Origin of the sequence: Bacillus sp. JJ864 (assembly GCF_036963045.1) — a bacterium.
GTDB lineage: Bacteria > Bacillota > Bacilli > Bacillales > Bacillaceae_G > Bacillus_A > Bacillus_A pseudomycoides_C.
Map to the genome: position 1 here is coordinate 1 of NZ_JBALLY010000019.1, position 51,628 is coordinate 51,628.

Consider the following 51,628-nt stretch of genomic DNA (forward strand, 5'->3'; position numbering starts at 1 on the left):
CTTTAAAATAATAAATTTTACAACATATTTTCATATGCAATATTTCATAAAATCCCAAGATGTTATATTGTTATAATAAGAAGAGGAATCCATTCCATACGCAGTAATTAAGATGGGATTTTATTGCAAAAAAGTGAAAAATTATTATTTTTCTCTTTTTTGTTTTTAAAACATAACTATATAATTAAATATTAGGATAAAAGGAAGGTCGGGGTGTAAATGTTATTTGTGAAAAACGGTAAAATTAGCACAAAATTAAATGTATTAATGATTACAGCTAGTATTGCATGCATTCTCTTATCAATTATAGGAGTTGTCGGATTAAAAAAGACAGGTGAGGCTTCTACAAGTATGTATGACGAAAGGTTACTTCCGATTTACTGGATAGAATCTGTAGAATCTAACTTTTACTATATGAATTACAATTTTATGGAACTGATGAACACAACTGATGAAAAAAAAGATAAAGAATTAGCAGATCATATAGATCAAGTACGTAAACAAAATGATGAATTATTTAAAAAATTCGAGTCTAAAATTAGCGCCAAAGAAGAAAAACAATTATATGAGGATTTTCAAAAAGATTATCAAGAGTTAAGGAAACGATTCCGTGAAGGACAAAATTTAGCAATGCAAAATAAAAACGAAGAGGCTTATGCTTATTATTTAAAAGAAGTTGAGCCTATTATGCAAAACTCAATTAAAGGCATTAAAGAACTCATTAAATATAATGGTGAAAATGCGGAACAATTACAGAAAAGTAATGCCAGCAGTGCACAGACTACAATGCTGATGTTTATTATTATTTCAGTGGTATCGGTTGCGGTTATTATATTCATTGGATATATCATTAAAATAGCTATTCAACGTCCAATTGCTTTATTACAACATGATATGAAAGAAGTAGCAGACGGGAATTTAGTAGTACGTACTTCTTATCAAGCGAATGATGAATTAGGAAAAATTGTTACCTCTTTTAATCATATGTTAGACAATCTACAACAACTAGTTGAGAAAATAAAGGTAACAACACAAGAAGTTACTTCCTCTACTGATAGTATGCTGCAAAATACAAAACAGGCATCTCAAATCTCTAACGAAGTGGTTCAAACGATTCATGAAGTGAACAAACAAATAGAAGGGCAAGTTACGAGTATGCAAGAAAGTTCAATAGCAATGAATGACGTAGCCAGTGGAGTTCAAACTGTAGCTGAATCGGCTTCTACTGTTGCGGAAATATCTGTTGTTACAACAGATCGTATAAATAATGGAAGTAAAGTAATCCAGCAATCTATTACGCAAATGAATAACGTCCACAAAGTTGTTGAAGAAACATCTGCAGTGATAGAGCGTCTTGTTACGCGCACGCAAGACATAGATAAAGCTTTAAATGCCATTACGAATATTGCGGAACAAACAAACCTTCTTGCTTTAAATGCTGCAATTGAAGCCGCACGTGCAGGGGACAATGGAAAAGGGTTTGCAGTTGTTGCGGCTGAGGTGCGAGACTTAGCCGAACAGTCAAAGCAATCTGCAAATGAAATTAATGACTTAATTAAATCTATCCAACAAGATACAAAAGATACCGTTCAAATTATGAAAAAAGGACAAGAAGAAGCGGCGCAAGGAAAAAATACTGCTAATGAAGCAGACCGAGCATTTTCAACAATTATGACAGATATTCATAAGATAACAAGTCAAATCCAAGAAGTATCAGCTACAACTGAAGAAATGTCTGCTGGGACGGAAGAAATTAACGCTTCATTATCAGTAGTATCAGAAACTTCTACAGGAGTAGCAAAGGATACGAAGCAAACTGTACAAGCAATTCAAACACAAGCATCATCAATTAAAGAAATAACAAATCAATCTATGCAAATAAGGAAAAAAATTGAAGAATTAGAAGGGGTAATTTCACAATTTAAAATTTAAGGATAAAATTTATTTATGAAACCTTACAGAACTGTAATTTTTATGTAAGGTTAGTAGATAGTTGCTTTATTATTTCAATGCAATAATGAGTGTATAAGAAATAAGAATAAATTGATAGAAAGAGAGTGCTAGCAATGATCGTAACAACAACTTCTGTTATTCAAGGAAAAGAAATTATTGAGTATATTGATATCGTAAACGGTGAAGCAATTATGGGTGCAAATATCGTACGTGATGTATTTGCTTCTGTTCGTGACGGAATGTTAATGGTTGCTGTAAGTGGCACAGCTGTACGTGTGTAAATATATATTACTAAAAATCAAATAAAGGATAGTACTAAAAACTTGGAACATATACGTTCATTAGTTAGTGGGATCCCAGAGTGAGGTAGAAAAGATTGAAAAAGCGAAATATTTTTATTGGAGCTGCAATGAGCGGTATGCTTTTATTATCAGCATGCGGTTCGTCAGAGAACATTGCAACATCAAAAGTAGGAAATGTAACAGAAAATGATTTGAATAAACAATTAAAAGAGAAATATGGAAAGGCAACTTTACAGCAAATGATGCTGAACAAAGCTTTACTTGATACATATAAAGTTTCTGATGATGAAGCAAAGAAACAAGTAGAAAAGATTAAAGAGCAGATGGGAGATAAATTTAAATCTGCTTTAGAACAATCAGGTATTAAAGATGAAGATGCATTAAAGGAAAATGTGAAAGCTCAAATTGCTCTTGAAAAAGGTATTAAAGCAACTGTTACGGAAAAAGATATTAAAGAAAGCTATAAACCTAAACTGAAAGCAAGTCATATTTTAGTTAAGGATGAAAAAACAGCAAAAGAAGTAAAAGAAAAACTAAATAATGGAGAAGATTTTGCAGCATTAGCAAAACAATATTCAGTAGATCCAGGCTCGAAAGAAAAAGGCGGCGAATTACCGGAGTTTGGTCCAGGGCAAATGGATCCTAAATTCGAAGAAGCGGCTTATAAATTAGAAGTAGGGCAAGTAAGTGATCCTGTACAATCATCTTTTGGATATCACATTATTAAAGTAACAGAGAAAAAAGAATTAAAGTCTTTTGAAGAAGAGAAAGAGAACATTCGTAAAGAATTAGAAACACAACGATTACAAGATCGAAGTGGAAAATGGAAACAAAAAGTGATTAATGATGTATTGAAAAAAGCAGATATAAAAGTAACAGATAAAGAGTTAAAAGATACATTTAAGGAACTTAAATAGGTTTAGGAAAGTGAGTCCGATGCCAAAAGGCATCGGACTCACTTTTTTTACAATAAGGAGTAAAGGAAATCGATTTTTATGTGTTTTTTTCAATTTGTACCTATATAGTAAACTTAAATACTAAATTGATGGCCATGACTTCAAAAATTCTTTTTTTGTACATATTTTTTTTAGAAATTAGCTAGTAAAATTTGTATATAGATTATTCTTTTTCACAATGTGTACAGCAATGAGTAATCCTGAAACTCTCATTTTTTTGATGTATATGTAAATCTTTTAAAGAATGTATTCCTTATTAAAGCTACTGAAAGGCTTTTGTAACATTTATGAAAGAGGTATGAAAGATATTTAAAATAGTCTAAACTTACTAACATGAAGTTTAGATTAGCCAGTAGTAAAAAGTGCACACAGAGAATGAGGAACAGTATTTGGAATTTATATAAGATTAGTAGGGAGGGATCAAAAAGAATGAAACGTGTTTATAGGGTAAAACGTATAGTAATTATAATTGTAGCAATTACAGCTAGTTATTTTATGTTTCAATCTATTACGTCACCAGCAAGGGCTGTAGCGAAGCAAGAAAATACAGTACAGCTAGTAAGTGACCAACCCAAAGTTGAAATGAAGAAAGCCGCTCCAAGTCGATTTAATGGTAAGGAGAGAAAAGTCGCGTATCTTACTTTTGATGATGGACCAGGAAAATATACGGCTGAGCTCTTACAAATGTTGAAACAAAATAATGTGAAAGCGACGTTTTTTTTAATTGGTAAAAATGTAAAACAGTTTCCTGAGTTAGTAAAGCGTGAAAACGCAGAAGGGCATTATGTGGGCATGCATAGTATGACACATGATTTTAAAAAATTATACACAAATGGTGGGTATGTAAATGAAATGAACCAAGATCAAGGGCTAATAGCAAATATTATTGGACAATCTCCAAAGTTAACACGTCCACCATATGGATCAAGACCAGGATTAAACGAAGCACTTCGAAATAAAGTGGTTGAAGGTGGTTTTAAAGTATGGGATTGGACAATCGACTCTTTAGACTGGAAATATAGCAAAATACCAGTTGATGCAGCCGTAACAAAAATTGTTGAAAATGTACTTAAGAGTGCAACGAAGCCACAAGAAGTTATTTTAATGCATGATATTCACCCACAATCTCTTGCTGCTGTACCGGCCATTATAAAAGGATTAAAAGAAAAAGGGTATGAATTTGAAGCATATCATGAAGAAAATCATTTCCCAGTTAATTTCTGGCACGATAAGCGTATTTGATGGAGGAATTAATATTGATAGGAAGTTAAAAGATAAAGAAACAAAATTAAAAGATATTGGTAAAAAAGTTAAAGCTATTAATAGATTGAATAAAGAAACACAAAAAGAAAAAGAGAAGTTTAATCAATATACAAAAGAGTACAATGAAGGGAAATTAGCGTTCTATAAAAAAGCGAAGATTAAAATTAAAGAAGAAAAGCAAGGAAAATAAGGATAAAAGTCTTCGTTTTTATAGCGATACGTAGTGTGATAGTAATTCATTGTAATTTAGAACAGTATATTAGTGGAGAATGTGTTATAAAAATCGATCAATATATCTGTTTATCATTTTATATAAATATAATTTAAAAAATGACATAAATATGGGTCATCTTTCTATGCCTATCACATGGAAAGGTGACCCATTTTATGTCTATTGAAATATTAACTTGACGCCCCTCTATAACAATATTTTTCTACTGTTTACAAGTATTCTTTTCTTAGTTTTTAACTTTTACAATATCAATATAGTATTTTCTTCACAAGGTATGTTGCGGTTTCCAATTATATACTATATAATTCTAATTAAGAAAACGTTTTCATTTAAAGGGGGAGAATTTCGTGTCGACTATCGAGGACGTAGCGAAATTAGCGGGGTTATCAAGAACAACGGTTTCTCGGGTGATTAATAACCATCCGTATGTATCGGACGAAAAGAAAAAGAGAGTACAATTAGCAATGAAACATCTTGGATTTGTTCCGAATTCTGCGGCGAGAAGACTACGTAAGCAAAAGACGGAAACAATTGCAGTGTTGGTTCCACGTGTGACAAATCCTTTTTTCAGTAAATTTATTGAGGCGATTGAAATGGTAGCTTCAGATCATAAATATAAACTGATTATTTGTCAAACAAGATATTTACCAGAGAAAGAGATGGAGTATTTACAGCTATTATCTACGAAACAAGTAGATGGGATTATTTTATGTTCACTTGAAAATGCTTGGGAGGATGTTGAGCCTTATTTACAGCATGGACCGATTGTTTTATGCAATGAATATATTGAAGAAGCAAACATTCCAACTGTAAACTTTGATCATGCACAAGGAGCATACATAGCTGCGAAACATGTACTAGATCAAGGGTACCGTCATCTTGTATTCTGCCGTGGCAGAGAGACAAAGGTAATTAACCAACAGAGAAAGATGGGCTTTTTGCGTGCTGTAACAGAAGCAAGCAAACAAGTAGAGTCAATTGACTTCATTGAAAGCGCTTACTCTATTGAAGATGGAAAAAATATATTTTATGAGTTTTTACAAGACAAAAAAAATCCTACCGCTATTTTGGCAGGGGGAGATGAAGTCGCAGCAGGAATTATCGCAGAAGCGAGTAAACAAGGCTGGAGCATTCCTGATGATTTAGCTGTAGTTGGTTTTAATAATCAGTTCCTATCACAAATTACAGACTCAGGTATTACAACGATTGATCAGCCAATTGATGATATGGCACGAAAAGTTGTAGAACTGATGATGGATAAAATTCATACGAAAAATTATCGAAATAAAGAAGTGTACGAGTTTGAACTGGAGCTCTTGGTGAAAGGTTCAACGGTGAAAAGTACAATGATGCTAGCCTAGTAGATGATATCTGCTAGGTTTTTTATGTTTACAATCTATTAATCTTCGTGCGTACAATCTTCACATTTATTGTGGTACGCTTCGTGCTGCTCATCAATCTCTCTTCCACAATTGGAACAAGTTTTTGCCGGTAAATTTCTAAAAAACTCCATTGGTTGATCTATCATGTAAATCCCTCCATTTCCAATTCTTACTAACATTGTATTAGTACAAATGATGAAAGTCAACAACTGTTTTATAACAAATTTCAAAATAATGAAAATGTGTAGAAAATCCATTATAGTTAAGACTGTAGAGTAGAAAGTAAAACAGAAAGGATGAACGTATATGAAAATGACGGTTGTCGGCTTTTGGGGCGGTTTTCCAGAGGTGGGAGAAGCAACGTCTGGATATTTATTTGAGCATGATGGCTTTCGTTTACTAGTCGACTGTGGCAGCGGTGTATTAGCACAGCTTCAAACATACATAACACCTTCTGATATAGATGCTGTCCTGTTGTCTCATTATCATCACGATCATGTTGCTGATATTGGGGTGCTTCAGTATGCACGATTAATTACAAGCATGACGGGAGGCGCATTACCAGAACTGCCGATTTATGGCCATACCTTCGACGCAAAAGGTTTTGCATCGTTAACACATATACCGTATACAAAAGGGGTTCCTTACAACCCAGCGGACACATTACAAATTGGTCCATTCTCCATTTCCTTCTTACAAACAGTGCATCCTGCTATATGTTTTGCAATGCGTATTACAGCAGGTGAGAAAACTGTTGTATATACAGCAGATTCTAGTTACATGCCAAAGTTTGTTTCATTTGCACAAAATGCAGATGTATTTATTTGTGAATGTAATATGTATTCGCATCAAGATGGCTCAAAAGCTGGGCATATGAATAGTACAGAAGCAGGAGAAATTGCAAAACAGGCAAATGTAGGAGAACTACTTTTAACTCATTTGCCACATACAGGGGAGCTATCAGATTTAGTAACGGAAGCAAAACAAATTTTTAACGGCCGCATTGTACTGGCGCATAGCGGTTACGTTTGGGAATCTTGAGGTGAAACGATGTTATTTATCGATAATAAAGGAATTACAGATCCAACGATTAACTTAGCGATTGAAGAATATTGTGTAAAAAACTTAGACATTAATGAAACGTATTTACTGTTTTACATCAATGAACCATCTATTATTATCGGGAAGAATCAAAACACAGTGGAAGAAATTAATGCTGATTACGTACGTGAAAAGGGAATCCGCATTGTAAGACGCCTTTCTGGTGGCGGCGCTGTATATCATGATTTAGGAAACTTAAACTTTAGCTTTATCACGAAGGATGATGGAGATAGTTTTCATAACTTTAAGAAGTTTACAGAGCCGGTGACAGTAGCACTTGGGAAATTGGGGATTAATGCCGAGCTAAGCGGCCGTAATGATATTTTAGCGGAAGGAAGAAAAATTTCCGGTAACGCTCAATTCCTGACAAAAGGACGTATGTTTAGTCACGGTACGTTATTATTTGATTCCGAAATCGACCATGTTGTGTCGGCTTTAAATGTAAAACTAGATAAAATTCAATCAAAAGGAATTAAATCGATTCGCAGCCGCGTTGCAAATATTGCGGAATTTTTAAGTGAGAAAATTACAATTGCTGAATTTAAACAGCTCCTTTTAGAAAATATTTTTGAAGGAGAAAGTGAAATTCCAACATACGAATTAACGGAAGAAGATTGGAAAGAAATCCATAAAATCTCAGAAGAACGTTATCGAAATTGGGATTGGAACTACGGAAAATCTCCAAAATTTAACTTACAGCATTCGCACCGTTTCCCAGTTGGACAGGTAGATGTTCGGTTAGAAGTACAGAAAGGCGTAGTCTCAGAATGCAAGATTTACGGGGACTTTTTCGGTGTTGAAGATGTACGTGACATCGAAGAGCGCTTAAGTGGTAAGGTATTTGATAAAGAAGCATTTGCGGCGGCGCTAGCTGATGTAGAAGTGCCACGTTATTTTGGCAATATAACAAAAGAAGATTTCTTATCTTTATTCTTTTAACTGTATGAAAAACAACCATATCTTACGTGTGGTTGTTTTTTTATATATGTTTTATGAAATGTACCTTGCACCAATAATTTTCTTTTAATATAATGTATTTAGAATTTTATAAATTTTATAAAAGGTGGGGGTATTGTGAATCTCGTTCAAAGATTAGCCGAAACGGTGAAAAAGAAGGGGGACAAGCCGGCTTATATATTTCAGGATCAGTCGGTATCTTATGACCAATTTAACGAAATGGTCATAAAGTTTTCTAGTAGTTTAGCAAAAATGGGCATTGGAAAAGGGGACAATGTTGCATTAATTGTTGGGAATTCGCCGCACTTTTTGATCGGTTTATACGGAGCGATGCGTGCCGGGGCAACGGTAGTTCCAGTCAATCCGATTTATACACCAGATGAACTATATTACATTTTACAAAATGGAGACGTTAAAGCAATCATCACACTAGACATCCTTCTACCAGTTATGCAATCTCTTACATCTAGACTTCCTTCTATTGAAAATATCATCATTTGTGAAACCACAGCAGATTCAACTCATGAAGAAACCGAAAAAATGAAAACGTTTACGAGTTTAATAGTAAGCGGAGACCTTACTTTCCAAGGTCCAGATTTACAAGAAGAAGACGTGGCCGTAATTTTATACACATCAGGCACGACAGGAAAGCCCAAGGGTGCGATGTTAACGCACAAAAATTTATATAGTAATGCAAGCGATGTTGCTTCGTATTTACAATACTCAGAGCATGACCGTGTCGTTGCGGCGCTGCCGATGTTCCATGTCTTTTGTTTAACGGTTGCTGTCAATGCGCCAATTGTAAACGGCGCTACGATTTTAATGTTGCCGAAGTTTAGCCCAAAAGAAGTATTCCGCATTTGCCGTACATACGAAGCTACCATATTTGCCGGCGTGCCAACGATGTACAATTATTTATATTTACATGAAGATGCCAGTCCAGAGGATGTTCATACACTTCGTTTTTGTATTTCTGGCGGTGCGTCTATGCCTGTTGCCCTACTTAAAAACTTTGAAAAACGATTCCAGGTTATCGTCTCAGAAGGATATGGTTTATCAGAGGCATCACCTGTGACATGTTTTAATCCACTTGATCGCCCGCGCAAACCAGGATCAATTGGAACAAACATTTTGAATGTAGAAAACAAAGTAGTCGATGAGATGGGCGATGAAGTACAAGTTGGAGAAGTAGGAGAATTAATCGTTCGCGGCCCAAATGTAATGAAAGGCTATTACAAAGCGCCAGAAGATACAGCCGCACTCCTTCGAGACGGTTGGCTTTACACAGGCGACTTAGCAAAAATGGATGAAGAAGGCTATTTTTATATTGTAGACCGGAAAAAAGATATCGTCCTTGTTGGCGGTTATAACGTCTACCCGCGCGAAGTAGAAGAAGTGTTATACATGCACGAAGCGATCGCGGAAGTCGTTGTAATCGGTGTTCCAGATGAAAATTTAGGAGAAGCGGTAAAAGCGTACGTCGTACCGAAAACGACAAGTGTGACAGTAGAAGAACTGATGGCATATTGCGCGCTTCACCTTGCAAAATATAAAATACCAAGCAGCATTGAGTTTTTAGAAGAACTTCCGAAAAATACGACAGGAAAGATTTTAAGAAGAGCGTTAAAAGAGAAAGCGATGCAAGTATAAGGGGAATAAAAAACAGCAGTTCGTTGTATGAGAACTGCTGTTTTTCATTTGTATGTATTTCTTTTTATAGAAAAAATGATTTGTTACCTCATCATCCTATACGCGCTGAATTGGTGAAATGGGAACGACAGCTACCGGGGGCTAAACAAAGACGATCCTATGAAACGATCCAACAGTGGTTTACACGTATTGGTTGTTCAGATGAAATAGTAGGATTATATGAAAAAATCCGTTATGGTGATTTTGCTTTTACTTCAGATGAAAAGCAATTTGTACATGATTGGGTTAAAAAACATATATAGTCCTAATGGTTCACAAATAATACAGTTGTTCTAATTTCCTTTTTATGCGAATGGAGCAGAATAGTTAAAGAAGGGATTTTGGTTTCCATGATGAAATTAATATATGTAATGAGATAGATGCTTAGGAGGAAACGGACTTATTATGATTAAAATTGTTGGACAAAAAATTGTATTGAAAGAAGCAACTTATCAAGATCTTGATGAATTATACTACTGGAAATATGAAGACAAGGAACAAGAAGCGAAGAAATGGAATGGTCCATATATACCTGAACCTAAAATAACAAAAGAAGAATTTCTAAAAAGTTGGGAGAAAGACTCTCAAATTATTTCCAGTATACCTAGTACACTAATTATCTTCGCTGGAGATCAATTAATTGGAACAGTAGGTGCTTATTGGGTAGATAAAAATACGAATTGGTTAGAAACCGGTATCGTTATTTATGATAAAAATTACTGGAATGGTGGGTATGGTACGGAAGCTTATAAACTTTGGATTGATTTTATATTCAAGTATACGGAATTGCATCGATTAGGGATGTCAACTTGGTCAGGAAATGTGAGAATGATGAAAGTTGCAGAAAAATTAGGAATGAAAGAAGAAGCAAGAATAAGACAAGCGAGAATGGTAGATGGTAAATATTTTGATGCAATTAAAATGGGGATTTTACGAAGAGAGTGGGAGCAATCTTTAATTGGTTAGTTTTACTTTTACTTTATTTTCCCTTTTATATAAAACCATCAAATTCTCAGTTGACATATCGGAATTATATATTTAGAATAAAGAAAAATAATTGAAAAATGAAATAATAAAAGCTAATCAGAGAAACTGAAGGCGCACAACATTCACTTTGTGAAACGTTTGTGTGCCTTTTTCTATTGATAAAACAAGGAGGGGTATAAATGAAGTTGTGGGGGAAAACATCAATTAGAGCAGGGGTGCTGTTGTCGACGGTGCTTCTGTTTTCAGGATGCGCATCGGCAACATCTACTAGTAAGTCGGAATCAGGAAAGTCTATTGAACTTTTAAATGTATCGTATGATCCGACCCGGGAATTGTATCAAGATTTCAACAAGGACTTCGCTGCATATTGGAAAGAGAAAAGCGGTCAAACAGTTACTGTGAAGCAATCCCACGGAGGATCGAGCAGTCAGGCACGATCGGTCATTGATGGGCTAGAAGGGGATGTTGTGACGCTTGCATTAGCATATGATATTGACGCTATTAGTAAAAAGAAACTGTTAGCGGAAGATTGGCAGAAACGTTTATCTAACAATTCTACTCCTTATACATCGACAATCGTATTTCTTGTGCGAAAAGGGAATCCGAAAAAAATTAAAGACTGGGATGATTTAACGAGAAAAGGAGTCTCTGTTATTACGCCAAATCCGAAAACATCTGGAGGAGCACGCTGGAACTATTTAGGTGCATGGGGATACGCTTTGAAAAAAAATAATAATAGTGAAGAAAAGGCAAAAGAATTTGTAAGTCAGTTATATAAAAATGTAGAAGTGCTGGATTCTGGAGCACGCGGGGCAACGACAACGGATTGCGTTAGCAAGGGCTTTAGCAGTTGAACCGAAAATTTTGCTGCTTGATGAACCATTTGGTGCATTAGACGCCAAGGTGCGTAAAGAATTGCGAAGATGGCTACGGAAATTGCACGACGAATTTCAAATTACAAGTGTGTTTGTAACGCATGATCAAGAAGAAGCACTGGATGTCGCGGACCGAATCGTTGTAATGAACGACGGGCGCATTGAACAGATGGGTACACCAGAAGAAGTGTATAATAGTCCAGCTAGTCCATTTGTATATGATTTTTTAGGGAGTGTAAATTTATTCCACGGTCGTGTTCAGAAAGGAAAATTGAATTTAGGTTCTATTGAATTAGAAGCGCCGGAGCATGTGCATATTTCCGATGCCGACGCCGTAGCATATGTGCGGCCTCATCATTTATCTATTACGCGAACGAAGCAAAGTGTCGATGCCATTCCAGCGAAAGTTACTTACACACATGCTGTTGGCCCCGTTGTATATATTGAATTAAAACGTGATGGAGTAGATGAATATTTAGAAGCTGAAGTGAGTAAAGAGCAATTTGAGAAGCTTAAGATTCGAACAGGCGAAGTTGTATATGCACATTTGAAAGAAGTGAAGGTATTTATACCGAAGGATTTTGTTATTTAGTGAGAAAACGAAAGGCGCTGCGTATCGTCTTTCGTTTTTTTAATTGAGTTATCGTAAAATTAGTATTTTACAGATTAATAAAAAGAGTATAATGAATATAATCACATTTTAGAAAGAAGGTATTCCCTTGAAGAAGATTCACATTATTCATGAAAACACAGAATGGACAAGACATCTAACGAAAAGATTGGAAGAGCTCGGTCTTCCTTATGAAGAATGGCATTTGGACAAAGGGAATGTTGATCTTTCGTCTGTTCCGCCGAGCGGCGTATTTTATCGGAAAATGGGCAAGAAAACCTCATCTTCGAAATGCGCAGGGCATAGTAAAGCTTAAGGAGGGGATGAATTGCCGTTGTATTCGTAAAAAAAATTTTGTATTAATACGAATATATGTTCTTTTTGGACGTTTTGTAGTATCATAAAGGAAAGAAGGAGGTGAAAGTGATGACGAAAGAAAAAGAATATGTAACCTATCAAATTTGGATCAAGAAAGGTCATAAGTTATACTCTTACTTTCTAGAAATGTGTCAAAACGCAAAAAATCTCTATAACACAACAAACTTCTACATTCGCCAAGTATATACGGCCTTACGAACAGAGAAACCATTACAGCCACTTCAACAAGAAGTTCTCCATACAATACAAGTATATATTGATACCATGAATGAAAATCAACTTCGTGCATATCAAAAAAACTTGGAAAAACAGAAAGAAAAGTCGGCAGAAGAACGAAAAGAAATCAAGTGTAATTTGTTTACGTTACCGACAAAAGAGAAATTATTCCTATCCTATAACTTCCTAGATTGTTTGTTTAAAACAATGAAACAACAAGATTATATAAACCTACCATCACAAGTGAATCAAGCAGTTATGAGAAAGCTTTTCAAAAACTGGGATTCATTTTTTGAGTCCATAAAAAAATACAAAACACATCCTTCCACTTTTACTGGTAAACCTCGTATTCCAAACTATATCAAATCATCTATGAGAGAAGTTGTATTTACGAATCAAGTATGTAAACTTCAAGATAAATATATTCGTTTTCCAAAAACAAATATCAAATTAAATATCGGTAAATTGTTTGGGCAAATCGAAAATCTAAAAGAAGTACGTGTTTCTCCTACTTACGGGAAATTTAAGGTAGAAATTGTGGCAGAACAAACTGGGCCGCCATCTAAGCATGTTGACAACAACCGTTATATGAGTATTGATTTAGGAATTGATAACATTGCAACCATCGTAACGAATACAGGAGCTACTCCTGTGTTAGTAAAGGGCAATGTTATCAAGAGTATCAATCGATACTACAACAAACAAAAGGCGCATTTAATGGGCATTCTTCGTCATGGAAAAGAACCGAAAGAAGGACCACATACATCAACACGTCTAGAGAGGCTTCATGAAAAACGGTTTCTAAAAATAAAGGACCTCTTTCACAAAATGAGTTATTACATTGTTCAGTTTGCGATTCAACACGAGATTTCTACAATTATGATTGGGAAAAATACATCGTGGAAACAACAGAATCAATCCTTCTGCCATATCCCACATAATCTACTCATTGAAATGATTAACTACAAGGCAAAAAGGCAGGGCATAATGGTAGAAGTTGTGGAAGAATCGTATACAAGCAAAGCATCCTTTCTAGACAACGATACGATTCCCACTTACGGTGAGGAAGACATCCCTGTATTCAGTGGAAAACGTATCAAACGTGGCTTGTATCGTACGAAAGAGAATAAACTACTGAACGCAGATGTGAATGGTGCCTATAATATCTTAAAAAAAGCAGTTCCAAAGGCATTTGCCGATGGGATAGAGGGGTTGTGCCATCAGGCAGCTGTGTCAACTCCACTTGTGTTAAGTATCTTTTGAAGATGATACACAAGAAACCCCCACTTCGAGATCCGAGGAGATAAGTGGCGGGAGTTTTCATAACCGGATGAGCGCTTCTTCTCATACAAGAAATCATCGCTTTGCCCCAGAGTTTACAGGTGCTGTCCTTGCTTGGTTAGAGATGCATAATCGAAAAGTGTTCAACGGAAGCAGAGCACTTCAGATGGAAGTAAGCAAAGTTGCACAGTATATGGCGCTCCATGCACAAGGAATCCAAACACCGAAGACGATTGCCGCTGTTGGTAAAGAACATATTATCGAAGCGGCAGCGCAATTTGAAGGACGTCCATTCATTACGAAGCATAACCGCGCTGGAAAAGGATTAGGCGTTCAACTATTTCAGTCTGTTGCTTCGTTACAAGAATACGTAGAAAGTACAGCATTTGAAGAGCCAGTAGATGGTATTACATTAATTCAAGAATACATTCAATCTCCTGAGCCTTACATTACACGTTGTGAGTTTGTTGGCGGGAAATTTGTGTATGCAGTTCAAGTCGATACATCGAAAGGCTTCGAGTTATGCCCAGCTGATGCGTGTCAAATTGGCGATCTGTTTTGCCCAGTTGGAGAGAAAGCACCGGAAAAACCGAAGTTTCAAATTATTGAGGGCTTTAACGATCCGATTATTCAAAAATATGAGGCTGTTTTGGCTGCGAATGATATCGCAATCGCTGGTATTGAGTTCATTCGAAATGCAGATGGTGAAATTTTCACTTATGACATTAATACGAATACGAACTACAATGCTGATGCCGAAGCAGTTGTTGGCAAATACGGTATGTTAGAAATTGCGAAGTTTCTTGGTAGTGAATTAGAGGAAATAGAATAGATAGGGAGAAAGCTGCTGATGAGGCAGCTTTCTTACATATATTTGATTTGGTAATATTTTGTAAAACAAAAGCAAAAAACGTCAAGAAGAAAACGCACGTTCCCTTTATCATAATACATATAAGGCAGGTGAACAAAGATGGGATGTTATGAAATACAAATTCAAAAAGTAATTGATTCTATTGAAGAAGATGTGATGGAAAAGCAAACGTTAGCGAATCTTGCACGTATTGCAGGATTTTCTGAGTATCATTTCCACCGCGTCTTTCAAACACTCGTAGGAGACTCTGTGATGGAGTATGTACGAAAGAGAAGGCTCGCCCGGGCAGCTTATCAGCTTTCTCATACAGAGGAAAAAATTCTAGATATTGCACTAGAGCACGGTTTTCAATCTCATGAAACGTTCACACGTGCCTTTAAAAAGCTGTTTCATATGACGCCGAGTGAATATCGAAAGCAAGAGATTCGAACGCCGTTATATTCCAAGGTAAATGTGATGCAGCGAAAATTTAATCCGTATTTAGGGGGAATCAAAATGGAATTTCGTATAGAAACAAAGCCAGCTTTTCAAGTAATTGGGTATGAAATGAAGACAACGGGTAAAGACGGACAAAATCTAACAGATATTCCAGCAATGTGGCAAAATTATTTGCAAAATAATTTGTCGGAAAACATTCCAAACCGTAAGCATACGAATGAGTTCGTAGAGTTAGGGATGTGTACGGATTTTAATTTAGAATCAGGGGAGATTACGTATATTATTGGGATGGAAGTAACGAGCTTTGATGGTGTATCAAGTGAGCTAACATGCCGCACATTCCCTGAAGCAACGTACGCTGTATTCACAACGCCAAAAGTTCCTGAAGAAGAAATGGTACCATCGATTCAGCAAACATGGAATGCAATCTTTACAGAGTGGTTCCCGCATTCTGGATACGAGCACTCCGGCGTTGTCGAGTTTGAATTATACGATGAGCGCTCTCATGCCGATAAACACGATCTTGTACAACTTGAGATTTGGCTGCCAGTGCAGAAGAAACAATAAAGTGAAAAGAGACTGAGCCTTTGAGCTCAGTCTTTTCCTGTGCATTCATGTCGAATATCGTCGAAGAGTCTTTATTCTCTGTCGAAACGCCGATATATTCTAAAAGTCGCCGATAAATGTTCTATTTGCGTCGATATATTAAAAAAATCGCTGATATCGTATTATTTGTATAAAACTATTTTGTTTTTTACATACAAGTCGCTGTTATGCAGAATAAAACATGACCTGCACTTGTCTTTGCACGTGGAAGAAAAAGGCCCTGACCGCTTCTATGCACGGCCAGATGCTCTCACCCCCCTAAAAAAGGGCTTTTTTATTTGTAGTCACATCGCCTTCTTAATTTTCTCTAACACTTCTTTACTATCAAACCCGCGCTCTCCCATACCAAATACCTCAATTAAACGATTATTTTCATCTAGTAAGTAAGAGTTAGAAGTATGGATGTAAAGACCGCTTCCAGGATCGCGGTAGCGGAAGTTGAAAGATTCGGCTAGTTGTTTCGTTTCTTCCTCATCGCCGCGCAGTAGGTGCCAACCTGTTGTTTCTTTCATATCAAACGTTTTGGAGTAATGTTCTAGTATTTCTCTCGTATCGTATTTCGGATCAATGGTAATCGTAATAAATTCGATTTTTGTGCCGAACACTTTTTGTTTTACAAGTTCATCTCGTAAATGTTTCATTTTGTATGTTGTAATCGGGCAAATATCTGGACATTTTGTATACATAAACTCTACTAATTTTAATTTTTTCGGTAATTGATTAAATGATACTGATGTTCCGTTTATATCTTCCATAACAATCCCCTTTGGTATTTCCGCTGATGCTTTTCGGTAACCGGTAAAATAAAAAATTCCAATCAAGGTTGCAATAATAAGTCCGAGCGTAAAAGTAATGTACAACTTCTTCATTCCAATCCCTCCCAATTTTTATTTTATAAGAAAAATCTGAAAAATAAGGAGGGAATGAGTGAATATTACATGACATTTCATGTATTAGCTTGTTCTATTTTTCGAGGAACGAACTACAATATTAATAGACAGGCAGCGATGAGGAGGAGAAATCATGCGAAAAGTGATGAGTTGGACACTTTTTTTGTACGCTCTATTTGCATTATTTATATATTGGTACTTATTTGGATGGAATCATGAGATCATACCGGAAACGTATAAAGGAACGAGTGCAGATCCAGCAACATTTATGAATGCAAGGGAGTTGACACTTAGTCAAGATTACTCGCGGGTAAAGAATTTATTATTTTTTTTAGCAACGCCGCTGCAGTGGATTGTGTTATTATTTGTCCTCATTTTCGGTGTATCGAAGCGATTTGAAAAATGGGCGAAAGATACAACGAAATTTCGAGTACTACAAATTGCGATTTATTTGTTTTATTTGTCGCTTGTGACAACGGTGCTCGCATTGCCGCTGCAATGGATTAGTCATCAAGTATCTGTTGATTACGGCATTTCTACACAATCAACGGCAAGTTGGATAAAGGAGCATGTACTTGATTTTTGGATCAATTTTTTGCTTATGTTTCTGATCGTGACTGTGCTGCTGTGGCTTATAAAAAAATATCCGAAACGTTGGTGGCTGTATGGCTGGGCTCTTTCCGTTCCGTTCACAATCTTTTTAACATTCATTCAGCCAGTAGTCATTGATCCGCTATACAATGATTTTTCGACGCTGCATAATAAGGAGCTGGAGAAAAAGATTTTAACATTAGCGGATAAAGCAAAGATTCCGGCAGAGCATGTGTATGAAGTGGATATGTCAAAGAAAACAAATGCGTTAAATGCATATGTAACGGGAATTGGCTCAAACTCTCGCATTGTTTTATGGAATACGACGCTAGAGCAATTAAAAGATAAAGAGATATTATTTATTATGGCGCATGAAATGGGTCATTACGTGATGAAACATATATATTGGGGCGTTGGGAGTTATATTGTTTTAACTTTCGTTGGCATGTACCTCATTAGTCGCATTATGCAAGCGTGTATTCGTAAGTGGGGCGATACACTGCATATTTCTAAAATAGCTACTTTCTCAGTTTTACCATTATTTTTCCTCGTATCTTCGATGCTTTCCTTTGCGGTAAGTCCTGCCACAAATTACGTATCGCGCATTGAAGAAAGAGCGGCCGATCAATACGCATTAGATATGACGAAGGATAATCAGTCGGGAGTTAAAACATTTCAATATTTATCGAAGACGAGCTTGAGTCAAGTGAACCCACCAGCTTTAGTGAAATTGTTCATGTATACGCATCCGCCAATTTTTGAAAGAATTCTCACGTTTGAGGAATATAAGAAGAAATAGTCGTTACGATCAAGGATAAAAATGGAAAAGAACAAGTGATTTTCTAGTATAAAGACTAGGAAGCTACTTGTTCTTTTTTGTTATATTTTTAACCAAGTATGTGGCAGGAAAAGTCCGTGACCGTTTCTGTGCGCGGACAGACGTCCTCAACCATCTAAAAAAAGAAGGTTTTTATAGTGTGAATTTTATATCTTGATCAGATTGATCATTATCAAATACATTAGCGCTACTTACCCCATTAAAGACTTTCAGTGTTCTTGCTGCATTTGATGATCCAGAACCATGATATTCTTTATTATTGAATTGAGGATTTACATTGTATTTGTCTCCTAAATTTACATTTCCGTTACATTTTGAAATGACAATACTGTCAACAATTGCAGGCATGCCCTTCACCTCTTTTTTATATTTATTGTATGCTGCTTATTTTGAAAAAAAGATTGTTTATGAAAATAAGCAACCTAATCTTGGGGATGAATTGTAAATTTATGTTAAAATGCACATGTAGATTAACAGGTAAATTTAGTCGCTGTCGGTATTGATTTGTATACTGCTATAACACATTTTCTTCTCATTATCTGATCTACTAAACTGTTTTTTCAGCTATGAAAAATAATATGAAAGCAGGGGGATAGAGATGAAAAAGATTGCGCCAAGAACAATTCTTGAAAGATGGCTGGATGGTTTGTCGCTTATTTGGATTGTTGTGATGTTGATATACATTGGCTTCATATGGTCGTCTTTACCAAATAGGATTCCAACTCATTTTGGATGGAATGGAGAAGCGGATGGATTTGGCGGGAAAGGGAATATTTTCATTCATCCGATCGTCGGATTAGGATTCTATATAATATTTCATGTTTTAAGTCGTTTTCCTCATTTATTTAACTATCCTTCACATGTTACCGAAGCGCAAAAACAACAATTATATATACATTCCCGCACATTATTAGGGTGGTTACAATTTGAGATTGTTACATTTGGTGTATATAGTACGTGGGAAAATGCACAAATTGCAATGCACAGAGAAGTTGAATTTTCTACAATTTCGGTTGTTGTATTTCTCGTCATATTAGTTAGTACAATGATATTTTATATAGTTAGAAGTTTACGGATGATAGAAAAATAGAAGAGTAATTTTTATGAAAATTTTTTTCTAACCCCCTTAAAACTTATTTTCTCTCCGAATATGTATAGCAAAGAAAGCAAATGGAGGAAAGATGAGATGAAGAAGACATTATTAAAAGGAACTATGATAACGATGATGGCATGCAGTCCATTTTTAATGGGAACGGCGGCGTATGCTAGCAGCAACACAGATGCAGCAAAAACAACAGAGACAGAAAAGCCGGCTTTAGTGCAAGGAGATTTCTTTTACTTTGTAAAAACGATGGTGGAAGATATTAAAATGGCGCTTGCGAACAATGATTTAGACAAAGCAAAGTTACTATCTGAACAAGCGGCAGAACGCATTGCTGAGGCGGATGTGTTAATGAAAAAGGGGAAAGATGATTTCACACAAAATACATTAGAAAAAGCAGCTGAAAACTTAGAAAAAGCGGATGAGCTTTCAGGAGAAACGAAAACAGAAGTAGAAAAGACTGTTGATGTAAAGAAAGAAGAAACAGAAAAACCAGCTGATGAAACGAAAACAGAAGTAGAAAAGACTGCTGATGTAAAGAAAGAAGAAACAGAAAAACAAGCTGACGAAACGAAAACAGAAGTAGAAAAAACTACTGACGCAAAGAAAGAAGAAACAAAAAAGCCAGCTAACAAAGAAAAAACAGAAGCGGAAAAAGTAAAAGTACATATTGGACACAATATCGAAGCATTAGCAAAAGCGCTTGATAAAGTGAAAAATCCGAAGGCGAAAGCTGCAATTTCCAAAAATATAGAGAAGAGTTTTGCAAGAATTGCTGTTAAAATAGAAAAAGTACAAGAAAAGCAAAAGCATGTTGTTGCACAGGAAAATAAGCCAGTAGATCAAAATATAGAAGAAACTTCTGAAAAAATGGAAGACACAAATAAAGTCGTACAACCATCACAAGTAGAGCAGTCCGAACAGCCAGCGCAACCAGCGCAACCAGCGCAACCAGCACAACCAGCACAGCCAGCGCAACCAGCACAACCAACACAACCGGCACAACCAGCACAACCGGCGCAACCAACACAACCGGCACAACCGGCGCAACCAGTACATAAAGCTGCCGTTTCTCATGAGGATCATGAGAAATCCAAACAAAAGGAAAATCATGAAGAGAACGGTAAAAAAGTCGGTCAAGAAAAGCGTGAAGAAAAACATGAGGAAAAACATAGAGAGAAACATGAAGACAAGCACTAAGAAAAGTATGGAAATACTGTAGTGAAATGGTCACTTCTTTAGTGACCGTTTTGCTATTTTTAGCAGAGGGGAGGAGAGGGACTACCTGTGTTAAGTTTATTGATGAAAGTCGTAAAAAAATCGACAATAGAAGACGTAGTATTTAAGATACAAAAAAATGAAGAAGATAAGGAAGCTTTTATCGCTCAATATCGACCTTTTATTCGAAAATCGATTTCGACTGTCTGTCGTCGTTATATTACGGAGCAGGACGATGAATATAGCATTGGACTGTTTGCGTTTCATCAAGCCATTGAACAATATTCATATAAAAAAGGGAAATCTTTTCTTTCGTTTGCTGAACTTCTTATAAAAAGAGATGTAATTGACTATATACGTAAGGAGTCTAGGCATAACCTCGTCTTTTTAAAAGAAGACCAGCAAGAGGAAACACTGGAAATGCAAGCGGCCCTTACTGAATATATGAAAGAGATGGAAAGCAGCAACCGGAAGGAAGAAATTCTTCATTTTCAAGGCGTGCTATCTGAATTTAAAATATCGTTTGCTGATCTTGCTAAAGAGTCTCCGAAGCATCGTGATACGCGGGAGCATTTAATAGGAATTGCAATGATTATTACAAAAGAAGAGAAAATGATAGAAGAGCTGTTCCGAAAGAAAAAGTTACCTCTCAAACAAATTGAACCACATGTTAGAACAAGCCGTAAAACGCTGGAGCGGCATAGGAAATATATCATTGCAATGTGCATTATTTTTGTAAACAACTACGTATACATTCAAGAATATATAAGAGGTGGGCAGGGGAATGAATAAAGGGATTGTGATGGATATAAAAAAACGCAGCATAGTTGTGCTGACACCGGACGGAGAATTTATTAATTGTAAGAAAAAGTTGAACTCTTATGTGATCGGACAGGAAATCGTATTTCATGAACAAGAAAAGAGACAAGTGTCTTTTTCAGTTCCTTCTATATTAAAACCGGCATCATTAATTTTTACTTGTTTTCTATGTGTCTTTTTGTTTTTATTCAATCAGCCGGAAGAACAAGCACTTGCCTATGTTTCTATCGATATTAACCCAAGCATAGAGGCGAGTGTGACAAAGGGTCTTCGTGTTACGGAATTACGAGCTTGCAATGAGGATGGCAAGCGCATTTTAAAAGAATTAAAACGGTGGAAAAATGAGCCTTTGCAAGACGTAGTGCGTGCAATTGTAAAACAAAGCAAAGAGGATGGATACTTAACGAGTGACAAGCAAGTTATGCTAACATCTGTTGCAAAAGAAAAATCATTGGAACCAGAGCTGCAAAAGACGATTCAAGAATTAAAAAGCGAGTATGATGCAAAACATGTTACAGTCATATTTCAGGAAAGTACGATGCAAATGAGGGAGGATGCCCAAAAAGCAGGAGTTAGCACAGGGATTTATTTGAAACAAGAAAATGAGAAGAAGAAATCATCTGTTTCGCCTGCGCCGCCGCAAGTACAAGAGGAACAACCTCCTAAAGTAGATTCGCAGCCGGATCCATCGTCTCATTCAGATTCACCATCGAATTCCTCGTCTTCTGAGCAACAAGAAAGAACCGAGCAGAAAGAAGAAACCGAACAACAGCAACCAGCTCACGTACAGCAGCCGTCGCAGGAAAGAAATAACGGCCATCGAGAAGAAAACAACGATAAAGAACAGAAAAAAGAATATCACGAACAGAAAAAAGAGGAACAAGAGCAAAAAAAAGAACAAAAAAAAGAATATCACGAACAAAAAAAAGAACAGCAAGAGTATGAAAAAGAGCACCGAAAAGAAAATAAGCACGGAAATTCTTCAAAGCATGAAGAAAAAGAAAATGGAAAACATAATCGGTAAAAAGGTATAGGGTTGTATACGAAGTAGTTCCGTTCATGCGGGATACATCGCATACCTAATAATAAATCAACGCTCAGAAATCTATCATTCTGAGCGTTGATTTATTGTAACTACTCAGCCATACATTTCATTTAGAAGTTTGGTAAGGAGTATAATTCCAGCGAAAATATGCCCCTTATTACCTATAATTGCTGCCTTTTTTATATCATATTTATTTATAATGGTTTTAACTAAATCTCCTTTATCGAGCGTTTGTATTTGTTGAATACTAAATGTTTCAGTAACCCAATTATCCAAATGATAATAACCCACAATTGCTTGTAAATATTCTGTTAAACCATTACTCGCTATGTAAATTGAACAATTATTTTCTTTTAAATAACTGAAAACTTCCTTTACATTAGGATATAAAGCACCTTTCTCACTTCTTATGTTTTCAACTAATCTTTCTAGAAAATAAGCATCCGTTTGTTTTCTTATTTCATTGGAATGGTTAGGTAACAAAGCTTCCCAAACTTTTGGTAGGGGTACACCCATAATTTCACGGTATTTATTAATAGGGGTTACTGTATCCCATAAATTTAGTGACCGTAAATGGTTAAAAGTATCATCGAGTGATAATTCTAGAATTTTTTCTGTTTGAAATAGAGTTCCATCCATATCAAAAATCAGTACTTGTAACATTTCTTTCTCTCCCCTTTTAGCGTTACTGAATAACGTAACTTATCCCTATTCAACGAATCCCGTTTACATAGATTTTAACATAAATTTACAATGGTAAAGACTATTGTTACGCTGTTATTCGGTACATCCTTTACAAGGAATGTGAAAAGTACATATAAACCAATTTTGAGATATTATTAAAAAATTCTAAAAAATCCTTCCCTTTTGATTTTTATGTTATATAATATAAACATAAAAATCAAAACTGTTATAAAACAGTTTGTAAAAAGGAGAGGCTAATATGTCGACGCAAACTTCGCGGGTTACACTCGTTGGAGAAGTATTACCGGCGTATTTGGAGATTTTGACACCAGAAGCACTCGCATTTATAAAAGAGTTGCATGAGAATTTTAACGGACGCCGCAAGGAATTACTACAGAGACGAGTAGAAAAGCAAAAGAGAATTGATGCAGGAGAGTTATTACACTTTTTAGAGGAAACTGCAAATGTTCGAGCGGATGATTGGACGATTGCACCGCTTCCGAATGATTTACAAGATCGGCGCGTAGAAATTACAGGACCGGTTGATCGTAAGATGGTTATTAATGCCCTTAATTCAGGAGCGCGTGTTTTTATGGCGGACTTTGAAGATTCGAATGCACCAACATGGCAAAATGCAATGGAAGGACAAATAAATTTACGAGATGCAGTTAAGGGAACGATTTCATTTGCAAATGAAAATGGTAAAAAATATTGTCTCAATGAACAAACAGCTGTATTAATGGTGCGGCCTCGCGGGTGGCATTTACAAGAAAAGCATGTGTTAGTAGATGGTGAAGAAGTATCAGGTAGTTTATTAGATTTTGGATTGTTCTTTTTTCATAATGCAAAGGCGTTAATGAAAAAAGGGAGCGGTCCATACTTTTACTTACCGAAAATGGAAAGTTACTTAGAAGCAAGATTATGGAATGATGTGTTCGTATTTACACAAAAATACATTGGCATTCCGCATGGAACAATTAAAGCAACGGCACTGCTCGAAACGATTCATGCTTCATTTGAGATGGATGAGATGTTATATGAGCTTCGTGATCATTCAGCAGGATTAAACTGCGGGCGTTGGGATTATATTTTTAGTTTCTTAAAAACGTTTCGCAATCATGAACAGTTTTTACTTCCGGACCGGGCACAGGTGACGATGAGTGTTCCATTTATGCGCGCGTATTGTTTACGTGTCATTCAAACGTGTCATCGCCGGGGTGCACCAGCAATTGGAGGGATGGCAGCGCAAATTCCAATTAAGAACAACCCGGAAGCAAATGAAGCAGCATTTGAGAAAGTACGCGCTGATAAAGAGCGCGAAGCTTGTGAAGGACATGATGGGACTTGGGTTGCCCACCCGGGACTTGTCCCTGTAGCGATGGAAGTATTTGATCGCATCATGACAACGCCAAATCAAATCTATCGAAAACGGGAAGAAATTCGAATAGCAGAGCAAAATTTATTAGAAGTTCCAGTAGGAACGATTACAGAAACAGGCCTCCGTACAAACATTAGTGTTGGTATTCAATATATTGCATCGTGGTTAAGCGGCAGGGGAGCTGCACCTATTTATCATTTAATGGAAGATGCGGCAACAGCAGAAATTTCTAGGGCACAAGTGTGGCAATGGATTCGTCACAAGGAAGGGAAGCTCGAGGATGGAAGAAAGATTACGTTTGCATTAGTAGAACAGTTTAAAGCAGAAGAGTTAGAAAAAATAGAGCAAGAGATTGATAGTGATCGTTTCGAAAAAGGACGATTTGTCGAAGCTACGAAACTATTTACAAATCTTGTTCGTAATGATGAATTTGTATCATTTTTAACGTTACCGGGGTATGAAATTTTATAAAGGGAAAAAGGGGATGGAAACAATGGGAAATGAAAGAGCCTTGCAATTACAAGAGAGCTGGGAGCTTGATAAACGCTGGAAAGGAGTGACACGTCCATATTCTGCAGAGGAGGTCATTCGTCTTCGCGGATCGGTTGATATTGAATATACGTTAGCACGCCGCGGTGCAGAAAAACTTTGGAATTCTCTTCATAGCGAAGATTACATTCATGCGTTAGGGGCATTAACTGGGAATCAAGCAATGCAGCAAGTAAAGGCGGGTTTAAAGGCGATTTATTTAAGCGGCTGGCAAGTAGCGGCAGATGCAAATTTATCAGGTCACATGTATCCAGATCAAAGTTTGTATCCGGCAAACAGTGTGCCGGCGGTTGTAAAACGGATTAATCAAACGCTGCAGCGTGCGGATCAAATTCAGCATATGGAAGGAAGCGGTGATATTGATTACTTCGTGCCAATTGTTGCTGATGCAGAAGCAGGATTTGGCGGGCAACTAAATGTATTTGAGCTGATGAAAGGAATGATCGAGGCGGGAGCGTCTGGTGTCCACTTTGAAGATCAACTTTCTTCTGAAAAGAAATGTGGTCATTTAGGCGGAAAGGTATTACTCCCAACACAAACGGCGGTGCGTAATTTAGTATCGGCACGTCTTGCGGCAGATGTAATGGGAGTGCCAACGCTCATTATTGCTAGAACAGATGCTGACGCAGCGGATTTAATTACGAGTGATATCGACCCTGTTGATCAACCATTTATTACAGGAGAAAGAACACCAGAAGGGTTCTTTCGGACGAAAGCTGGACTAGATCAAGCAATCGCGCGCGGCTTAGCATACGCGCCGTATGCTGACCTTGTCTGGTGCGAAACATCAGAACCGAATTTAGAAGATGCAAAACGTTTTGCAGAAGCAATTCATAAAAAATTCCCTGGAAAACTATTAGCTTACAACTGTTCACCGTCCTTTAATTGGAAGAAAAAATTAGACGATAAAACAATTGCAAACTTCCAAAAGGAAATTGCATCTTACGGATACAAATTCCAATTCGTAACACTTGCTGGCTTCCATGCTTTAAATTACGGCATGTTTGAGCTAGCGCGCGGTTATAAAGACCGAGGTATGGCTGCGTATTCAGAGCTGCAGCAAGCGGAATTTGCCGCAGAACAGTACGGTTACTCAGCAACGCGTCATCAACGAGAAGTTGGTACAGGATATTTTGATGAAGTAGCACAAGTTATTACCGGTGGAACTTCATCAACGACAGCATTGAAAGGATCGACAGAGGCAGAGCAGTTTACGCGATAATAAAAGAGGGAGTCAGCTTTCGAGCTGGCTCTCTCTTTTATTACAAATATTTCAAAACGGAAAATATGAAATTAACTATCAGATTATTTTATTTTCTATAGGAAGAGTATGTAGTTTCATTCTGTTAGTTATACAGACGTATAAAAGGAATTTTTAATTTATTAATAAGGAATTGTAAAAAAATTGAAAATGTCGGCTATTTTTCGTATAAAATGCTACAATTATCCATGTAGATAATTGCATAAAATTATCCAAAAATGACAAAGGAGAGGAAAAATATGACTACTAAAGTCGAAAAGTACTCACCGCAGTACATTGTGAATTCAAACACGACCGCATTGCTTCCAATTGTTTTAAATGACAAACGTATTGTAACGCGTGTGATTGAAGAAAATGATGAATTTTTTGTGTATCAAAAGCCACTTGAGATTGTGGAACAAAGTTGTCGTCAATATGGCGCTAGCTTTGGCGGTCGAAAAGATGGTACGAAGGAATACACAGGCTTTACTCATAAAGCACCGATTGCAATTAGTCCTACAGATTATATTTATTTTTTCCCCACATTTTCTTACTCTCGCAAAGAGTGTGCTTGGTTATCGCACTTTCATATTGAAAATGTAACAAAACTTCCACATGGAAATATTCTTATTGAATTCATAAATGGTCAGACAATTAAGCTAGAAGTATCTAAAAACAGTTTTGAAAATCAGAGAAACCGAACTGCTCAGCTTCGGGCCGAATTTGAAGATAGAAAAAGAAAACAAGCGGCGACAAAATTTTTACTAGTGAATCAAAATGAGGTGCTAGAGCTAAAGCCAGCATATGAAAAAATGTATCTTTTTAAAAAAGAAGATTGATGATATGGAATAAGAAGAAGGAACTATCCTTCTTCTTATTCATACATAGGAAACGTAATATTGTACCCGTTTTAATTTTTCAACATACAGGCTACTTGCTTTCTCCATTTGTTTTAAACCTTGCACGTGGCAGAAAAAAGCCCTAAGCGTTTCTATGCATGGCCAGCGCTCTCGCCCACCTAAAAAGAAAGGGGGTTTTTAAAGTTGTAATGGAATACTTCATTACTATTTAGCGTATGGAGTAATCTTTACAGGATCAGAAATAGATACTGTACCAGTCACCCGGTTAATCATTTTCACTCTGTAATTTTGCGGCATTGCTAATGATGGTTTTGAAATTCCTAATGACATAGAACAAGCTACAAAATATTGTGAGTTTCTTGTACCTGGATAAACAACATTTTCCCATGTTCCATCTGGTTGTTGTAATTGCCAAACTACTTTACCCGCTCCAAAACTTGCGTCAACAGGTATTTTCAAATAAATGGAACTTGTATTCACATTTACATATACCGGTGGTGTTTTGTGAACATAGTTTTCTGTTTCAGCGGCAAGCGTAATCGTTGAACCTACACCGATTGCTAAGCTTAATGATAAAACTGTTGATGTAATCAATTTTTTCATAATATCACTCTTTTCTTTGTATATTATGTTTTACAGATTTAATTATACCATATGTATAGAGAATAATAATTAGTCGTTTTTTCCTTTATCAGTAGAACTTTTTCTCTGTTTTAAACAGTAATTATGTGAGATAATGTAAATATATATAAATTGTTGCCAAATTTGTTCTTACTTTTTCCTTTTGTGCTAAGCCTTTATGCAGAAGGAAATTTTATGCATGGTCAGATGCTCTCATCCATCTAAAAAAAGAGTGTTTTTATGCCATTTTTTAATTTGTATTTATATAGGTGAGTCCCAAATCCTATCTATTACCATATAGTGCACGTTTCTACTATTTCTTAATCTTCCCAATAAAGTTTGACCGGGGCTTTCTAGTTGTTTTTTCTACATAAATCAAACAAGATTTTTTTTGAAGGTGATGAAAAATGAAACCTATTAAACTACTATTCTCTGTAACGGTAGCATCTATCACGTTATTAACCTCGGTTAATAGTGCGTTTGCTGATAGTACACTTATTATTCCAAATTTACCTAAGGAACCATATCGCAATGGTATAGGCATGTACGAAGGGGTTGTAGCGCATTCAACTGCTACTCCTGAGGTACCGGCAATTAACATTCAACGTTTTCAGTCTCGTACATGGTCATCCGCTTTTGTTCATTATGTTGTTGATTGGGATGAGACTATTCAGACTGCGAGTACAAAATATGGTGCGTGGGGGGCAGGACCAACTGCGAATGAGAGATTTGTTCAAGTTGAATTAAGTGAGACGAAAAATCCAGTAAAGTTTAAAAAGTCGTATGAACGGTATGTAAAACTGCTAGCGGAGATTTTACGTAACCGCAATATTCATCCATCTAAAGGGTTATGGACTCATAAAGACGTTACGTATAAGTTCGGTGGTACTGATCACGAAGATCCATTAGCTTACTTAGCTAGTCATGGTATATCGGAAGCACAATTTCGTGCGGATGTGCTAAGAGCATATAATGGAAATGCTATTTCAAGCGGGGCAAAAGTGCAGCAATCGAATAAGGCACAATCTACGGTATATATTAATAGAAATAATGTAAATCTACGTTCTGGTCCATCAACGAGTAATCGTATTATTCGTAAAGTGCAAAAGGGAGAAGTGTACAAAGTGTGGGAGCAATCAGGAAACTGGTTAAATATAGGTGGGAATCAGTGGATTTACAATGATGCATCGTACATTCGTTACACGAAAAAATAATCATTCTTTCGTTCGTAAACAAGTAAACGTATTTGAACTCTTTTTTCATTATATAAGTTTTTAAAACAAAAGAATCGACGCTCAATAAGCGGCGATTCTTTTGTTTTTACAAATTATGTTTTACATTCCTTTTGCAATATGGTATAGTCAATGTATAGTTAAATACTTAAATCAAGCAATCCATATGTTATCAAGTGCCGTGAAACTAGCGAGAAAAATTATGTATGTGTTCTGTTTTGCATTTGATAATGTGTGGATTCTTTTTTTATGTTGTGAAAACTAAAAAAATATGTTTATTTTCAGGAGGAAGTTATTATGAAAACAGGTCAAGTAAAATGGTTTAACAATGAAAAAGGTTTCGGTTTCATCGAAGTTCCAGGCGAAAACGATGTATTCGTACATTTTTCTGCTATTACAACTGAAGGTTTCAAATCTTTAGAAGAAGGCGAAAAAGTTAGCTTTGAAGTAGAAGATGGTAACCGTGGACCTCAAGCTAAAAACGTTGTAAAACTATAATCTTATAGAGCATAGTTTGAAAAAGGATGGCATTTGCCATCCTTTTTTGTTATTTGTAAAAGGATTTTTTCTAGGAATATGGAAAATAAATATATATTTAGTTGTCAGATATATCATTTCCCCTTATTGCAGAGTAATGGTAAAGTAATAACAAGAAAAGGTAAACGAAAACGGCAGTTCTTCTTATGGAGTTGCGCGAATCGGGTTCTTATAGGGAGTGTAATATTCTCTTCATTCAGAAAAAAGTTACAATTCATTAGAGCAAGGTAAAGGGGTACATAGTAGAATGGATTTTCAAACAATTAAAGAATTTTTCACAATAGAAAATATGGAACATTTGTTAAAGAGCTATCAGGAATTTGGTCCGTTAATTGGCATTGGACTTCCGATGATTGAAGCGTTTATTCCAGCTTTGCCTCTCTTTTTATTTGTGATGGCAAATGCAGTTGCCTTTGGATTATGGCTTGGGTTTTTCTATTCTTGGCTCGGTTCATGTATAGGAGCGATGCTTGTGTTTTTTATCATTCGTCGTTTTGGAAGAAGTCGCTTTTTTGCTTTTGTAAATAGACATCCACGAGTTCGCAGTGCGATGACATGGATTGAGCGAAAAGGATTTGCACCGATTTTCCTGTTATTTTGTTTTCCGTTTACGCCGTCAGCGCTTATTAATGTAGTAGCGGGTTTGTCTCGTATTAGTAAGCGGCAGTTTGTTTTAGCACTTTCACTTGGTAAGCTTGTGATGATTTTCGTGTTAAGTTACGTTGGTCATGATCTTGCCTCTTTTATGTACAAGCCGGTAAAAACAGCGATCGTATTAGGTGTCATTTTTGTTTTATGGTACGTTGGAAAGAAAATTGAAGTAAAGCTTGAACTGAGCAGAGACTAAACTTCGTAAGTGAGCGCACCCCTGTTATAGAAAAGAGAAAGGGATGTGGCATGATGAAGCGAAAGTGGAAAAAAGAAAGTGTAGAGTGGATGAGAACAATTTTTATAGGTGTTTTATTAGCTGTATTTTTTCGCACTTTTTTCTTTGCAACGTATGTGGTAGAAGGAAAATCGATGATGCCTACGCTCCAAGATGGTAATATGCTGATTGTGAATAAAGTAGGTTATCAGTTTGGTGAGTTGAACCGCTTTGATGTTGTTGTTTTTCATGCGAATAAACAAGAAGATTATGTGAAACGAATTATCGGACTTCCAGGCGACAAAATTGCATACAAACATGATAAACTATATATTAACGGACAATTTATTGAAGAGCCGTATTTAGATGCATACAAAAAACAAATTCATGGAAGACAGTTAACTGGAGACTTTACCCTAGAAGAGTTAACAGATGAACAGGTTGTTCCGCAAGGGTTTATCTTTGTAATTGGAGATAATCGTTTAGGAAGCTGGGATAGTCGTCACTTCGGATTTATAAAAATAGAACAAGTTGTTGGAAAAGTTGATTTACGCTATTGGCCAATCAATGAAGTACAAACAAATTTCTCTAAAGGGTAATTCGAAATTTCGAATTACCTTCTTTTTCGGATAGATCTTGATTGATTGAAGTTCACTTATAGAAAGGCGGGTTTACATGTCACTTCGATTTATAATAGGACGAGCTGGAAGTGGAAAAAGTACGATGTGTTTGCAAGAAGTACAGCAAGAGCTGCAGCATCGTCCAAAAGGTGAAACGATTTTATATCTTGTGCCAGAGCAAATGACATTCCAAACGCAGCAAGCATTAATTAATGGAGACGTAAGCGGCTCTATTCGTGCACAGGTGTTTAGTTTTTCGCGGTTAGCGTGGAAGGTGCTTCAAGAAGTAGGCGGAGCAAGCCGCCTTCATATTGATGAATCTGGTGTGCATATGCTGCTTCGTAAAATTGTCGAGGCGCGTAAAGAAGAATTATATGTTTTTCAGAAAGCAGCAGAGCAAAACGGATTTTTTGAACAACTTGGCAGTATGATTACGGAATTTAAACGCTACAATTTAACGCCGTCAAATGTATATGCGATGTGGCAAGAATTAGAGGCTCATAGCAATGGAAATGAACAGAAACTGTTAGCAAACAAAATGTATGATTTACAGCTTCTATATGATGATTTTGAACGAGCGTTAATTGGAAAATATTTAGATTCTGAAGATTATATGAAGCTTTTATTTGAAAAGCTACCGTATTCAGAGTATGTGAAAGGTAGCATGATTTATATTGATGGATTCCACACATTTTCACCGCAAGAGTTAGAGATTGTAAGGCAACTACTGCGATGCGGAGCAAAAATGACAATTGCATTAACGCTTGATGAGCAGACGTTATCACAGCCAGTGAGCGAACTGGATTTATTTTATCAAACGCTGATCACGTATGAAAAACTAAAAGAAGTAGCAAGTGAAGAGAAAATAGTTATTGAAAATACGATTGTCATGCGAGAGCAACCGCGTTTTATGTCACCAGCACTTGCGCATTTAGAGGCGCATTATGATTCGCGTCCCTATGCAGAGTTTCAAGACGGGTCACACATTACACTATATGCTGCGGCTAATTTACGGGCAGAAGTGGAAGGCATTGCGCGCGAAATTCGCAGATTAGTAGCGGAAGAAGGGTATCGTTATCGTGATATCGCGGTGCTTCTTCGCAATGGTGAAAGCTATTACGATATGATGAGGACATTGTTTGTTGATTATAATATCCCATTCTTTATTGATGAAAAACGTCCAATGCTACATCATCCATTAATTGAGTTCATTCGCTCTGCGCTAGAAGTCATTAGCGGGAATTGGCGTTATGACGCGGTATTTCGCTGCATAAAAACCGAACTGTTGTACCCGTTAGATGGAAATAAAGCGAGAATACGTGATGAAATGGACGAATTTGAAAATTACTGTTTAGCGTATGGGGTGCAAGGGAAACGATGGACTTCGGAAGAGCCCTGGACGTATCGTCGCTATCGTTCATTAGATGGTGTACATGGTGGTCAAACAGATAGCGAACGCGAAATGGAAGAAAAGATTAATCGTCTTCGTGAGATTGTTCGCACACCGATTATTCGTTTGCAAAAGCGATTAAAACGAGCAAGGGCGACAATGAGTATGTGTGAAGCAGTTTATTTGTTTTTAGAAGAGCTAGACGTTCCGAAAAAATTAGAAGAGTTACGCCTGCAAGCAGAGGAAGAAGGGAATTTCTTATTCGCCAATGATCATGATCAAGTATGGGAACAAGTCATCACGCTACTAGATACGTGCGTTGAAATGCTTGGAGAAGAGAAAATGTCTCTGCCCTTGTTTACAAATGTGATGACGACAGGATTAGAGTCACTCCAGTTCGCGAATATTCCGCCGTCTTTAGATCAAGTGTTAATCGCAAATATTGACCGTTCTCGTCTTTCCGATATTCGAGCGGCATTTGTAATTGGAGCAAATGAAGGAATTATTCCAGCGGCGCCATCGGATGATGGGGTATTATCTGACGAAGAACGAGAAGTACTTGTTTCAGCAGGAATCGAACTGGCACCAACAGCGCGGCAAAAGTTACTTGATGAACAATTTGTCATTTATCAAACGGTTACTCGGGCAGCGGAGAAGTTATATATATCTTGTCCACTTGCAGACGAGGAAGGGAAGACGCTATTAGCATCTAGCTTCATAAAGAAAGTGAAAAGGATGTTCCCGTCTGCTGCAGAAATCTTTTTAACGAATGATGTAAATGATTTGTCATATAGTGAGCAAATTTCATATGTGGCAACGCCAGAAGTGACACTTTCGTATTTAACGCAGCAACTGCAAAACTGGAAACGATACGGCTTTGAGGGGAATCTTTCTTTTTGGTGGGATGTATATAATTTTTATGTTACAACGCCGGAGTGGAAGCAGAAGAGCATTCGTGTATTATCCAGTTTGTTTTACCGAAACCGGGCACGTAAATTAAGCCCTGCTGTAAGCGAGGAGTTATACGGTGACAAAATTAAAGGCAGCGTCTCACGTATGGAGCTCTTTAATCGCTGTGCGTACGCTCATTTTGCGCAGCATGGCTTATCTTTAAAAGAACGTGATATTTTTAAATTAGATGCACCGGATATCGGGGAACTGTTCCATGCTGCTTTGAAAAAGATTGCAGATAAATTATTGAAAGAAAAGCGTACTTGGGCTGATTTAACAGTAAAAGAGTGTGAATACCTTTCCGTTACAGTAATCGAAGAGTTAGCACCGCTTTTGCAGCGCCAAATTTTATTAAGTTCCAACAGGCATCATTATTTAAAACATAAATTGCAGCAAATTATTTTCCGTACTTCACTTGTGTTACGAGAGCATGCAAAGTCGAGCGGATTTGTACCTGTTGATTTAGAAGTCGGATTTGGTATGGGCGGAACAAACTCATTGCCAGCTATGAAATTTGAATTACCAAATGGTGTAGAAATGGAAGTGGTTGGACGAATTGACCGCGTTGATAAAGCGGAAGATGAAACGGGCACATTTTTACGTATTATCGATTATAAATCGAGCGTGAAAAAATTAGATTTAACGGAAGTGTATTACGGTTTAGCACTGCAGATGCTGACGTATTTAGATGTCGTCACAACAAACGCAAGCAAATGGATGGAGCGCGGCGGAAATGTAAATCCTGCTGGAGTACTGTATTTCCATATTCATAATCCAATTGTTGAAATGAAAGGTGACGTGTCAGAGGCTGAAATTGAACAAGAAATTTTAAAGAAATTTAAAATGAAAGGACTCGTTCTTGGAGATGCGGATGTCGTTCGCTTAATGGATAACAAGTTAACGACAGGAAGCTCAAATGTTATTTCAGCGGGCCTTAAAAAAGATGGCAGCTTTAGTGCGCGTTCTGATATTGCGAGTGAGCAAGAGTTTCATGTATTGCAGGAATACGTACATCGTACATTTGAAAACATTGGCACAGATATAACAGAAGGTGTCATCGATATTGCCCCGTATAAAATAGGCAACAAAACAGCATGTACGTTTTGTAATTTCCGCTCTGTTTGTCAATTTGATGAGTCGTTAGAAGATAACAAATACAGGGCACTGCAAGATATGAAAGATAGTGAAGCGTTAGAGAAAATGAGAGAGGAGACCCAGTCATGACGATACAAACTTGGCCAGCGAAACCAGAAGGAAGTCAGTGGACCGATGATCAGTGGAAAGCAATCGTTGCGGATGGCCGTGATATTTTAGTTGCAGCTGCAGCTGGGTCGGGAAAAACAGCGGTACTTGTTGAACGCATTATTCGTAAAATGATTCGAGAGGACAATCCAGTTGATGTCGATCGCTTGCTTGTTGTGACGTTTACAAATGCAGCGGCGCAAGAGATGAAAAACCGAATTGGAGAAGCATTAGAGAAAGTATTAATCGATGATCCAGCTTCGCCGCACATTCGAAAACAGCTGAGTTTACTCAACCGGGCATCGATTTCGACAATCCATTCTTTCTGTTTACAAGTAATTCGAACATATTATTATATGCTTGATGTTGATCCGCGTTTTCGCATTGCGAATCAGACGGAGAATGAATTATTAAAAGAAGAAGTTCTCGATGACATATTAGAAGCAGAGTACGGCATGGAGAATAATGAATTGTTTTTTGAACTTGTCGATCGTTATACGAGCGACCGTACTGATGATGACCTGCAGCGGATGATTTTTGCGCTCCATACTGAATCAAGAGCGCACCCAGATCCGAATGGTTGGCTTGATAAATTAGTTGAAGCATATGATGTAGAAGGAAAAACAATTGAAGAATTAATGTACGCTTCGTATTTATTAGAGGATGTAAAGGTGCAGCTGGACACAGCGAAGCAATATGCCGAAAAAGCGATCGAACTTGCGATGTTACCAGATGGGCCAGTACCGCGCGTTGAAACGCTGCAAGCGGATCTTTTGTTACTTCAGAACTTGTCCGAAGCAGCTTGTGGGTCTTGGACAAGCACATATGAAACGATGCAAACTGTTTCTTGGCAAACGTTAAAACGTATTAAAAAGAGTGATTATAATGAAGAGATTGTGAAACAAGTTGATGTTCTGCGGAATAAAGCGAAGGATGAAGTAAAGAAACTGCAGGAAGAATTATTTAGCCGCAGTCCAGAAAGCTTTTTACGCGATTTTCAAGATATGCACCCAGTACTGCAAAAGCTTGTTGATCTTGTAAAATTATTTACAGAACAGTTCCAAGCGATTAAGCGCGATAAAGGAATGGTTGATTTTACAGATTTAGAGCATTTTTGCTTACAAATTTTAAGCGAGCGTACGGATGAGGGAGAAATGCGTCCATCACCAGTTGCGTGGCAATATCGTCATAAATTTACAGAAGTGCTCGTTGACGAATATCAGGACACGAACTTTGTACAAGAATCGATTATTAAGCTTGTCACGAAAGATTCAGAGCAAGACGGCAATTTATTTATGGTTGGCGATGTGAAGCAGTCCATCTATCGCTTCCGTTTAGCAGAGCCAGGACTATTTTTAGGGAAATATAAACGCTTTACATCTGAAGGTATCGATGGCGGCATGAAGATTGATTTGGCCAAAAACTTCCGCAGTCGTCATGAAGTGCTAGCAGGGACAAACTTTATTTTTAAACAAATTATGGGCGAAGCTGTCGGAGAAATTGATTATGATGAAGACGCTGAGTTGAAGCTTGGAGCGAGTTATCTAGAAGGGGCGGATCCATCAGCAGAATTGTTATTTATTCATCAATCTGAAAGTGCGGCAGTGGATGAAGAGGAAGGTGTGGAATTAGAAAAGGCGCAATTAGAAGCACGCCTCATCGCGCAAAGAATAAAAGCAATGGTCGATTCTGGTCATGAAGTTTATGACCGGAAAACAAACGGTATGCGTCCCGTTACGTATCGTGATTTTGTTATTTTACTGCGCTCTATGCCATGGGCGCCGCAAATTATGGAAGAGTTAAAACAGCAAGGTATCCCTGTTTATGCAGAGCTTGCGACTGGTTATTTTGAAGCGACCGAAGTGAATGTAATGATGAACCTGTTTCGCGTCATTGATAATCCAGCGCAAGATATTCCGTTAGCAGCTGTGCTTCGTTCGCCAATTGTTGGATTAACAGATGAAGAGCTAGCGATGCTCCGTACTCACGGGAAAAAGGGTTCCTTTTATGAAGTGCTGCGCTCTTTCTTGCAAGGCGCACCGCTTCAGGAAGAGAAAGAACTGCATGAGAAACTATCATGGTTTTTCGAGCATTTACAAGAGTGGCGTGAATTTGCGCGTCAGCAGTCGCTTTCGGATTTAATTTGGAAAGTGTATCGGGAAACAGGTTATTATGACTTTGTGGGCGGTCTTCCTGCTGGTAAGCAGCGCCAGGCAAACCTTCGTGTGTTATATGACCGTGCCCGTCAATATGAAGCGACGTCATTTCGTGGTTTATTCCGCTTCTTACGTTTTATCGAGCGGATATTAGAACGTGGTGATGATATGGGAACAGCACGTGCGCTTGGCGAACAAGAAAATGTTGTGCGCATTATGACCATTCATAAAAGTAAGGGACTGGAGTTTCCAGTTGTATTTGTGGCAGGGCTTGGCAGACGTTTTAACACACAAGATTTAATGAAGCGTTTCTTATTGCATAAAGATTTCGGATTTGGTTCGCAGTTTATTGATCCGAAAAAGCGCATTAAATATACGACATTATCGCAGCTCGCGATTAAGCGCAAAATGAAAATGGAGCTGATTGCCGAAGAAATGCGAGTCTTATATGTCGCATTAACACGTGCGAAAGAAAAGCTCATTTTAATTGGGACCGTAAAAGATAAAGAAAAAGAAGTACAGAAATGGCAAGATGCAAGAGAGCATACAGGCTGGTTATTGCCTGATTATGTACGTGCCGGGGCAACTTGTTATTTAGATTGGATTGTCCCATCATTATGCAGACATAAAGATAGTGACATGCTTTTTGAGATGGGACAAGGAAGTATTCCAGCTGATATATATGAATATGATGCAAACTGGAAAGTAGAAGCGGTAGACGCGGCAGAATTGCAAGCGCCAGAGCCAATGAAAGAAGAAAAGCAAGAGTTATTAGAAGCGCTTAGAGAGCAAAAATCAGTTTCACTAAGCAGTGAGCAAAAAGATGAAGTGTATAAAAGGTTAACATGGCAGTACGGGTTCGAGGATGCGGCAACGCACCGTGCCAAGCAATCTGTTACGGAAATTAAACGAAACTACCAAGCGCAAGAAGGTAGTGATACGGCGTTTATAAAACGAGTTCGTGCACCAATTGAAACGCGTCCGCGTTTTATGGAGAAAAAAGGACTTACGTATGCAGAACGCGGGACGGCTGTTCATACTGTTATGCAGCATGTAAACTTAGCGAAAGCAATAACAATTGAAGTGATTCAAGAACGAATTGCGGAAATGGTGAATAAAGAGCTGTTAACATTTGAACAAGCAGAAGAAATCGCACCAGAAAAAATTGTTTCCTTTTTTGAAACAGAACTCGGAAAACGACTGTTAGCTGCAAAGTATGTAGAGCGCGAAGTACCGTTTACGATGATGTTATCTGCAGACGAAGCATATCAAGATTGGACAGATAAGCAAGACGAATCCATCCTTGTTCAAGGGGTTATTGATTGTATGATTGAAGAGGAGGATGGCATCGTTTTAATTGATTTTAAAACAGATGCAATTGAAGGCCGTTTCCCAGGTGGATTTGAACAAGCGAGACCAATATTAGAAGAACGGTACAAAATACAGCTAGCACTTTATCGGAAAGCGCTAGAGAAAAGTTTACATCAATCCGTAAAAGAAACCTATTTATATTTCTTTGATGGCAGTCACGTATTGCAAGTAGATTGATAAGGAACGAAAAAACGGAGGGATTCCCTCCGTTTTTTCTTATGCTGTTCCAATTTGATCTTGATCAGCTACATCTGAATCAAATGTATTTGTACCACTTACACCGTTAAATGTATTCAGAACAAACGCAACATTTGATGAACCGGATCCGTTATAAGCTTTCGTATTTTCTTTCGGGGATACATTATAGAAGTCTCCTAAGTTAAAAGAACCGTTACTATTTTGAACGACTAAGTTTCCGACAAGAGACGGCATATTTTCACCTACTTCAATTTCCTTTTATGGTACTATATGATTTATTTACCAAAAGGTTCTTCAGTAGCAAATTGGCGGATTTGTAAAATGCGTGAGTTTGCAAATACGTAATCAATAGATCCGATATGAAGACAAGACGCGCTTAGCATACTTTGTATGGTAATACAATTTACTTCGATAAAAGGATTTTTATTAATAACTTTCATTTGTACTTCGTTTACGCGAGTTGGAATTGTGATTTCGTCATCGACAAACATTTCATATGATTCGAAGCTTTCTTCTTTAGAAAGAAAGTTAGGAATTTCGCGCTGAACGATAATCGCTCTACTTTTTAATTCCGCATGATTTGTATCACCAATTTGAACAACGGCGCTAAGCCCGAGTGAGGAAACAGAAGGTTGATGTACAACAGAAATATGTCGAAACATAATGAGTCCTCCTTATCTAGGAGTGGTAGGTACAGCGGTTACGAGTGGTACAAATGGGCCGCCTGTAACAGATTCAAATGGTGTATCTAAAATAGAAGATGAAATAATGAAGTTTGCATCGCCGATTAAGAATAAAGCAGACGAAGATAACCCAATCGCTCTAATGTTTCCTACTTTGATTTCATGATTAATAACAGTAAAATTCATATGCATTTACTCCTTTCGGAAGTTACGCGGTATATGCTGAATAAAGGAAAGAAATGCTTTATCGATATCTTGTTTCATTGCTTGGATAATGACATCTTTCATATACTGTGGATTAGATGTAATTTCTGGATGCGGCTGTACTTGAGATAAATAGTATGGAAGACGGTGTTCCATTTGTTGCTTTATATCATCGATCATCATTTGACGGTACATATCGTCAAGAGGTGTTCGTTCTTCTTGTTCAAAGTGAAGAATTCGACTATATGCTTCTTCGTCTAAATAGCGATGCATTTCTTGAATGATGTCTTGATAAAAATCGGGATTCATCTGGGTTTCGGGATTTACTTTTATTGTTTCGGTGTCCACATTAAAGTCTTCAATCATTTCTCCGCTACTCGTAAATGGATTTAAACCAATATTTAATGTACCATTTAAATTTTCGACTTTTAGCTGATCAAATTTATATTCGACTTTTCCAATGGAAGAGGATGGACGCTGTTTCAGTTCTTCTATTTGCTCTGTTAGCTGCGCTAGTTGTGTTTCTAGAGCATTTATTTTTTCTTGTTGTTGTTGAATGAATTGTTGCATTTGCTGTAAATAAGTATATAGATCTTGACTCACTGCTAGAAGCCTCCTTTTCGATCTGGAGGGTGTATTGGTATATGTCTATGATATTAGTACGTTAAGAAGAACTAGGCGGAGGGGAAATAGAAATAATTTGTCCCTGAGCTGTTAGCGGTGGGGTTGGTTGTGTAAATCCGCCTGTATTAGAAAACTTTGATAATGTTTTAATACTGCCGGCACTTCCGATTTGAAAGACAGATGAAGTTGTAATACTATCTACCCTTAAATTGTTAATGATAATACTTTGATGTACAAAGAGTTTCAATTTCTATTCCCCTCCTTTAATAAGTAGCAGTGATTGGCTGATCGATAACATCATTATCATTTACATTTGTCGTACTTTCGTAATTATATACAGATACATTATCTCCAACATTAAAAGACCCCGCTCCTGCAAATGCACGGGAATAACTAATAGGACGAATAGCAAATACATCACCAATGTGCAATACACCGCTTGATCCGATATTAACAATATTAATGTGTCCAACCATTGCAGGCATAGAAAACACCTTTCATATGAAAAATTTTTGTATTTGTCCCTTTTTAATCCGAATGTCTATGATGGGAGTTTTACTCTATTATTGTATGGGCGTCTGGGCAAATATGTGTCTGTTATTTAAAAAATAAAGGCTCTTTTTGTAAAGATTGTTGCTATGGAAGTTTCAGTTTATCAGGACTTGTTGTTAGGTTCTACATTTATGATGACATTTCCCTTCTTGTGTCCTTTCTCTACATATCTATGAGCTTCAACGATCTCTTCAAACTCATAGTACCTATCAATGACCACCTTTAACTTCCCCATCTCAACAAGTTCTTTAAGGAAGTGCAGCGCTTCTGAAGTTTCAGGTGGATTTCGGCTCAATAAGAATTTTTTGCTGCTTGTCAATTTAGTCCATAGCATTTGACCACTTGGTAGCGGTTCAGTGATATTTATATAGGTGCCGTCCTTCCTTAACAGTTTCATACAAGCTGAAAAGGAACTTTTGTTCACCGCTTCAAAGATAACATCGTACGTCTCGTCTGTCCTAGAAAAATCTTCTGTTGTATAATCAATTACCTGATCGGCTCCTAGAGATTTGACCAATTCCAAATTCGTGCTACTGCATACTCCTGTAACGTTTGCTCCGAAATGCTTGGCAATCTGAACAGCATAACTTCCTACACTTCCTGAAGCACCATAAACTAAAACCCTTTGGCCGCTCTGAATATTAGCTTTTCTAAGAAAATACAACGCTGTGCGTGCTCCAATTGGAATGGCAGCAGCTTCTGCATAAGTTATATTGGAAGGTTTAATAGATATAGGACCATCTTCCGGCAGACACTTATACTCGGCATATGCACCGAAACCCACCAGAGATGCAGCAAAAACCTGGTCGCCTTCCTTAAACCTTTTGACATCTTTCCCAACTGACTCAACTTCTCCAGCTAACTCCATCCCTAATATCTCTTGTTTGGGTTGTCTGAAACCAAGTGTTATTCGGGCAGGCAGCCAAAAAGCGGGAGGAACTGTAAAACTTCGTGACCGAATATCTGCTACTGTTACGGTGGTCGCTTTTACTTTTACTAAAATTTCATTTTCTTTAGGAATAGGTTTTTCTACCTCTTTCAGTTGAAGAACGTCAGGGGGACCGTACTTTGTGTACACAATTGCTTTCATTTATCCACCTCTAATTCGTTATATTCATTAATATGATACGTCTGTTACAAATAAATAGACCAATGGTTCACTCTCGGCAATACCTTTTAATTGACTGTGGCCTAACAACCTAACAGCGTTAAGAATCTTATGCCGCCGGTAAAAGGCAGTAGAGCTATGAATTTCTAATACAGCAGCGATTTTGGGTAAAGTGTATCCGTCATATCATTAAGCCTTTTGCCACATTCATACCGCCATCTAGATCTCTAGTGATATTGATAAAAAACTACAATATATAAAATAATAGACAAAATAAAAAACGTGCACTTAGTGGGAGTGCACGTCTGTATGTTGAGTTGGCATATCATCTATTTGTATGAGTAATATAACATTTAAGAGCCTGTCCAGCTCTTGACTACAACTAACTGTTTTGTGAGATGTCATTCCGTATCGTTTGGCCAAGTATTTCATTTTTTCGCGTTTTTTTTCAATCGCTTGCTCAAACATAGAATCGGCTCCGTCTCCTTATAGATTTTAGGTGTGTCTGTAGTACATATTATACAAACTTTCCATAAAAAAGAAACGTATTCGCTAAAAGAAGAAGGAATTCTACATATTTTGGCAAAAAAATTTTTCGATTGTGTGAATAATAGAAAGAATATTGTAAATTAAAAATATTTTTGGGAGGATTTTTGTTAATAGGTACGAATACAATTACAGTATGAATTTGAAGATGGGATGTGGAAACGTGCGGTTTGTGACAGCAAAAACAGATGAAAAAGTGTTTGTTGGTGTTGTAGACGAAACATCACAAACGGTGTTGCATGTAAGGGAAGCACAGAGGAAAAAAGGAGAAAAAGTTACGATTCCTATTACAATGTTAGAGTGCATTGAACAAGGAGAATCTTTTATTACGAAAGTAAATGAGATTGTCGAATGGGCGAAAGAACATGGTAAAGGTGCTTATTATTCATTATCGGAAGTTAAGTTATTGGCTCCTATTCCAAGACCGAGAAAAAATATTCTTTGTGTTGGGAAAAACTATCGTGAGCATGTAATCGAAATGGACAAAGAGGGAACCATTCCAGAAGATCTTATTATTTTTACAAAGGCTCCAACAACTGTAATTGGCGATGGGGATAAAATTTATAGTCATCCGCATGCGACAAGTGAGCTTGATTATGAAGGAGAGCTTGCAATTGTAATCGGCAAGCGTGGAAAGGAAATTCAAAAAGAAGAAGCCTTTCATTACGTGTTTGGTTATACGATTATAAATGATGTTACAGCCAGAGATATTCAAAAGAAACATAAGCAATTTTTCCTTGGAAAAAGTTTTGACACGTTTTGTCCAATGGGACCTGCTATTGTGCATCACTCAATGATTGCGAATCCGAATGATCTTCATATTGAAACGAAGGTGAATGGGGAAGTACGCCAATCTTCTTCAACGGCAAACATGATATTTTCCATTGAAGAAATGATCTCAATTGTAAGTAAAGGGATGACGTTAGAACCAGGAGATATTATTGCAACTGGGACACCGGCCGGAGTTGGAAAAGGGTTTCACCCACCGCGATTTTTACATGCTGGTGATGAGGTTGTTGTTACTGTAGAAGATGTTGGAACGCTTCGTAATGGTGTCAAATAATACGAAGCGTTCTCCATACTTCTGGTTTATCCCAATTATTTTTGCTTTGCATAATGCAGAAGAGTATTATTTTTTTCCGGAAATGAAGTATTTCCGCCCGGTTCAAATGGAAGAGAATATGCTGCAATCCAAGCATTTTTTCATAGCATTACTTATATTAACTGTTTTTGTGTGCGGGGTTGTGCTTATACACAATTTGTTTTTGAAGAAGATTACGTTATATATGGTGTTGTTTACACAGGCCATGATTTTTATGAATGGGATTGTTCATCTTGTAGGGGCAATCTTAAAGAGAGGGTATGTGCCTGGACTTGGTACAGCTTTATTTTTAGTCATTCCTTTTTCATTGTTTTTGTTTTGGAAAGGAAGGGTATGTAGTTGGTGGAAATGGAAGCATGTGTGGATATCATGTATCATCGGTATTTTGCTCATGTTTCCTATTCTAGCTAGTCTGTTGTATATTGTTAAAACCATTGCATAGCAAAAAGAAGGTTGCCTTTTAATGGGCAACCTTCTTTAATATTAAGATAATACTTCTTTAATTTTTTCGAATGCCCATTGTAAATCTTCTTCAGAAATAACAAGAGGCGGAGCAATGCGGATTACATTTTCGTGTGTTTCTTTACATAGTAAACCAGCTGCTTTTAATTGTTCACAGTAAGGGCGTGCAGATTCATTTAATTCGATACCGATAAATAATCCTCTTCCGCGTACATCTGTAATCATTGGATTGTCAATTTCGCGTAATTGATTTAACAGCTTTTCTCCTAATTGTAAAGAGCGTTCTGTTAATTTTTCTTCTAATAGTACTTCTAGAGAAGCAAGAGAAACTGCACAAGCTAGCGGGTTACCACCGAATGTAGAACCGTGAGAGCCTGGCTCAAATACGCCTAAAATTTCGCGGCTTGCAGCAACGCAAGAAATTGGGAATACACCGCCGCCTAGCGCTTTTCCAAGGATGTACATATCAGGAATAACATTGTCCCAATCACATGCAAATAATTTTCCAGTACGGCCTAAGCCTGTTTGGATTTCATCTGCGATAAATAATACATTTTCTTCTTTACATACATTGTATGCTTCTTGTAAGAATCCTGCTGGTGGAATGTTAATACCAGCTTCGCCTTGGATTGGCTCTAAAATAAAGGCAGCTGTATTTGGTGTAATTGCTCCTTTTAATGCTTCGATGTCGCCGTAAGGAATAACAACAATACCTGGAAGCATTGGTCCAAATCCACGTTTATATTCCTCATTGGATGACATGGATACAGCACCCATTGTGCGGCCATGGAAGTTATCCGCGCAGACAATAATTTCAGCTTTATTGTCTTCTACTTTTTTCACATCATATGCCCAGCGTCTTGCTGTTTTGATAGCGGTTTCAACAGCTTCCGCACCTGTATTCATTGGTAAAATCATTTCTTTATTAGTTAATTTCGCAACTTTTTCATACCAAGGACCTAATTGATCGCTGTGGAATGCACGTGATGTTAATGTAACACGCCCAGCTTGGTCGATAAGTGCTTGAATAATTTTTGGATGGCGATGACCTTGGTTTACAGCAGAATATGCACTAAGCATGTCCATATAACGGTTGCCTTCTGGATCTTCTACCCAAACACCTTCAGCTTTCGCAATTACGATTGGAAGTGGATGGTAGTTATGTGCGCCGTAAGTTTCTGTTAATTCGATAATGTCCTTTGTTTGAATCATGCTAGCTCCCCCTTTTGTTTTTACAAGAAGTTTGTAAATACTCTAAATATTATATCATTTAAGTAACAAAAAAGCGAAATATTTCCTGAAAAGAAATGGACGTGGTATCATATAAAGTGAAAAAGTTTGGGAAAAGAGGAGGAAGAAATTTATATGGTACATATGCACATTACGGCATGGGCGCTTGGGATTATTTTGTTTTTTGTGGCATATTCGATGTATACGAGTGGAAAACAGGCAAAAGGCATGCACATGGTAGTTCGCTTGTTGTATATCTTAATTATTGCATCAGGGTTATTAATTTATAAGGACGTCCACTGGATGCCTATGATGTATGGGATTAAAATGCTTGTTGGCATCTGGGTAATTGCTTCAATGGAAATGGTTCTTGTGAAAGCAAGTAAACAGAAAGCAACAGGGGCGTTTTGGGCTCAATTTGTTATTATGTTTGTAGTTGTATTATATCTTGGTTTACGATTACCGCTAGGATTTTCGCCATTTGCTTAAACAAAGAAGCACTTTACCTCGCTTATAGAACGAGATAAAGTGCTTTTGTTTTTACATTTCAATGTGTAATTCATCCCCATCCGCTTTTGTCATTTTAAATAGGTCCTTATTATTTGTAGAGTAGCGGACATAATGATGATGGAGGGCACAAATTAGTTCTTCATTATCAAATAAGAGAATGTTAACGCCTTCGCATGAATGGTCTTTTGGCTGGAATGATAAAAAATTGTGAGCATAGATGCAGTCGTATAGAGAGTAGCCTAGTGATTGTAAAGCTTCCGTGACAAGTGAAAAGGATGAATCTGAAAGCTCTTCTATCCACTCATGATAGCTTGTCAGCAACTTTTTTCGAATGCGAATGGTTTCGCCGTTTTGCAGCGGATGATGTTCATTTGCTACTTGCAAAATATTATGTTCATAAAAACGAGCGGGTAACCAATTGTTGTTATATAAAATCTCAAATCCATCTTCAATCATATCTTCTAGTAAAAAAGCTTCATCGCTTTCTTCGTCAAAAAATACCCATTCTTCGTTTATATATTCAACATTTCCAGTTGTATGAGCACGCGGTTGACTATACAAAATATGTTTACGCTGTTTCATTCGTGTTCGCTCCTTTATATTGAAGTTTCTGTTCTTGTTATAGACAGTTCGGTCTTTCTTTATAACAAAGGCACATAGAATTTAAATTGGGCATAGAATAAAAACAGACTGCGGATATGAGATGAGAAAGGGTGATCGCAATGTGTGGCATTACAGGGTGGGTTGATTATACAAAAGTGTTATTACAAGAAAAAGAAGCAATAACAAAGATGGCAGAAACGCTCGCAAAAAGAGGTCCGGATGACACGAACGTTTGGCTTCGGAATCATGTTGCTTTTGGCCATAAACGGTTAATAGTTGTTGATCCAGAAGGCGGTAGACAACCGATGGTGCGGGAGAAAAGAGAAGAACGTTACGCCATTTGCTATAACGGCGAACTATATAATACAGAAGATATTCGGAAAGAATTACTGCAAAGAGGTTATACGTTTAAGGGGCATTCTGATACAGAAGTGTTGCTCGCTTCTTATGTGGAATGGAAAGAACAGTGCGTAAATCATTTAAATGGTATTTATGCATTTGCTGTATGGGATGAACAGGAAGAAAAAGTTTTTATTGCGCGTGATCGATTAGGAGTAAAGCCGCTCTTTTATAAACATGATGCTGGGCGCTTATTGTTTGGTTCAGAATTAAAAGCGATTTTAGCTCATCCTAATGTGAAGGCAGAGATTACGACAGAGGGATTAGCAGAAGTATTTGGATTAGGTCCGTCTCGAACTCCTGGGTATGGCATATTTGCTGGAATTGATGAATTGCGCCCAGGTCATGCGCTTACGTTTTCAAAAGATGGTTTAAAAGTTTGGCGCTACTGGAATGTTGTGAGCGAAGAGCACACACATAATTTTGAAGAAACGGTAGAACAAGTTCGTTTTTTATTGCAAGATGCCATTACAAGGCAGTTAGTATCGGATGTTCCCCTATGTACATTTTTATCGGGCGGCGTCGATTCTAGCGCGATTACCGCATTTGCAGCGATGGCGTATGAGCGGGAAGGGAAAGGGAAGCTTCATACGTATTCGATTGATTATGAAGATAACGAAAAATATTTCAAATCAAATGCATTTCAGCCAAATTCAGATGCTCCGTTTATTACGTTAATGACAAATACATTTGATACGATCCATCACCGCTGTGTAATTTCTAACGAAAGTTTAGCAAAACATTTAACGGAAGCTGTCATTGTTCGTGACTTGCCGGGGATGGCAGATATCGATTCCTCATTACTATGGTTTTGCCGAGAAATTAAACAAGATTTTGTCGTAAGCTTATCAGGGGAATGCGCTGATGAAATTTTTGGTGGTTATCCGTGGTTTTACCGCGAGGATGATTTGCAATCTAGTGCGTTTCCATGGATGCGCTCAACAGAGGCTCGTGAACAATTGTTAAAAACAGAGTGGCGTAAAAAACTAAATTTACAAGAGTATGTTCAATATCGCTATGAAGAATCAGTGCGTGAAACCCCGGCGTTAGAAGGAGAAAGTGCATTAGATACAAAAAGAAGACAATTATTTTATTTAAATATGATTTGGTTTATGACAACGTTGCTTGATCGAAAAGATCGAATGAGTATGGGAGCTAGCTTAGAAGTGCGTGTGCCATTTGCTGATCACCGCCTTGTCGAATATGCGTGGAATATTCCTTGGGAAATGAAAATGTATAAAAACCGCGAAAAAGGTCTATTGCGCAAGGCGTTAGAAGGTGTCTTGCCAAATGATGTGTTGTATAGAAAGAAAAGTCCATACCCAAAAACGCATAATCCATACTACACGAAGGCTGTCACATCATGGCTACAAGAGCTATTAACAGATAAACAGTCCATTCTCCATGAGTTATTTGATAACGAACAGTTGCATGGATTAATTGAATCAGGCGGCAGTGCATTTCAAACGCCTTGGTTTGGGCAGCTTATGACAGGACCGCAGCTGTTGGCGCATTTAGGGCAAATTCATGTTTGGTTTAAAGAGTATGGGATTGATATTAAAGAATAAAGGGAACCTTCCGTCGGTATGATTGTATTTAACACTGATGGAAGGTTTATGAATAGTTCGTTTATAAATAAAGATTGATAGCAGATAGGGAATATGTGGTAAAATATTCATAGGATAGGCATCGCTATAGTGGCTATTTATAAACTTTGAAAACCCTTGCCGTATTTTTCGAAATACATGAAAAGGAAGGTGCCGAAATATGAATAAAAACCATGTATGGTTGGCTTTGCTTTTAAGTTTCTTAGCGATAGGGCCGTTTAGGTGGTTTTTTCCCTTTTCTTCATTATTCTTCGATATTCTCTATGATTTAACAAAGTTCACTTTGTATTTCTTAGCAATACTATTAATACTTCGCTTGTTACAATATTTAAAAGATAAATCAAGCAATGAAAAACAAATGATTGAACTTCTGAAAGAAATTAAGAATGCAGTGGAACGTAAAGAAAAATAAGTTTTCGATATTAAAATGAGAAAGCTCAGAGTTTTTTGCTCTGAGCTTTTTGGTTTAATTTTGTTCAATCATAACCTACCTCGGTGAATTGTAACCCCCTTGGTGGTCTAACTTCCCATCAAACATATCCCCAAGTGATTCGATTTGCTCATATGCTCTTTCGCCGTGAAGGGAAAGATCGAGGCCCATTTTCTCTTCATGTTCATGCGCACGAACTGGGAGGAATAAACTGATTCCTTTAATGATTGCATATGTCATAATAGCTGTAAATGCATAGGTCGCTCCAATGGCAAGGAGTTGTTTCCAAAGAAGTGCAGCGTTTCCGTAAAATAGTCCATCTGCACCTGCGCTATTAACGGATGTTGTAGCGAAAAGTCCTGTTGCAATGCCGCCCCAAGTTCCGCCAATACCGTGACAACCGAAGGCATCGAGCGCGTCGTCGTAACCGAGCTTATGTTTTAAGAAATAGACTGCTAAAAAGCAAAGTGCACCGCCGATTGCGCCGATAATAAGAGCGGAGAGTGGTGTTACGAACCCGCAAGATGGTGTAATGGCAACGAGACCAGAAACGGCCCCACAAGCGGCACCGAGTACAGTTGGTTTTGTTTGGAAAAACCATTCCGCCAGCATCCATGTGAGTGCGGAAGCAGCAGCAGCAGTATTTGTATTAATAAAAGCGGCGAGTGCAACGTCATTTAACGTTAATGTACTACCGACGTTAAAACCGAACCAGCCAAACCATAATAACCCTGCTCCTAGAATTGTAAATGGTAAATGATGCGGTGAAGAGTCGTGAGCATCTTTTCGCTTTCCGAGGAAAATAGCTAATACGAGACCAGCCACACCGGATGTAATATGAACAACATTTCCCCCTGCGAAATCGAGTGCACCGAGTTCGCGAAGCCATCCGCCAATGCCCCAAACCCAATGAGCAACGGGGTCATATACAAGTGTCGTCCAAAGTAAGATGAAGATAAGAAAAGCGGAAAACCGCATTCGTTCTGCGAATGCACCGGAAATTAAAGCAGGAGTTAAAATTGCGAACATAAGTTGAAACATCATAAATAAGTTATGCGGAATTGTCGCGCTGTAGGCTTCATTTGGTGTGAACGTAACATGTTGTAGACCGAACCAATCAAAATTACCGATAAGCCCATTCCAATCAGGACCGAATGCTAAAGAATAACCGATGAAAATCCATTGAATAGACACGATCGCCATCGCACTATAACTGTGCATCGTTGTACTAAGTACATTTTTACTGCGAACCATTCCCCCGTAAAATAAAGCAAGCCCAGGTGTCATAATCATCACCATGACAGTAGCTAAAAAAACAAATACTGTATCCTCCATATGCATCGTTTTCCCTCCTGTTATGTTATATAAACTAACATCAGATAATATATTTAGTATCATATTCAAAAAAATACAATAAATCAACAGATTTTTCTAAAAATTTAATTTTTAATGTAAGGAAATATAACATGGAAAACTTCTGTGTAATCGAAATGCGTTAGTATACGAGAGGGGTTTAAATTGTTATACTTTTCTTATAATTAGAAAAGTTGGGGGAAGCAATGTGAAGAGGGAGTTAGGACAATATTTTCTATGTTTCATATGTCTATTGTTTGTATTTCAATTACCAGTTCATGTGTCGGCTGAGGAAACAAGGCCGTGGGAAGATGAAATTGTGTATTCTATTATGATCGATCGTTTTAATAATGGCGATTCAAAAAATGATAAAGGGATTGATACGAATCGTTTAGAAGCATATCAAGGAGGAGATATACATGGGATTATAAAACGACTTGATTATATAAAAGAGATGGGCTTTACTGCTATATTGTTGTCACCACCCACTGCAAGTAGTAGTTATGATGGGTATTATCCAACTGATATAACGAAAATGAATGAACATTTTGGCACGATGAAGGACATGCAGCAACTCGTCCAAGAGGCGCACGAGCGAGATATGAAAGTAATGCTTGAATTTGTGGTGAATAATGAAGAGCAAACGGGCACGATTGAATATGCGAAACAATGGATTAAGCAGACGGATATAGATGGTTATCATTTGATACATAACGAGAATATTCCGAAGTCAGTTTTGAATGAAGTGATTGCATCTGCACAAAGTGTAAAACAACATTTTTTTGTAATAACGGATACGCAAATGGAAGGAGCAAAAGGAGTACTGAATCAAACTTATCAAGAGCGCATGACAGACGTATTTGCAAAGCCGAATATTTCTGTAAAGTCATTGTATGATGTGACGAAAAGCGGCGGTGACCGTTTGGAAGGAATGTTTGTAGATAATAGCCAAACGGAGCGTTTTGTTAGAAAAGCAAAAGAAAATAAATATTATCCACCGGCCCGCTTGAAATTAGCGCTAGTTTATTTATACACATCACCTGGCATTCCGTTTGTATACTATGGTACTGAAATTGCATTAGATGGAGGAGATGTACCTGATAATCGCCGTTTAATGGATTTTAAATCAGATGAGAAGTTTTTGCGGTATATAGGGAAATTAGGAGAACTTCGCAAAACATTACCATCACTTCGTTACGGAACATTTGAATTATTAAATGATAAAGATGGTATGAGCATAATAAAGCGCAAGTATAAAGGTGAAACAACACTTATCACGATAAATAACACAACGGAAACACAAAAGGTGGAACTTGCTGCAAATGAATTTGGGAAAGATCATGAACTGCGCGGATTGTTAGAAGATGATAGGGTGCGAGAAGAGAATGGAAAATATTACATCGTGCTGAAAAGAGAAACTGCGAATGTATATGCGCTTGCCGAAAAATCAGGATGGAACTGGTCGTTTATTGCTGCTTTAATAGGTGTAAATGTGTTATTTATTATCTTCCTTGTATTGATAAAGAAACGAAAAGGAACGGAATCCTATTGAAAAATAAAAGAAACTGACCAAAAGGTGGATTTTGGTCAGCTCTTTTTATCCCGCTATTCGTGGGCAATAATACTCCCGCCTCAAACTTCAGCGAAAGCATTGTCTAGCTCTAGCGGTTAGAATCTCCGGCCGTTGCGCCCCCTCGGACGAGGCAAAAAGCGCCTCTCTG

46 protein-coding genes and 8 pseudogenes are annotated in these 51,628 nt (G+C 37.4%); 37 read left to right on the top strand and 17 right to left on the bottom strand.

All coding sequences use genetic code 11. The features are described from left to right. The first annotated feature begins 219 nt into the window (after positions 1 to 219). From V7024_RS03655 to V7024_RS03680, 6 genes and pseudogenes are all read left to right on the top strand, one after another. Complete coding sequence (locus V7024_RS03655) at positions 220 to 1,932, top strand: methyl-accepting chemotaxis protein (RefSeq protein WP_335515818.1); 1,713 nt, start codon at positions 220 to 222, stop codon at positions 1,930 to 1,932. Between the two features lie 134 nt (positions 1,933 to 2,066). Next, a complete protein-coding gene (locus tag V7024_RS03660) occupies positions 2,067 to 2,234 on the top strand; it encodes a heavy metal-binding domain-containing protein (protein ID WP_335515821.1) in 168 nt (55 codons plus the stop codon). 95 nt (positions 2,235 to 2,329) lie between these two features. Further along, the gene (locus V7024_RS03665) at positions 2,330 to 3,172 is read left to right on the top strand and encodes a peptidylprolyl isomerase (protein ID WP_335515823.1); all 843 of its coding nucleotides are present in this window, start codon (positions 2,330 to 2,332) and stop codon (positions 3,170 to 3,172) included. 468 nt (positions 3,173 to 3,640) lie between these two features. Further along, positions 3,641 to 4,453, top strand: a complete 813-nt coding sequence (locus V7024_RS03670) for a peptidoglycan-N-acetylglucosamine deacetylase (RefSeq protein ID WP_335515825.1) — start codon at positions 3,641 to 3,643, stop codon at positions 4,451 to 4,453. A 22-nt stretch (positions 4,454 to 4,475) separates the two neighbouring features. Beyond that, a pseudogene (locus V7024_RS03675) lies at positions 4,476 to 4,664 on the top strand (YkyA family protein); the annotation flags it as partial. 389 nt (positions 4,665 to 5,053) lie between these two features. Then, complete coding sequence (locus V7024_RS03680) at positions 5,054 to 6,067, top strand: LacI family DNA-binding transcriptional regulator (protein ID WP_335515828.1); 1,014 nt, start codon at positions 5,054 to 5,056, stop codon at positions 6,065 to 6,067. A gap of 38 nt (positions 6,068 to 6,105) precedes the next feature. Here V7024_RS03680 and yhfH read toward each other — a convergent pair whose 3' ends face one another. Beyond that, on the bottom strand, positions 6,106 to 6,234 hold the full coding sequence (gene yhfH, locus V7024_RS03685) for a protein YhfH (protein ID WP_098917506.1): 129 nt from the start codon (positions 6,232 to 6,234) through the stop codon (positions 6,106 to 6,108). A gap of 160 nt (positions 6,235 to 6,394) precedes the next feature. Here yhfH and V7024_RS03690 point away from each other — a divergent pair, with 160 nt between their 5' ends. The 11 genes and pseudogenes from V7024_RS03690 to V7024_RS03740 all read left to right on the top strand — a co-directional run bounded on the left by V7024_RS03690 (position 6,395) and on the right by V7024_RS03740 (position 16,058). Beyond that, a complete protein-coding gene (locus V7024_RS03690) occupies positions 6,395 to 7,129 on the top strand; it encodes an MBL fold metallo-hydrolase (protein WP_335515833.1) in 735 nt (244 codons plus the stop codon). A gap of 9 nt (positions 7,130 to 7,138) precedes the next feature. Then, a complete protein-coding gene (locus tag V7024_RS03695) occupies positions 7,139 to 8,128 on the top strand; it encodes a lipoate--protein ligase (protein ID WP_335515837.1) in 990 nt (329 codons plus the stop codon). A 135-nt stretch (positions 8,129 to 8,263) separates the two neighbouring features. After that, the gene (locus V7024_RS03700; protein ID WP_335515840.1) at positions 8,264 to 9,796 is read left to right on the top strand and encodes a fatty acid--CoA ligase family protein; all 1,533 of its coding nucleotides are present in this window, start codon (positions 8,264 to 8,266) and stop codon (positions 9,794 to 9,796) included. A 113-nt stretch (positions 9,797 to 9,909) separates the two neighbouring features. After that, the gene (locus V7024_RS03705) at positions 9,910 to 10,098 is read left to right on the top strand and encodes a hypothetical protein (RefSeq protein ID WP_335515843.1); all 189 of its coding nucleotides are present in this window, start codon (positions 9,910 to 9,912) and stop codon (positions 10,096 to 10,098) included. A gap of 142 nt (positions 10,099 to 10,240) precedes the next feature. Further along, on the top strand, positions 10,241 to 10,801 hold the full coding sequence (locus V7024_RS03710) for a GNAT family N-acetyltransferase (protein WP_335515846.1): 561 nt from the start codon (positions 10,241 to 10,243) through the stop codon (positions 10,799 to 10,801). A gap of 200 nt (positions 10,802 to 11,001) precedes the next feature. Then, positions 11,002 to 11,664 (top strand): annotated as a pseudogene (locus V7024_RS03715) (sulfate ABC transporter substrate-binding protein); the annotation flags it as partial. Then, a pseudogene (locus V7024_RS03720) lies at positions 11,633 to 12,289 on the top strand (sulfate/molybdate ABC transporter ATP-binding protein); the annotation flags it as partial. The pseudogenes V7024_RS03715 and V7024_RS03720, both read left to right, overlap by 32 nt. 127 nt (positions 12,290 to 12,416) lie before the next feature. Further along, positions 12,417 to 12,611: pseudogene (locus tag V7024_RS03725) on the top strand (alpha-L-glutamate ligase); the annotation flags it as partial. A 122-nt stretch (positions 12,612 to 12,733) separates the two neighbouring features. Next, positions 12,734 to 14,164: an RNA-guided endonuclease InsQ/TnpB family protein gene (locus V7024_RS03730; RefSeq protein WP_335515849.1), complete on the top strand. Its 1,431-nt coding sequence runs from the start codon at positions 12,734 to 12,736 to the stop codon at positions 14,162 to 14,164. A gap of 49 nt (positions 14,165 to 14,213) precedes the next feature. Continuing rightward, positions 14,214 to 15,014, top strand: a pseudogene (locus V7024_RS03735) (ATP-grasp domain-containing protein); the annotation flags it as partial. A gap of 138 nt (positions 15,015 to 15,152) precedes the next feature. Beyond that, a complete protein-coding gene (locus V7024_RS03740) occupies positions 15,153 to 16,058 on the top strand; it encodes an AraC family transcriptional regulator (protein WP_335515852.1) in 906 nt (301 codons plus the stop codon). A 323-nt stretch (positions 16,059 to 16,381) separates the two neighbouring features. Here the strand turns inward: V7024_RS03740 and V7024_RS03745 are convergent, their stop codons facing one another. Continuing rightward, positions 16,382 to 16,966 (bottom strand): SCO family protein, encoded by a 585-nt coding sequence (locus tag V7024_RS03745; protein ID WP_335515854.1) that lies wholly within the window; start codon positions 16,964 to 16,966, stop codon positions 16,382 to 16,384. Between the two features lie 154 nt (positions 16,967 to 17,120). On the opposite strand from V7024_RS03745, the gene V7024_RS03750 reads away from it, so the two are divergent. Continuing rightward, positions 17,121 to 18,377, top strand: coding sequence for a M48 family metallopeptidase (locus tag V7024_RS03750; protein ID WP_335515857.1), 1,257 nt, complete (start codon positions 17,121 to 17,123; stop codon positions 18,375 to 18,377). Between the two features lie 171 nt (positions 18,378 to 18,548). Here V7024_RS03750 and V7024_RS03755 read toward each other — a convergent pair whose 3' ends face one another. Continuing rightward, positions 18,549 to 18,764 carry a spore germination protein gene (locus tag V7024_RS03755; RefSeq protein WP_335515860.1) on the bottom strand — a complete coding sequence of 72 codons (216 nt, stop codon included), beginning with the start codon at positions 18,762 to 18,764 and terminating at the stop codon, positions 18,549 to 18,551. A 250-nt stretch (positions 18,765 to 19,014) separates the two neighbouring features. On the opposite strand from V7024_RS03755, the gene V7024_RS03760 reads away from it, so the two are divergent. The 4 genes from V7024_RS03760 to V7024_RS03775 all read left to right on the top strand — a co-directional run bounded on the left by V7024_RS03760 (position 19,015) and on the right by V7024_RS03775 (position 22,579). After that, positions 19,015 to 19,506 carry a DUF1648 domain-containing protein gene (locus V7024_RS03760; protein WP_335515863.1) on the top strand — a complete coding sequence of 164 codons (492 nt, stop codon included), beginning with the start codon at positions 19,015 to 19,017 and terminating at the stop codon, positions 19,504 to 19,506. Between the two features lie 96 nt (positions 19,507 to 19,602). Then, on the top strand, positions 19,603 to 20,718 hold the full coding sequence (locus tag V7024_RS03765; RefSeq protein ID WP_335515866.1) for a DUF5667 domain-containing protein: 1,116 nt from the start codon (positions 19,603 to 19,605) through the stop codon (positions 20,716 to 20,718). Between the two features lie 87 nt (positions 20,719 to 20,805). Continuing rightward, positions 20,806 to 21,528 carry an RNA polymerase sigma-I factor gene (gene sigI / locus V7024_RS03770; protein WP_335515869.1) on the top strand — a complete coding sequence of 241 codons (723 nt, stop codon included), beginning with the start codon at positions 20,806 to 20,808 and terminating at the stop codon, positions 21,526 to 21,528. Continuing rightward, positions 21,521 to 22,579: an anti-sigma factor domain-containing protein gene (locus V7024_RS03775; protein WP_335515873.1), complete on the top strand. Its 1,059-nt coding sequence runs from the start codon at positions 21,521 to 21,523 to the stop codon at positions 22,577 to 22,579. Before sigI ends, V7024_RS03775 begins: the two co-directional genes overlap by 8 nt. Positions 22,580 to 22,753: 174 nt before the next feature. Here V7024_RS03775 and V7024_RS03780 read toward each other — a convergent pair. After that, positions 22,754 to 23,263 (bottom strand): annotated as a pseudogene (locus V7024_RS03780) (HAD family hydrolase); the annotation flags it as partial. A gap of 280 nt (positions 23,264 to 23,543) precedes the next feature. Here V7024_RS03780 and aceB point away from each other — a divergent pair. The 3 genes from aceB to V7024_RS03795 all read left to right on the top strand — a co-directional run bounded on the left by aceB (position 23,544) and on the right by V7024_RS03795 (position 27,290). After that, the gene (gene aceB, locus V7024_RS03785) at positions 23,544 to 25,133 is read left to right on the top strand and encodes a malate synthase A (RefSeq protein ID WP_335515875.1); all 1,590 of its coding nucleotides are present in this window, start codon (positions 23,544 to 23,546) and stop codon (positions 25,131 to 25,133) included. Positions 25,134 to 25,155: 22 nt separating this feature from the next. Continuing rightward, positions 25,156 to 26,433: an isocitrate lyase gene (gene aceA / locus V7024_RS03790; protein WP_335515878.1), complete on the top strand. Its 1,278-nt coding sequence runs from the start codon at positions 25,156 to 25,158 to the stop codon at positions 26,431 to 26,433. 278 nt (positions 26,434 to 26,711) lie between these two features. Continuing rightward, positions 26,712 to 27,290, top strand: coding sequence for a competence protein ComK (locus V7024_RS03795; protein ID WP_335515881.1), 579 nt, complete (start codon positions 26,712 to 26,714; stop codon positions 27,288 to 27,290). A gap of 225 nt (positions 27,291 to 27,515) precedes the next feature. Here the strand turns inward: V7024_RS03795 and V7024_RS03800 are convergent, their stop codons facing one another. Then, positions 27,516 to 27,914 carry a hypothetical protein gene (locus tag V7024_RS03800; protein ID WP_335515884.1) on the bottom strand — a complete coding sequence of 133 codons (399 nt, stop codon included), beginning with the start codon at positions 27,912 to 27,914 and terminating at the stop codon, positions 27,516 to 27,518. Between the two features lie 425 nt (positions 27,915 to 28,339). On the opposite strand from V7024_RS03800, the pseudogene V7024_RS03805 reads away from it, so the two are divergent. The 6 genes and pseudogenes from V7024_RS03805 to addA form a co-directional block, all read left to right on the top strand. After that, positions 28,340 to 29,134: pseudogene (locus V7024_RS03805) on the top strand (N-acetylmuramoyl-L-alanine amidase); the annotation flags it as partial. A gap of 327 nt (positions 29,135 to 29,461) precedes the next feature. Further along, positions 29,462 to 29,662 carry a cold-shock protein gene (locus tag V7024_RS03810; protein ID WP_020059863.1) on the top strand — a complete coding sequence of 67 codons (201 nt, stop codon included), beginning with the start codon at positions 29,462 to 29,464 and terminating at the stop codon, positions 29,660 to 29,662. A 286-nt stretch (positions 29,663 to 29,948) separates the two neighbouring features. After that, positions 29,949 to 30,548 carry a TVP38/TMEM64 family protein gene (locus V7024_RS03815; RefSeq protein ID WP_335515887.1) on the top strand — a complete coding sequence of 200 codons (600 nt, stop codon included), beginning with the start codon at positions 29,949 to 29,951 and terminating at the stop codon, positions 30,546 to 30,548. Between the two features lie 53 nt (positions 30,549 to 30,601). Next, positions 30,602 to 31,165: a signal peptidase I gene (gene lepB, locus V7024_RS03820; RefSeq protein WP_335515889.1), complete on the top strand. Its 564-nt coding sequence runs from the start codon at positions 30,602 to 30,604 to the stop codon at positions 31,163 to 31,165. A 76-nt stretch (positions 31,166 to 31,241) separates the two neighbouring features. Beyond that, positions 31,242 to 34,751 (top strand): helicase-exonuclease AddAB subunit AddB, encoded by a 3,510-nt coding sequence (addB, locus tag V7024_RS03825; RefSeq protein WP_335515892.1) that lies wholly within the window; start codon positions 31,242 to 31,244, stop codon positions 34,749 to 34,751. Further along, a complete protein-coding gene (addA, locus tag V7024_RS03830; RefSeq protein ID WP_335515894.1) occupies positions 34,748 to 38,473 on the top strand; it encodes a helicase-exonuclease AddAB subunit AddA in 3,726 nt (1,241 codons plus the stop codon). The genes addB and addA overlap by 4 nt, the downstream gene beginning before the upstream one ends. Positions 38,474 to 38,512: 39 nt before the next feature. On the opposite strand, the gene V7024_RS03835 is transcribed toward addA, so the two are convergent. The 9 genes and pseudogenes from V7024_RS03835 to V7024_RS03875 all read right to left on the bottom strand — a co-directional run bounded on the left by V7024_RS03835 (position 38,513) and on the right by V7024_RS03875 (position 42,133). Continuing rightward, a complete protein-coding gene (locus V7024_RS03835; protein WP_020059858.1) occupies positions 38,513 to 38,728 on the bottom strand; it encodes a spore germination protein in 216 nt (71 codons plus the stop codon). A gap of 41 nt (positions 38,729 to 38,769) precedes the next feature. Further along, positions 38,770 to 39,156, bottom strand: coding sequence for a spore germination protein GerPE (locus tag V7024_RS03840; RefSeq protein WP_335515897.1), 387 nt, complete (start codon positions 39,154 to 39,156; stop codon positions 38,770 to 38,772). A 12-nt stretch (positions 39,157 to 39,168) separates the two neighbouring features. After that, positions 39,169 to 39,363 (bottom strand): spore gernimation protein GerPD, encoded by a 195-nt coding sequence (locus V7024_RS03845; protein ID WP_081625587.1) that lies wholly within the window; start codon positions 39,361 to 39,363, stop codon positions 39,169 to 39,171. A 6-nt stretch (positions 39,364 to 39,369) separates the two neighbouring features. Further along, a complete protein-coding gene (locus V7024_RS03850; RefSeq protein ID WP_335515904.1) occupies positions 39,370 to 39,984 on the bottom strand; it encodes a spore germination protein GerPC in 615 nt (204 codons plus the stop codon). A gap of 61 nt (positions 39,985 to 40,045) precedes the next feature. Further along, entirely contained in the window at positions 40,046 to 40,252 is a 207-nt protein-coding gene (locus tag V7024_RS03855) for a spore germination protein GerPB (RefSeq protein WP_098918548.1), read from the bottom strand. Between the two features lie 16 nt (positions 40,253 to 40,268). Further along, positions 40,269 to 40,490, bottom strand: coding sequence for a spore germination protein (locus tag V7024_RS03860; protein ID WP_098918549.1), 222 nt, complete (start codon positions 40,488 to 40,490; stop codon positions 40,269 to 40,271). 170 nt (positions 40,491 to 40,660) lie between these two features. Next, a complete protein-coding gene (locus V7024_RS03865) occupies positions 40,661 to 41,647 on the bottom strand; it encodes an NAD(P)-dependent alcohol dehydrogenase (protein ID WP_335515912.1) in 987 nt (328 codons plus the stop codon). Positions 41,648 to 41,713: 66 nt separating this feature from the next. Further along, a pseudogene (locus V7024_RS03870) lies at positions 41,714 to 41,848 on the bottom strand (IS1595 family transposase); the annotation flags it as partial. A gap of 105 nt (positions 41,849 to 41,953) precedes the next feature. After that, positions 41,954 to 42,133 carry an aspartyl-phosphate phosphatase Spo0E family protein gene (locus tag V7024_RS03875; protein ID WP_335515915.1) on the bottom strand — a complete coding sequence of 60 codons (180 nt, stop codon included), beginning with the start codon at positions 42,131 to 42,133 and terminating at the stop codon, positions 41,954 to 41,956. Positions 42,134 to 42,347: 214 nt separating this feature from the next. Between V7024_RS03875 and V7024_RS03880 the strand changes: the two genes are divergently transcribed. Further along, a complete protein-coding gene (locus V7024_RS03880; protein ID WP_335515918.1) occupies positions 42,348 to 43,274 on the top strand; it encodes a fumarylacetoacetate hydrolase family protein in 927 nt (308 codons plus the stop codon). Continuing rightward, on the top strand, positions 43,261 to 43,755 hold the full coding sequence (locus V7024_RS03885; RefSeq protein ID WP_335515921.1) for an HXXEE domain-containing protein: 495 nt from the start codon (positions 43,261 to 43,263) through the stop codon (positions 43,753 to 43,755). The genes V7024_RS03880 and V7024_RS03885 overlap by 14 nt, the downstream gene beginning before the upstream one ends. Before the next feature lie 41 nt (positions 43,756 to 43,796). On the opposite strand, the gene V7024_RS03890 is transcribed toward V7024_RS03885, so the two are convergent. Next, positions 43,797 to 44,987 (bottom strand): ornithine--oxo-acid transaminase, encoded by a 1,191-nt coding sequence (locus tag V7024_RS03890; protein ID WP_335515923.1) that lies wholly within the window; start codon positions 44,985 to 44,987, stop codon positions 43,797 to 43,799. A gap of 153 nt (positions 44,988 to 45,140) precedes the next feature. Between V7024_RS03890 and V7024_RS03895 the strand changes: the two genes are divergently transcribed. Beyond that, positions 45,141 to 45,494, top strand: coding sequence for a YisL family protein (locus V7024_RS03895; protein ID WP_306195225.1), 354 nt, complete (start codon positions 45,141 to 45,143; stop codon positions 45,492 to 45,494). A gap of 51 nt (positions 45,495 to 45,545) precedes the next feature. On the opposite strand, the gene V7024_RS03900 is transcribed toward V7024_RS03895, so the two are convergent. Next, complete coding sequence (locus V7024_RS03900; RefSeq protein WP_335515930.1) at positions 45,546 to 46,097, bottom strand: DUF2777 domain-containing protein; 552 nt, start codon at positions 46,095 to 46,097, stop codon at positions 45,546 to 45,548. A gap of 140 nt (positions 46,098 to 46,237) precedes the next feature. Here V7024_RS03900 and asnB point away from each other — a divergent pair, with 140 nt between their 5' ends. Both asnB and V7024_RS03910 read left to right on the top strand, forming a co-directional pair. After that, the gene (asnB, locus tag V7024_RS03905) at positions 46,238 to 48,085 is read left to right on the top strand and encodes an asparagine synthase (glutamine-hydrolyzing) (RefSeq protein ID WP_335515933.1); all 1,848 of its coding nucleotides are present in this window, start codon (positions 46,238 to 46,240) and stop codon (positions 48,083 to 48,085) included. A 199-nt stretch (positions 48,086 to 48,284) separates the two neighbouring features. Continuing rightward, on the top strand, positions 48,285 to 48,536 hold the full coding sequence (locus V7024_RS03910; protein WP_335515936.1) for a hypothetical protein: 252 nt from the start codon (positions 48,285 to 48,287) through the stop codon (positions 48,534 to 48,536). Between the two features lie 75 nt (positions 48,537 to 48,611). Here the strand turns inward: V7024_RS03910 and V7024_RS03915 are convergent, their stop codons facing one another. Continuing rightward, on the bottom strand, positions 48,612 to 49,895 hold the full coding sequence (locus V7024_RS03915) for an ammonium transporter (protein ID WP_335515940.1): 1,284 nt from the start codon (positions 49,893 to 49,895) through the stop codon (positions 48,612 to 48,614). A gap of 220 nt (positions 49,896 to 50,115) precedes the next feature. Here V7024_RS03915 and V7024_RS03920 point away from each other — a divergent pair, with 220 nt between their 5' ends. Next, positions 50,116 to 51,459 carry an alpha-amylase family glycosyl hydrolase gene (locus V7024_RS03920; protein WP_335515943.1) on the top strand — a complete coding sequence of 448 codons (1,344 nt, stop codon included), beginning with the start codon at positions 50,116 to 50,118 and terminating at the stop codon, positions 51,457 to 51,459. Positions 51,460 to 51,628: the final 169 nt, after the last annotated feature.

Bases quoted from the DNA above. Each gene is read 5' to 3' on its own strand.
- V7024_RS03775 (WP_335515873.1), top strand. From the start codon at position 21,521: ATGAATAAAGGGATTGTGATGGATATAAAAAAACGCAGCATAGTTGTG.
- V7024_RS03765 (WP_335515866.1), top strand. From the start codon at position 19,603: ATGAAGAAGACATTATTAAAAGGAACTATGATAACGATGATGGCATGC.
- aceA (WP_335515878.1), top strand. From the start codon at position 25,156: ATGGGAAATGAAAGAGCCTTGCAATTACAAGAGAGCTGGGAGCTTGAT.
- addB (WP_335515892.1), top strand. From the start codon at position 31,242: ATGTCACTTCGATTTATAATAGGACGAGCTGGAAGTGGAAAAAGTACG.
- V7024_RS03915 (WP_335515940.1), bottom strand. From the start codon at position 49,895: ATGCATATGGAGGATACAGTATTTGTTTTTTTAGCTACTGTCATGGTG.
- V7024_RS03750 (WP_335515857.1), top strand. From the start codon at position 17,121: ATGCGAAAAGTGATGAGTTGGACACTTTTTTTGTACGCTCTATTTGCA.
- V7024_RS03730 (WP_335515849.1), top strand. From the start codon at position 12,734: ATGACGAAAGAAAAAGAATATGTAACCTATCAAATTTGGATCAAGAAA.
- V7024_RS03795 (WP_335515881.1), top strand. From the start codon at position 26,712: ATGACTACTAAAGTCGAAAAGTACTCACCGCAGTACATTGTGAATTCA.
- V7024_RS03710 (WP_335515846.1), top strand. From the start codon at position 10,241: ATGATTAAAATTGTTGGACAAAAAATTGTATTGAAAGAAGCAACTTAT.
- V7024_RS03815 (WP_335515887.1), top strand. From the start codon at position 29,949: ATGGATTTTCAAACAATTAAAGAATTTTTCACAATAGAAAATATGGAA.
- V7024_RS03845 (WP_081625587.1), bottom strand. From the start codon at position 39,363: ATGAATTTTACTGTTATTAATCATGAAATCAAAGTAGGAAACATTAGA.
- V7024_RS03660 (WP_335515821.1), top strand. From the start codon at position 2,067: ATGATCGTAACAACAACTTCTGTTATTCAAGGAAAAGAAATTATTGAG.
- V7024_RS03885 (WP_335515921.1), top strand. From the start codon at position 43,261: ATGGTGTCAAATAATACGAAGCGTTCTCCATACTTCTGGTTTATCCCA.
- V7024_RS03900 (WP_335515930.1), bottom strand. From the start codon at position 46,097: ATGAAACAGCGTAAACATATTTTGTATAGTCAACCGCGTGCTCATACA.
- V7024_RS03890 (WP_335515923.1), bottom strand. From the start codon at position 44,987: ATGATTCAAACAAAGGACATTATCGAATTAACAGAAACTTACGGCGCA.
- V7024_RS03835 (WP_020059858.1), bottom strand. From the start codon at position 38,728: ATGCCGTCTCTTGTCGGAAACTTAGTCGTTCAAAATAGTAACGGTTCT.
- V7024_RS03875 (WP_335515915.1), bottom strand. From the start codon at position 42,133: ATGTTTGAGCAAGCGATTGAAAAAAAACGCGAAAAAATGAAATACTTG.
- V7024_RS03655 (WP_335515818.1), top strand. From the start codon at position 220: ATGTTATTTGTGAAAAACGGTAAAATTAGCACAAAATTAAATGTATTA.
- V7024_RS03910 (WP_335515936.1), top strand. From the start codon at position 48,285: ATGAATAAAAACCATGTATGGTTGGCTTTGCTTTTAAGTTTCTTAGCG.
- V7024_RS03670 (WP_335515825.1), top strand. From the start codon at position 3,641: ATGAAACGTGTTTATAGGGTAAAACGTATAGTAATTATAATTGTAGCA.
- asnB (WP_335515933.1), top strand. From the start codon at position 46,238: ATGTGTGGCATTACAGGGTGGGTTGATTATACAAAAGTGTTATTACAA.
- V7024_RS03745 (WP_335515854.1), bottom strand. From the start codon at position 16,966: ATGAAGAAGTTGTACATTACTTTTACGCTCGGACTTATTATTGCAACC.
- V7024_RS03895 (WP_306195225.1), top strand. From the start codon at position 45,141: ATGGTACATATGCACATTACGGCATGGGCGCTTGGGATTATTTTGTTT.
- V7024_RS03740 (WP_335515852.1), top strand. From the start codon at position 15,153: ATGGGATGTTATGAAATACAAATTCAAAAAGTAATTGATTCTATTGAA.
- V7024_RS03840 (WP_335515897.1), bottom strand. From the start codon at position 39,156: ATGTTTCGACATATTTCTGTTGTACATCAACCTTCTGTTTCCTCACTC.
- V7024_RS03860 (WP_098918549.1), bottom strand. From the start codon at position 40,490: ATGCCTGCAATGGTTGGACACATTAATATTGTTAATATCGGATCAAGC.
- V7024_RS03760 (WP_335515863.1), top strand. From the start codon at position 19,015: ATGAAAAAGATTGCGCCAAGAACAATTCTTGAAAGATGGCTGGATGGT.
- addA (WP_335515894.1), top strand. From the start codon at position 34,748: ATGACGATACAAACTTGGCCAGCGAAACCAGAAGGAAGTCAGTGGACC.
- aceB (WP_335515875.1), top strand. From the start codon at position 23,544: ATGTCGACGCAAACTTCGCGGGTTACACTCGTTGGAGAAGTATTACCG.
- V7024_RS03880 (WP_335515918.1), top strand. From the start codon at position 42,348: ATGAATTTGAAGATGGGATGTGGAAACGTGCGGTTTGTGACAGCAAAA.
- V7024_RS03810 (WP_020059863.1), top strand. From the start codon at position 29,462: ATGAAAACAGGTCAAGTAAAATGGTTTAACAATGAAAAAGGTTTCGGT.
- V7024_RS03690 (WP_335515833.1), top strand. From the start codon at position 6,395: ATGAAAATGACGGTTGTCGGCTTTTGGGGCGGTTTTCCAGAGGTGGGA.
- yhfH (WP_098917506.1), bottom strand. From the start codon at position 6,234: ATGATAGATCAACCAATGGAGTTTTTTAGAAATTTACCGGCAAAAACT.
- lepB (WP_335515889.1), top strand. From the start codon at position 30,602: ATGAAGCGAAAGTGGAAAAAAGAAAGTGTAGAGTGGATGAGAACAATT.
- V7024_RS03800 (WP_335515884.1), bottom strand. From the start codon at position 27,914: ATGAAAAAATTGATTACATCAACAGTTTTATCATTAAGCTTAGCAATC.
- V7024_RS03695 (WP_335515837.1), top strand. From the start codon at position 7,139: ATGTTATTTATCGATAATAAAGGAATTACAGATCCAACGATTAACTTA.
- V7024_RS03755 (WP_335515860.1), bottom strand. From the start codon at position 18,764: ATGCCTGCAATTGTTGACAGTATTGTCATTTCAAAATGTAACGGAAAT.
- V7024_RS03865 (WP_335515912.1), bottom strand. From the start codon at position 41,647: ATGAAAGCAATTGTGTACACAAAGTACGGTCCCCCTGACGTTCTTCAA.